A 49,929-nucleotide genomic window follows, 5' to 3' on the forward strand; every position below is an offset into this window, starting at 1 on the left:
TGCCAGCGCGCGTTTCTGATCGGCGCGATACATCGGCGCACCGGCATAGATGACGTAACGCAGCGATGAATGATCGTACTGATCGACGGATGCGTCTTCGATCAGCATCTTGAGAATGGTCGGCACAGTGAAGGCGTTGGTGATACGCCATTTTTCGATCAGCGCCCAGACGGCCGGGACATCGAGCCTTTCCGAAGCTGGAAGCACCGTTTTTGCGCCGTGCGCCACCTGGACCAGCTGATGGACGCCCGCGCCGTGTGACAGTGGGGCGACAACGATGGATGCGTCGTCCGGCCCTGTTCCGGGCATCAGGTCGCAGAGATGGTTGGTAATGACAAAAGCCATCTGGCCGTGCGTCAGCACCGCGGCCTTTGGACGGCCAGTGGTGCCCGAGGTGAAGAAGAACCAGCAGGGGTCATCCCGGTTCACAGCTTCGCTCCTGACCCTCCGGCCCAGATGACGGGCGACGATCGCATCGTAATCCTCACCGAATTCCGCAGCGCCGATTGAAATGGTGAAATCGATCGAGGCTGTCGCACGACTTGCCGTCGCATGATCGGGAAAAGCGCTGGCGCAGATCATGCCGCGCGCGCCGCTCGCTTTTGCCAGATAGGCGACTTCATCGGGGGACTGGCGGTAGTTGGTCGGCACCCACACCGCACCCACCCTGAAGCAGGCGAACATGGATTCGAACATCTGGTTGTTATTGGAAGACTGCACCAGAATGCGGTCTCCCTTCGTGACGCCGAATTCAAGGACCAGCGCATGGGCCATGGCGTCGACCCGGGCTTCCATCTGAGCCCAGCTCCACGTCTTTTCGCCCCAGACGAAGCCGATATGATCGGGGTTGCGCCGTGCTGCCTGGGTGAGGAAATGCGAGAGATTCATCACTCGCGTGGTGGAGGGCGTTACCCCGCCCGCGGGATGCTGCACGGCGCTGGAAATCGTCATTTCACGCGCTCCATGATCGACACGTAATTGGCAACCGCAGTGCCCCCCATGTTGAAGACGCCAGCCAGCGAGGCATTCGGTATCTGCATGTCGCCCGCTTCGCCCATCAATTGCATCGCCGCCATGACGTGCATGGAGACGCCGGTCGCTCCGACGGGATGCCCCTTCGATTTAAGGCCTCCCGATGGATTGATCGGCAGGCGGCCGGTCTTCAACGCCGTGCCTTCCTGGACAACGCGGTGGCCTTCGCCGGGTTTTGCCAGTCCCATGGCCTCATACTCAATGAGTTCGGCGATGGTGAAGCAGTCATGCGTCTCAACCAAGGAAAGGTCGTCGAGCGTCGCTCCGGCGAGTTCGAGCGACCCCGCCCAGGCGCGGCGTGCGCCTTCAAACGCCAGCGGATCGCGGCGGCTGAGTGCCAGAATGTCGTTGACATGTTTGCGTCCGCGGAAACCAATCGCGCGGTTGAGTGTGGCCGCAGTTTCCTCGTCGGCAAGAATGATCGCGGCAGCGCCATCGGAGATCAGCGAGCAGTCGGTGCGGCGCAGGGGGGCTGCGACATAGGGGTTCTTCTCCGATACCGTGTTACAGAATTCGAAGCCGAAATCCTTGCGCATATGCGCATAGGGGTTGACCGCGCCATTGGCGTGGTTCTTGGCGGCAATCATCGCCAGTTCCGCGGAGCGGTCGCCATAACGCTGGAAATAGGCCTGGGCGATGCGCCCGAACTGGCCGGCAAAGCCGCCGCTAATATCGGCCTCTTCCGCCCGGTAGCAGGCAGAGAGCAGAATTTCGCCAACCTCCGCCGTCGGCAGCGCCGTCATTTTTTCAGCCCCGACGACGAGTGCAATCCGCCCGCGTCCGGCCTCGATGAAATCCATCGCGCTGTAAAGGGCGGCCGATCCTGTCGAGCAGGCATTTTCAAACCGCACCGCCGGCGTATAGGCAAGCCGCTCATCGCCCATTGCCACCAAAGCGCCCTGAAAATCCTGCTTCGAGAAGCCGTTATTCATCACACCGACGAAAATGCCGTCGATATCGCCAGCGTCGATGCCGGCATGGTCCATGGCGGGCGCGACAACCGAGGCCATGAGTTGTTCGGTATTTTCAAGGGCCGATTTGCCAAAGGGCGAATGCGCCCAGCCGACGATCTGCGCTTTGCTCATTTGCTCGTTCTCCTTGTTTGCCGCTTCGTGTCGCCTTCGCCGCGCGTGCGGGCGCGGCGGGCCATCATTTCTGCGATACGTGTTTCGATGCGGGTCACTTCCTCGCGCAGCAGTGCTGCCAGTTCCGGCTGGCGCTCCGGCCGCATGCGGCTATCGACAGCGGCGATGCTCAGCGCGCCGGCAACCGTGCCATCGGGAGCGCGGATGGCGACGCCGATGCCCCAGGAATTTGAAAGTATGAGGCCGGGATTGAGCGAATAACCGTTGGCTCTCGTCAACGCGACGTCGCGATACAGGCCATCGATGGTGATGCCGGGATAGTTCGCTGCGATGATCCCGCTATTGGCGGCGATAACGGCATCCACTTCGGCATCCGGCAGGGCGGCAAGCATGGCTAGCGATCCTGCGCCGATACCGAGCGGGTGTTCGAAACCGGCCTGAAGCGCATGGGTTCGCACCGGCCAGGTGCCTTCTTCGCGGTATAGGCACAGCGCAAAAGTATCACGGCGCACGGACAGGAAGCTTGAATCCTCGGTGCGGCGGGAAATGCGCGTCAGTCCGTCCTGCGCCATCTGCAGAAGTCCAAATCGGCGCGATGACAGGCTGCCGAGAACATAGGCTTCTTCGCCGAGATAATAACGCCGCGTTTCCTCGTCCTGCTCGACAAGGCCGGCGCGGATCAGCGCCAGCAGCAGGCGACGGGCCGTGGGCTTGTTCAATCCGCTTTCGGTAACGATGACCGAAAGCGCCACGCCGCGTTCCGCGTGTCGCCCCACCATGGAGAGCAGCGCCAGCGCCCGGTCCACCGCGCGCGCACCTGTCAGATCTTTCTCTACCGGGATAATTGTTGTGGCCATATCAGGAAAATGCCCCCACGGCGCAACTCTGTCCGCCATCGACCGGCAAACAAATGCCGGTGATGAACTTCGCTTCATCGGATGCCAGAAAGGCGGCGGCGCGGGCGATATCGAAGGCATCACCCATGCGACCCACCGGCACTGCGGCGTTGCGCGCCGCCACCATATCTTCGACTGTCGCATATTGGCTGCTGATCTGCTTGTAGATCAGCGGAGTGTCGATCATGCCTGGCAGAATGCAATTGGCGCGAATGCCCTGCCGGGCATATTGCATGGCCAGCGCCACGGTCGCCTGGTTGACTGCGGCCTTCATCGCGTAATAGGCGAAATAAGGATAGCCGGTCCAGCGAATGGAGGCGAGCGAGGAGATATTGACGATGGCCCCGCTGCCCTGCGCCAGCATCACCGGCAGCACCGCCTTGGCGGTGCGATAGACGGAGCCGATGTTGAGATCGACCGAGGCGCGAAAACGTTCCTCGTCCAGCTCGACCGGGCCGCCCATATGCGTCACACCGACGTTGTTGTGCAGAATATCAATGCCGCCAAAGGCCTCGCAGGTGCGGGCGACCGTATCCGATACAGACTGCAGCACGGTGACATCGGCAGCGATTGCAAGCGCCTCAAAGCCTTCACCGCGAATGATCTCGGCGGTCTCTTCAGCGGCCTCGGCGGAGAGATCGACACAGGCCACGCACGCGCCTTCGCGGGCAAACTGCATGGCGGCGGCCTTGCCATTGCCAAACCCTGGACCCGATGATCCTGCGCCAAACACAAGCGCGCGTTTTCCCCTCAGGCGACCTGTCAAAACAGTCTCCATTCCAATATCAGACACAAGCAAGTCAGCCCCGCTGGAAGCGGGGCCAGTTGTTCAGAAGATCGATCAGGTCAGGCTTGCGCCGACGGCTTTTTCGAGAATGGCCCAGGCTTCATCGCCATATTTGCCCTTCCACTCGGAATAGAAGCCCGCTTCCTTCAATGCGGCGCGGAAGAGCGTCGCATCTGTGTCGTTGAAGGTCATGCCCTTGGAAACCAGATCTTCCTTCACCGAGGCATTCAGCTTTGCCACATCGGCGCGTTCATCCTTGCCGGACTGGTTGAGGTTCTTGGCAACGATGGCGCGCAGATCGTCCGGCAGCCGCTCCCAGGCGCGCTTGTTGGCCAGGAACCAGAAACCATCCCACATGTGATTGGTCACCGAGCAGAACTTCTGCACTTCGAACAGCTTGGCGGTGGAAATGATTGCCAGCGGATTTTCCTGACCATCGACCACCCCGGTCTGCAGCGCCGTGTAGACTTCCGCGAAGTTGATCGAGGCAGGGGCCGATTTGAAGGCCTTGAACATTGAGGTCCAGAGCGGGCTTACCGGCACGCGGATCTTGAAGCTCTCGAGATCGGCCGGCGTGGCGATGGGCTTTGATGCGCTGGTGATCTGGCGGAAACCGTTATCCCAGATCGTATCCATGGCAACGAGGTTCTGCTTGGCAATTTCGCCGCGCACATATTTGCCGAGATCGCCATCCATGGCGGCCCAGACTGAATCATAATTCGGAAATGCGAAGCCGATGCCGCTGATCGAGGCGTTCGGCACCAGCGTCGACAGGATCAGCGGCGAAAGCGTGAAGAACTCGACGCCGCCCGAGCGCACCTGGCTCAGAACGTCCGTATCGGCGCCAAGCTGGCTGCTGGGGAAGATGCTGATATTGACCTGTCCGTCGGTTTCCTTGGCGATACGGTCGGCAGCCTCCTTGGCACGAATGTTCATGGGGTGCACAGCAGGCAGGTTGTTGGCATATTTGTAATTATACTGGGCAGCGCGGGCGCGCGATACGAAGGCGGTGGCCAGAACGGCGGAACCGGCGCCGGTAAGCATGGTACGTCTGTTGATATTCATTGCTTTTTCCTCCCAAAATAAAGCAGTCGTTTAATTGGCATGGCCGGATCACCCGCCATGATCTTAGAGCAGAATGGTCGAAAATCCCGGAACTGCGGCAATTAACAGCAGGCCGATGACCATGGCCGCGAGATAGGGCCAGATGGCGCCCATGGCTTCATCCGGCGAGACGTTGCCGATCTTGCACGCGATGTAAAAACCGATGCCGATGGGCGGGGCCATCAGGCCGATATTCATGGCGACCACCACGACCATCGAATAATGAATGTCGTTGATGCCGAGCGTGCGGGCGATGGGGAACATGATCGGTGCGAGCAGAACGATGGCCGGCAGTCCTTCCAGCACACAGCCCAGGATCATGAAGATCAGGATCGACACCACCATGTAGGTCATCCAGCCGCCCGGCAGATCGGTAATCATGGCGGTGAGCTGGAATGCGAAACCGCTCTGGGTCAGTCCCCAGGCCATGGCCGAGGCGCAGCCGAGGATCAGCAGAATCGCCCCGGACAAGGCGGCTGTCTCGACCAGCATCGAATAGAGTTTTCTCAAGCTGATACCGCCATAAAGCACCGCGCCGATGATCATGGCATAGAGCACCGCAATGGTGGAGACTTCGGTTGCCGTCGCCACGCCGCCGCCCACCAGGCTGCGGATGAGGAAGGGCAGGACGAGCGCGGGGGCGGCGACAAGGGCCGCCTTGCCAACCAGCGGCCACGGGGTGCGCTTTGCGCCTTCCATGTTCTCGTGCCGCGCCTTCCAGCGGGCGAGCACCGCCAGCACCAGAAGCAGCACCATGGCGATCATGAAGCCGGAGGTGAAGAGGCCGGCAATTGATACACCCGCCGCAGACCCAAGGACGATCAGCACGATGGAGGGTGGAACCGTATCGGCCATGGCGGCGCCGGTTGCCAGAAGCGCGATCATTTCCTTCGGCTTGTGGCCACGCCGTTTCATTTCCGGAAACAGCGCCGGCGCGACGGTCGCCATATCGGAAACCTTGGAGCCGGAAATACCGGAGACCAGGAACAGCGAACCGAGCAGCACATAGGACATGCCGGCGCGGATATGACCGAACATCGACGACAGAAGCTCCACGATCGCCCTGCCCATGCCGGTCGCGTCGAGCACGCAACCCAGTAGCACGAACACCGGCACCGACAGCAGAATGATGCCCGACATGCCCTCATCCATCCGCCCGATCATCACGATCGTCGGAACCCAGGTGGTGAAGGTCAGATAAGCGAGCGTTCCAAGGCCAAAGCAGAAGGCGATCGGCACGCCCAGCACCAGAAACACCGCGACGAACAGCCCGAGGAAGATCGCCAGATTGAGATTGCCGAGGGATTCCAGCATCGGCGATGCCAGATAGAGCAGGGTGGAGGCGACCGCGACGGTGGCGAAGGCGGTGATGATATCCCGCAGATTTTCCCGTCTGAACAGATTGTTGAGAACCAGGAGCAGCATGAGGCAGGCGCCCACCGGCAGCGCCGCGGCGCGAAACGACATCGGAATATTCAGCGCCGCTGACGTGACCACCCATTCCTCGATGGCATATTCCATGGCGGGTTTGATAATTGCCGCAAGAAATGTCGCCACCAGCATCAGAGCCAGCGAATTGATGTAGCCGAGAACACGTTGCGGGAACATGTTGAGAAACAGCGTCAGGCGCAGGTGTTCGCTGCGATCGATCGCAATCGCCGCGCCCAGCATGGCAAACCACAGGAAGCACAGCGACGCCGTTTCATCGATCCAGACGATCGGCAGATGCAGCGCATAACGGGAGGTCACGCCAAGCAGAAGCAGGCCGATCATCACCGCCAAAAGCACGGCCGCAACCGCCTCGATGGGGCGCATGAACCACGAACCCGTTACCGGGGCGGTGTGCAGCAACTCGCCGTCGAGCACAAAGACGTCGTCATTCGCGTTTGCGGTCATGGTCATCGGGCCTCCTCTCCCACAAAACAATCTTCGCAACGAAGATGTCCGCAAAACAGCATGTCCGTGCCACGACCGCGACATCAAGGCAGCTGTATTGCCAGACAGGCCAGACCCCTCCAAAAGCCTGAATGCATCGATACATATCCTCCACTATATGGACCGATACAAAACCATGTATTCGGGATACACAGGATATTCTGTAAAATCAACACGATTTAGGCATATTTATAAAGGCTATTCGCCGCCCTACTAGGTCCATATTGTGGATCATACTTTGTACGCGCTTTAATTCAGGTTGCAAGGATACGCCGCCCGCATGGCCTGCACCGGGATTTTCAGCTTGAATTGGTTTTGATGTCATTCTCTACGGCCGGTCCGGATTTTGGCCGTGTATGCTGGCACTTTTACTGGCAAAAGGGCGAGGTTATCGCGCTTCCAGCGCAACTATCACGACGCACCAGGCCAGGACGAGACCGCGCCAACAAATTCAGCCTCATCAAAAACGCCGCTTCCCACCCAGGCCACGATCGCATCGGGCCGCACGAGAACCGCGCTCAACCCCGGCTGCTCCTCAGCATCCACGACAAGGTAGACAAGCCGGTCTTTCCAACCTTCCGCCAGCTTGCCAAGTCCTGGCCGCGCCTCGAAACCCGGCAATACCGCCCGGCTACCGCGCAAATGCTCGTTCATCCGCGTCCCATCCGGAGGCGCAAAATCCGGCGCACGACACCCCACAGGCGCGGGACGTCCCCAAGATCATTACGCAGACCAACACCCCGGACGCGCTCGGCGAAATAGGTCGCCCCATCGCGCGTGACGGCAAGATCGCGGATGATGGCTTCCAGCGCCCGCTCGCTTCGGCCGGGCCGGGCAGCGGCCTTACACGCCCTTTATGATGTTGCAGATACCCTCGCGAATGACGTTCTTGTCGGCGATCTGTCCTGCCTGGATGTTGAAAACAGCATCGATCCGCACAGCATTGCCTTTCTGCCGTGCCACCACCCGCAGCGTCTGAATTCTGCCGCTGCCGCTGGTTTCCTGATGGGCATCGATCGAGGAGAGTGCCTTGTTTATCTGGATGCCGGAGAAACCTTCAGCCGCGACGGCCTGGGCAAGCTTTTGAAGAACCGCGGGTGCCTTGGCCTTCGGCAGTTCCTGCCATGACTTGTAAGAGACGGCGGTCACCATCGGCACGCCTGAAACGGTGAAGTTTTTCTCGCAGGATGCTGCGAAGGCAGGGCTTGAGAAGGCGATGAGGCCAAGGGCTGTGACAAGAGATTTCATTGGCATGATCCGATTGTTGGTGAAGGTTTCAGCTGTTGCCCGCGTCAGAACGACGACCTTTTTCCCCGGTAGGTCGCAGGCGGTGGCAGGGCTTCATGGGCCTGTGCCAGCGTTTCCAGCCATGTTGCCAGCCCTTCGGGAACGGCTTCGTTGCCGGCTTCCAGCGCCTCGATCCATGAGAGCTCGCATTGCAAGGCAGAGGCAATATTGATTGGCGTCCAGCGGATCACCCGCAGACATTCATTGAAGCGATCTGGCGACATGATGATTTGTTATGTTCCCCGTCATTTTCTTAGCGAAGCTCACTCACACGGCTGCGAGAGTCAATCTTTTTTGCAACTTTTGATGGCTTCTTTTCGACTCAGTAGTTGCATCCGCCGCCGGTTACGGAGCACCACGCGCTGGAAGGGACAGGCAAGCCGCTCAAACGATACGTCTGGTCGACACTAAGGCATCTCATCCCCGGCGGATCACTCCTGCCGGGAAAACTTAGTTGATATGCTAAGTTTTCCCTTGCTCCATCGCGACGAAGCATGATAGTTAGCAATATGACTAAGCATCACCGTGAACTTTCACTGATCTTCCAGGCTCTGGCCGATCCGACGCGGCGGGCGATTCTGGCGCGCCTCGGCGGCGGGCCGGCTCCGGTCATGGAGTTGTCCGCTCCCACGGGGCTGCGTCTGCCCACGGTCATGCGGCATCTTTCCGTGCTGGAGGAGGCGGGGCTGATCATCACGTCCAAGGATGGGCGGGTGCGCACCTGCGCCATCGTGCCCGAAGCGCTGGAGCCGGTAAGGACATGGCTCGATGAGCAGCGGGACATGTGGGAGAGCCGGCTTGACCGGCTGGAGGCGTTTGCAATGCAGGCCATGAAGGAGGAATCCGAATGACAACGAAACCGGGTCAACAAAGCGCACACGCTGAACCGCATCAGCCACAAGACCGTTTTGCGACGCTCAGCTTCGAACGGGAAATTGCCGTTCCGCTATCGGCTCTCTGGCAGGTCTGGCTGTCACCCGCTGCCCGGGCGGTGTGGGCCTCTCCGTCACCCTCGGTCACCGTGGAGTTCCTGGAGGCGGACAGCAGGCTGGGCGGTCGCGAAGTGTCGCTCTGTAAGGTCACCGGCCAGCCGGATATTCGCTGTGAATGCGGCTGGCTGGAGCTGCAGCCAACTCGCCGCAGCGTGAATTACGAGGTGGTCTCATCCGGCGGTGTAACCCAGTCGGCAGCGCTGGTAACTGCCGATTTCCAGTCTGCGGAAGAGCGCAGCCGCCTGACCGTTACGGTCCAGCTTTCCTCCTTGGCCGAGGATATGCGCGATGGTTATCAAGAAGGTTTCGGCGCGGGTCTCAACAATCTGGCCAGCGTGGCCGGGCGGACCATGGTGCTGGAGCGAACGATAAAGGTGCCGCGAAACATCGTCTGGAAAGCCTGGATGAGCGAAAAGACGCTGCCGCAATGGTGGGGCCCTGAAGGATTTTCCTGCCGCACGAAGAGGATTGATCTGCGGACCGGCGGGGAATGGGTCTTTGACATGATCGGCCCTGACGGCACAGTCTTCCCGAACCATCATCGTTATGTCGAGGTCCGGCCAGAAGAGCGGATCGCCTATACGCTGCTTTGGGGCGAAAACGGGCCGAAACATGCCGACGCCTGGGCCTCCTTCGAAGATCAGGATGGCGCGACGAAAGTTGTGCTGGGCATGGTGTTCAGCACGGAAGCCGAGTTCCAGCAAGCGAAGGGTTTCGGCGCCGTGGAGCTGGGTCAGCAGACGCTGGGTAAACTGGAACGCTTCGCCAAGGCACTATAGATGCGCCGGGCCGTCAGTTCCATGTGCAGAGGTCTCGATACTGGCCTCTTGTCCAGAGCGGAAATTATTCTTCAAAGCCGCTCCGCGCGTGCGAGATCGTCTTGCAGGTCCCGCCATCCTTTTCGCCAACCATGCGTTGATCGCGAATGACTGAACCCTTGGCGATGTCGATCTCCCATGCCACCGAGCCTTCATTCAGGCTCGCTTTACCACCGGCAAAGGTGCCTTTCTCCATTCTCTGACTCCCGGAAGCCGGGACATAAACTCCAAATGTCCCGGCGGCTTCATCGAGAGCGAAATTGAATACCTGGGGAATTCCCTTCGAAGTTGGAAATTCGCAACTGAGATATGTCGTTGTGGCAAAGGCAGCAGAGCCTGAAAAAAACAGGGTGGCAACGGCAAATCCTGTTTGTATGATGGCCTTCAATTCCTGAGCCTCATTTGTGTTTTTTCGTCCGACTCACGCTCTGCCTGGTGTTGTCGGAATTTAAAACCCGAGTGACGAATTATGGAATGCTATTTTCGCCGAACCCGCCCCAAATAGTCCAGTTTCTTCACACGGCGGGCGGGCAATCCTTGATATTCGTTGATAGAGGAGCGCCCTTGATGATCTTCTATGGTCACGATGCAAGTCGGCTAAGCGTAGTTTTCGGTGCTCTTTTCCCAGACGAAGCCTTAAGCGGCGACTAATTCGTCAAGATGAGGCCAACTACGACGGAAACTTGTTAGGGCGACCGGGTTCCGGATCCATTCAATCATCCCTGATCAGCATCGTCCGACTGGTCGGGCACCATGTTGGTGCGAACTTGCCGTTCCCCTTGGTGCGACACAGCTTCGTATGAACGGGAGCTACCGCACCAAGAATATAAATGTCAGTGTCCTTTCAAGCACTGCGGAAGGCGGTTTTTGTAGTGGATTTGGCTCGTTTCTTCCCCCTAATCACTCGGTGGCCGTTTGGATCGATCACCAGCCCTGTCAGCTTGGGTTGATACCTGCCAAAAGATGCGGTGACCGACCCAGGAGCTGCTGAATACCTTCATTAGACGCCAACCACCAATCATCCGCCACCTGCGGCCGCCTCCACGATCAGTTTGAGCGAAGGAACATAACATGAGCTGGAACCCCACGCAGAACCCCGAATGCCCGGAAACTGACAGCCTTGACGCAATCGAGACCCTCATCATCCCGCGTACCCGCGATCTCGGCGGGTTCGAAGTGCGCCGTGCATTACCCGCTCCGAAACGGCAGATGGTTGGCCCCTTCATCTTTTTCGATCAGGTGGGACCGGCTGAGTTCCTGACTGGCGGCGGCATCGACGTCCGTCCGCATCCGCATATCGGGTTGGCGACCGTGACCTATCTTTATGAGGGTGCTTTTCACCATCGTGACAGCACCGGCGCCGACCAGATGGTCTACCCCGGTGAGGTGAACTGGATGATCGCCGGTAACGGCGTCACTCATTCCGAGCGCACTAGCGAGGACATGCGCAGCCGTCCCCGCACCGCTTTCGGAATCCAGACCTGGGTCGCACTGCCGGATCACGCGGAAGACACTGCGGCCAGTTTCGAACATCACGGTCGCGAGGCGCTGCCATTCATCGAGGATGAAGGCAAGCAGGTGCGGCTGATCATCGGCTCGGCCTGGGGCGCGCGGGCCCCGGTCAAGACCTTCACCGAGACCTTCTATGCCGATGTCATTCTGTCCGCCGACGCAAGGCTGCCGCTGCCCGACGATCACGAGGATCGCGGCGTCTATGTTGTCGAGGGCAGCATCCTGATCGCCGGAACTCCCTTTGCTGCTGGCCAGATGATGGTGTTCCGTCCCGGCGATCGGATCAGCCTGACAGCAGGCGAGGCAGGCGCGCGGCTTATGGTGCTCGGTGGCGAGACAATGAATGGACCGCGCTATATTTCGTGGAACTTCGTCGCCTCGTCGCAGGAGAAGATCGATGCCGCGAAAGAGGCCTGGCGCAAGGGTGACTGGGAGCATGGTCGCTTTCGTCTACCGCCCGGCGACGAGGCCGAATTCATCCCGCTGCCCGAATAGCTGAAGTGATCGAATCTCGGACCAGGTTCGTTAATCCGTCGGCAACTAATAAATGAGGACGAGAAATGACAAAACCCCAAGCCATCTTTCCCGTCAACAGACATGCTCTTTACGAAGAACATCGCTACTCGGCAGCGATCCGATCAGGCGATCTTCTTTTCGTTTCGGGGCAAGTCGGCAGCCGCGGCGATGGAACACCCGAACCTGATTTCGAACTGCACGTTCGACGATCTCGTGGATGTCATGACGCTCCACACGGATCCGGAGAGCCAGTTCGCAACGATCATGGAAGTCAGGCAGAGGATTTTCACCAGGCTGCCTTATCCCAACTGGACTGCCGTCGGAGTAAACTGGCTGGCCGGGTTCGATTTGGAGATCAAGGTGATCGCACGCATACCGGAGAGCAATTAAGTCCTGAGGCTTTTCATCATCCGCCCACTGTAAGGACGGCCTTTCCTGCGAACTTTCTTTTCAGAAAGTCACGGGCTGTCGTATCGATATCGGCCCAAGGTACAGTCTTTCCGATGACCGGACGGAGACTTCCATCGGACAGCCGCCGCGCAAGACCGGCAAGAATGGCCGACCCATCGGCCGCGTGTTCCTGCCGGGTCAGCTCCTCGAGGAGGAAGAAGCCGTAGAGAACCGTACCGCCATATGCTCCGCCGGATTGAAGGCGGAAGCGGCGGGCGTCAAAGGTTGTGAGTGTATCCTCCGAAGCATCCCCGAAAAGAACGCAGACACCGCGTGATGCCAACCACATTAGCGTCTCGCCCAGAAGCGAGCCTCCGACACCCTCCAGAATCAGGTCGTAGGGCCCGCCCTTCTCGCCGGCCTCGACGCCGACCGCGATATCGTTTGCGCCAAGGCTGCGCAGGAATTCCCCAGTCGAGCCATCCCGCGTGAAGGCGGTCACGTGGGCGCCAGCAGCCGCTGCGAGCTGGATCGCATAAATGCCGACACCGCCCGTGGCCGCCGTGACGAGAACACGGCTTCCTGGACCGATCGCTTTCTTCTGTAATGCGACGGCCGCGGTCAAACCTGCGACAGGCAGCGTCGAGGCTGCTTCAAAGCTCACGTCGCCGGGAATTTTGGCAAGCCGGCTCGTCGGCACGGCGACACGTTCCGCCCAGCCGCCGCTCCATACCAGGCCCACCACGCGATCACCCGGGTGAAAACCGGATCCTTCCGGAGCCGTCTGGACCACGCCGGACAAATCCCATCCGGGTCGATCGCCATCGTTACCTTCATGGATTGCACCGCGAACTTCGCCGTTGTTCAGCGAGAACGCGCGAACCGCGACGATTGCCTCGTCCGGTGCGGCTTCAGGCTCTGTATGTTCGGTAAGGACAAGTTGAGTTTTCGCACCTGTCTTCGAAACTGTAACTGCTTTCAATGAGACACTCCCGATTTAGTATTCGATCAGATTTAGATCCGGTTGCACGCGGCGGGTGAAAACAGGCGCAACGGGTGGTCGCCTCTTGGCCAAAAGCATAACTATTTCGCAGCCGGTCGTTCTTCGCGAACCGTTTTCGCCAGGCAGCCGGTAACAAAACGAATGACCTCCTCCGTAAGTTCCTGATCCTCCGGGGCGCCTCCAAATCCGCCATGCGGCATTGCCTCGAAAACATGCAGCTCTGCCGGAACTCCCGCACGTCTCAGCTTGCGATGAAGTCTCACCGCATTGGAAAGGAACAGATCGCGGGTTCCGCTTTGCAGGAAAGTCGGTGGAAAATTGGCCGATATTTCCCCGAAAAGTGGAGACAGGTAGGGATGAGACAAATCCGCTCCGTTTGCATAGAGCAGATTATTCGACATCAGCGAATTCGGCAGGATGACGTCGATCGTCCGGTTGGTCTGAAAGCTGTCACCCGATTCAGTGAGGTCCACTTCCGGGGAAAGGAGCACGGCACCGGCCGGAAAAGACAGGCCCTCGTCCCGTACCCTCATAATAGCAGCCATCGCCAGGTTACCGCCGGCCGAGCGACCGCTAAACACGACACGGTTTGCGCCATAGCGCTGGATGAGGTGCCTGTAGGTCACGATGCAGTCATCGAGGGCGGCGGGATAAGGGTAATCTGGTGGCATGCGATAGTCGATACCGTAGCAGATCATGCCGTGCCGCTCTGCGTGTATTCGCGCACTTTCCCGACAGGAATCGCCACCGCCAAAAACAAGCGCGCCGCCATGTAGATCGACAAGAGCGCAATCCCGAAGCCTAATATTTTCCGGTGTCGCTACATGAACCGTGGTTTTGCCGAAATGCAGCGTTTCGAGATTTCCTTTCGTTTCCTTCACAGCCTCCGGAAGAGTTTCGGCGTAATACCTGTCGGCAGCGATCTGCATCTGCCGCCATGCCTCATGATCTTGTGGTGATGGTGTTGGAAAGAGCGCGTTGAGCGGTGTTCCCTCGCGTACGGCGGCGTGCAACATTGCCTGCGCTTCGGGGCTTATTGAGGCGGGGACGGGTATTATGCGTTCGTCTATGCGGACGCCCTGTGAAACAATCGGGTTTTGGCCGTCTTTCATTGGAAGTTTCTCCCAATCCATTCGTCGGTCTCGCTGATGCCTTCGTCCGCCAGTCCACGACCGGTTGGAAGCTCACGCAACTCCAGGGGCACCCCATTTATTTTCAATGCGTCAGCCACTGCTGACGCTTCAGGTGCAGATGGATCATCGTGTTTATTGAGCATCGGCGTGTTCATTCCGGAAATACTCACAGCAAAGACGGTCAGGGGGCCATGGACGTTTGCAGAAAGCCCGATCATCAGAGGGGCTTTGAGGAGGGTTGAAGCAGCAGCCGGTTGCTACCCGACATGATGTCCCCGTGGACCTGCTCGGACAGCCGCTCGGCATCGCGCCGGCGAATGTCGGTGGTGGCATCTTCAATATCGGCTTTTCCGTAGCCCAATGCTCGCAAACCTTCGGCTCCCATCAGGTAAGCGGATTCGACCGTTTCACGGATCTGGTAATCGACGCCGACATGGATCAGATTTACCGCGTGTTCTCGATCGTAGCTGCGGACAAGAAGCTTGGCCTGGGCAAACTCGTGTTGCGCCAGTTCCACGATCTTCATCGCGGCCTTTGGATCGTCTACGCAGATCATGATCGCATCGGCTTCCCCCGCACCGGAGTGTCGCAGCGTGTCGAGCCGGGTGCCGTCGCCGAAGAAGACCTTGAATCCATATCGCCCGGCATCGCGGATGCGGTCAGGGTCCTTGTCGATGACAGAAAGCTCGACGCCCTGCGATAGAGGTATCTGTGACGCGATCTGACCGAAGCGTCCGAACCCGATGATGAGGACGCGTCCCTTGAGATCGCGAGCATGATCGACGCCATCCATCGATGCTTCCGTACGAAGCAGAAGGTCGGCCAGTATCGTGAGCAGCGGGGTCAACACCATCGACAGGATCACGACGGTTGCAAACAGCGCGTTCTGCCGTGCATCGATCACGCCGCCCGAAGTTGCCGCCGCATAAAGGACGAAGGCGAATTCGCCGCCCTGGAGAAACATCGACGTGCGATGCAAGGCGTGAGAGCTGGAGCCGCCGAACAGCCGGGCGACGGCATAGACCGCGGCGCCCTTCGCGACCGTGAACGCGCCCAACAGGCCCAGCAGGAGCGGCCATTCGGCCGCGACGACCGAAAGGTTCAGCGACATGCCGACGGCAAGAAAGAAAAGTCCCATCAGCAAGCCGCGAAACGGCTCGATATCGCTTTCGATCTGGTGCCGGTAGCTTGAACCAGAGAGCATCACTCCAGCAAGGAACGCGCCCATCGCCATTGACAATCCGACTGCATCCATCAGCAATGCTGCGCCGAGCACAACAAGCAGCGCGCCTGCCGTCAGCACTTCGCGGGTGTGTGTGCGGGCCAGCAATGCGAAGAACGGATTAAGACCCCAGCGCGATACGCCCGAAAGCACGAGCAGCGCCGCAACGGCCGCGAAGGCGTCAGTCCATCCCGCCTCTCCACGCGAGAGCGGTGAGAGAAAGGCGACCACCGCCAGCAGCGGTACGATCATCAGATCCTCAAACAACAGGATAGCGACCGATTTTTGTCCCTCTGTGCTCGAAACCTCGCCCCGATCCTGCAACACGGACATGATGACGGCGGTCGAGGATAAGACAAACCCCGCCCCGGCGATGAAAGCGACGGTCGCGGAAAGGCCAAGGAGCAAAGCGCCCGTCAGCGCAAGGGCGGCTGTGGCTAAAAAAACCTGGACAAGGCCCAGCCCGAAAATCTGGGCCCGCATCGCCCATAATTTGTTCGGGCGCAGCTCCAGTCCGATCACGAACAGGAACATCACCACGCCAAGCTCGGAAAAATGGAGGATGGATTGGGTATCGGTGAACAACCCCAGCACCGATGGCCCGACGAGAACACCAGCGGCGAAGTAGCCGAGCACCGATCCGAGCCCCAGCCGGCGGAACAATGGCACAGCGACAACAGCCGCTCCCATCAGGACAACTGCCGGTCCAATCGTTTGCCCCAGGCTCACTTCAGCCATCCACGTACCTTTCCTGCTTTGCGTTGGTCATGATCAAAGGGCGTCGGATGATAAGCCGTCCGCCGTGATCGATAGTTGGAAGCGAAGCCCGGCAGGGTGTCCGCCACCTCGCTCAAGCCTTGTCGTGGCCTTCGATGAAGGCCAGCAGATCGGCATTGATCAGTTCGGGATGTGTGGCGAACAGGCCGTGCGACAGGTCGGGATAGGTCTTCAGCGTGCCGTTCGGCAGCAGGTCGATCGCCTTGCGGGCCGAAGCGTCGATCGGCACCACCTGATCGTCTTCGCCGTGCATCAGCAGAACCGGCTTCGAAACGGCCTTCAGGTCCTCGGTGAAATCCGTCTCCGAGAAGGCCGAGATGCAGTCGTAGTGCGCTTTTGCACCGCCCATCATACCCTGCCGCCACCAGTTGCGGATCAGTCCCTCGCTTACTTCGGCGCCTTCTCGGTTGAAGCCGTAGAAGGGGCCGGTCGGGACATCGAGGAAGAACTGCGCGCGATTGCGCAGGAGCGCCTCGCGAAATCCATCGAATACCTGCATCGGCAGGCCACCGGGATAACGCGGTGTCGCCAGCATGATCGGCGGCACCGCGCCGATCAGAACGGCCTTCGACACACGACCAGGCTCGCTGCGAGCGACATAACGGATCACCTCGCCGCCGCCGGTCGAGTGCCCGACGTGAACCGCGTCCTTCAGATCGAGCTCCTGGGCGAGCGCCGCGACGTCAGACGCGTATGTGTCCATCTCGTTTCCTGTATCGGTCTGGTCGGAGCGACCGTGACCGCGCCGGTCGTGCGCGATGACGCGATAGCCTTTGCCGAGGAAGAACAGCATCTGGTTGTCCCAGTCGTCTGCGCTGAGTGGCCAGCCGTGATGGAACACGATGGGCTGCGCGTCTTTCGAACCCCAGTCCTTGTAGAAGATCCGGGTGCCGTCCTGCACGGTAATCGTCGTCATGATGTTCTTTCCTTTCCTCAGGTTTTCGGATGGGTAGACCGGGCTGCCACTGGTTGATCATGGGCATGCGGATGTTCTTGTTGCTTCTTTGGATCAGTCCAGACCGACGAGTTGCAGGCGCAGCGTCCGGACCATGCGAAGCATCTGCTCGGTGTGGTGGCCTGAGCCCGCCGTTCAGCTGCAGGCTGTAAGTCCTAGTCTGTCGCGACAAGCCAGTTCGAAACATGAGAAGCGTGAGAGTGACGGTCGTCATGTCCCTGCACTCCAGACAGGCGCATTTCGCTCAAACGATTCGATCAGCAACTCTGAAAGGATGCGCACCTTTTGTGCCGGATGCGGACTGGGTGGGCGCACGACGTGGACAGTGCCGACCGGCAGTGGATATGCGGTCATGACCGGTACGAGCGCGCCGGATGCAAGGTAATGTTGCGTGACACAGTCGGGAAGCCATGCAAGGCCAAGTCCGGCCGCGGCAGCATTGGCAAGTGCCATGCCGTTTTCGGTTTTGAACCGTCCTTGCGGTTGCACGGTGACGATTTTGTCTCCATCCACGAACCGCCATGTTTCAGCTCCAACCAAAGCTTGGTGAGAACTGATCTCATCCGGTGTTTCCGGCGAGCCATGCATCCTGATATAGTCAGGGCTTGCGACCAACTGCCCATAGATCTGACCAACTCGCCTCGCGATCAGGTTCGAATCACGCAGTGCGCCGACCCGGATCGCACAGTCAAATCCCTCTGCGATCAAATCCACGAAGCGATCACTGTAGTCGGCCTGTATTTGCAGCTTTGGATGAAGCCATGCCATCCGCGAAAGCACGGGCGCAAAATGCACAGGCCCCGATGTCAGTGGCACGGCGACCCGCAAGCGTCCGCGCAGGTCACCGGTCGGCAATATCTCGTCTTTTGCCGCATCGATTTCGGCGCAAACCTTTGCCGCATGTTCGCGAAATGCAACCCCGGCCTCCGTCAGCGCGGCACCACGGGTCGTTCGCGCAAGAAGCTGGATACCCAGGGATCCCTCGAGCCGGATAAGGCGGCGACTGACCATTGACTTCGATATCCCGAGCCGACGCGCCGCGGGAGAAACGCCGCAGGCGTCGGCAACCTCGACAAATGTCCGCAGATCCTCGATATCCATATGGTCACCCCGCTTCGATTTCGTTTCTCGATCAGATTTTTGTCGCAGCCCTCACAATTGGTGCGACCTCGGTGCCGAGAAGCTCGATCGAGCGTTTCATTGCCGCCGTTTCCAGAGAGGCGGTGCTCATCTGAAAGGTGATGCGCGATAGACCGCCCAGCGCCTGGCTGGCCCGAAGCATCTTCTCGGCAACCGTCGCCGGGGCGCCGATCAGGAAGGCGCCTTTGGGCCCCGCCATGTCTTCGAACTGCTGACGCGTCGGAGGCGACCAGCCACGTTCGCGTCCGACCCTGGCCGTCAGATGCGCCCAACCCGGGAAGAAGCCGTCCCTTGCCGCCACGTCGGTCTCGCCGACGAAGCCCATCGCATGAACGCCCACCTTGAGCTTTTCGGGACTGTGCCCCGCGCGCAGGCCGGCCTCGCGATAGAGATCGACGAGCGGGCGAAACCGTTCAAATGTTCCTCCAATGATCGCCACCATCAGCGGAAGGCCGAGCGCGCCGGCACGCGCGAAGGACTGCGGCGTGCCGCCGACGCCGATCCATAGAGGCAGTCGCGATTGGTGGGGCCTCGGAAAGACCCCCTGACCGTTCAACGCCGGGCGGAAACGGCCCTCCCAGACGGGATTGCTTGTCTCGCCGAGCTTCAGGAACAGGTCGAGCTTCTCGGCGAAGAGTTCGTCATATGCCCGTGTGTCCAGGCCGAAAAGCGGAAAGGCCTCGCCGAACGAACCACGGCCGACGACGAGCTCGGCGCGCCCTTTGGAAATCAGGTCGAGGGTCGCGAATTCCTGGAAGAGTCTTACAGGATCGGCGGCGCCCAATACCGTTACCGCGCTCGTCAATCGAATCTGGTCGGTGCGCGCCGCAGCTGCGGCAAGTATGATCGCCGGTGCGGAATCGAGGAATTCGGCGCGATGATGCTCGCCGATGCCGAATACGTCGAGCCCGACCTTGTCGGCGACCTCCACTTCCTCAAGAAGATCGGCCATGCGGTCGGTCGCCGAAGGGAGCTTTCCTGTCGTCGGATCAGGAAGGATTGCGGCAAAACTGTCGACACCAATTTCCATGAAGGCTCCTTCGAAACTTGTTTGGTTGATGACGGGCGGCGAGGGGAGGTCGCTGCTCACCCCCCCGGCACCCAATATCGCTTAGCGGGATAGTCGTCACATTTGCGGTCGCCATTGCCGTTTCACAATGGTCTCCGGCATCGATGTAAACTCTGCCTCGCTGTCGACCGGTGTTGACGGATGCGACGGGGAGGGCGCTTGCGGTTGCACGCCCTTCCCCTCCCGATAGCCGGTTCGGATCAGGCGGTTTTGCCCGGCACAGGCGTATTGAGCAGCTGCTGCTCCCAGAGATAGGCGATGCCGCTGCCGGCGAAGTGCTGGATGAGGATCTCGGTCAGCTGCTCGACATGCCCGGTGCGGGCCCAATCGCGTTGCCATTCGCCAGCGAGCGCCATTACTGTCATCGGGTTTGCACCAGCCGCGATCATCCGCTGGATAGCGACTTCGTGAGACTCCTTCGAAATCCCGCCCGATGCGTCGGTAATCACGGTCACGTCCCAGCCTTCGCCGGCGGCCTGGATCACAGGCATCGCCACGCAGACCTCGGTCCACAGGCCGGCGATGATCAGCTGCTTGCGGCCGGTCGCCTTGACGACGTTCACCACATTCTCATCCTGCCAGGTGTTCACCCAGGTGCGATCGATGACCTCCTGGCCCGGAAATACGTCGGTGATCTGCTTGAAGAGAAGACCGCCGCGCGCAGCGATGACACTGGTCAGAATGGTCGGAACATCGAAGGCTTTTGCCAGCTTCGCCAGCGCAGTCGTGCTGTTGACCACAGCTTGCGGATCGTGGCTGTTCAGGTTCGCCAGCTGGTAAGGCTGGTGGTCGATCAGAACGAGGACGGAGTCTTCGGGGCGGAGAAGGGAATCAAGGCCGTTACGAAAGGTCATGGTATCATCCTGTGTTAGCGGTTCACTGGAGCGCTTTTGCTCAAAAGACATGCGCCCTTCGAGGCGGCGCGACAGGACGAAACTTGTCATTCCCGTTTGTGATGCGGTAGTCCTTGTTTGCGCTAAGCTGTGTCGCAGAATGGGGAACGCCGAGTGGATATCGGAGATCTCCGGACATTCGTCGAGGTTGCTGATGCGGGCGGCATCACATCGGCCGCGTTGCGGCCTGGCGTCTCCAAGTCGATGGTCAGCCGACGGCTCGTGCGGCTTGAAGCGGAGCTTGGGGTGCAGCTTCTGGCGCGATCCACCGACCTCGTCCGCCTCGGCAACGAACCCAGCCCAGACTGATGTTACCGCGTCTTCGGGAACGGTTTTGTACCTAACGCGAGCCGGTCACCCGGCGTCCAGCGGGACGATGCTGCCGCCTTCCGCGTGCAACCGGGACAGATAGGTGGCGTGATCGAGAACCTGAAAAGGAAAATACAGCCCTGCCGGGGTCGGTCCATTACCATCCAGCCCGATCAGTCGTTCGAGGATCATGCTGACGCCCAGTGCAGTCAAGGGCGCTGCGCCGCCCGGATGAAACACTGCATGGCGGTTGCGAAGCGGCTGCCCGTCGTGATCCTCGCCTGCCAGTTCGATGATGATCTCCGTCGACTTGGGTTTGCCGCGACGACGGGACGTACTCACGCCGGTCGCAATGTTGAACTGTACATTCGGCGCCCCGGTCGCCGTCGCGAGGCCGACAACATCGATAGACGAAAAGCCTGTCCCAGCCATTTGGGTACCATCGATTGCACGGAACTCGGCCTTCGCATTATCTTCCCTACGCCAGACATAGCTGCCGTCACGACGGGTGAGGGCGGCCGGCATCATCCGGTTCAAGCGCTCAAAATCCTCGGCGACAGCCGGCCCGCCACCATCCTGCTCATCGACAAGGGCACCGATCGTGATCTCGTGGAGTCGTGCAAACGGTTTGGCGCATGTGAACGTGGCGACGGTTGTGGCACCGACGAGCCACTCATAGCCGAGGACGACTGCCGCAGCGTCTGGCGCGTGCATATAGGTTGCGACTTCGGGAGCAATTTCATAGACGCCTGACGAAATGCCCAGATGGGGTATCCTGCGACTTTGAGCGAAGCGCAGGCTGGCCACTCGTTCGTCTGCATAAAAAATCGCGACGGCACTGACCTCGCGATCACCGAGACCGAGATTCTCAGCATGCGTGTCGATCAAGATGCCCTCTGCTTGCCCGATCTCGCTCGCGGCGCTGCGGCTTTTGATCAGATCGCGTCCTCCAATCAATAAAGGAACATCGGGGTAAACGGAGCGAAGTGCACGGGCAGTCAGGCGCCCGATCGCGCCCGTGCCGCCCATCAGGAGAATAGGATGGGAAATCATTGTCATATATCCTCACTTGGCATAACCTACGAATGGTAGGTTATGCCTACTAAAAGTAGGTTTTGCAAGGACTCGACAGTGACAAGCACTTCCAATCACGTTGCCACACAGACCTCATCGCATAGGCTTTCCAAAGGAGAGAGACGACGGCAACTGCTCGATACCGCATTGTTGATCGTCCGCGATGAAGGTGCAGACCGCCTGACGCTGGGCAATCTCGCCTCCTGTGCCGGAATCTCGAAACCGGTGGTGTACGAACATTTCGGCACCCGTTCAGGTCTGCTGATCGAGCTTTACCGGTGGATTGACGACGAGCGGGTAAAGGCGTTTCGAACCGCGATGGCAGCCGGCGGGCGAAGTTTGGAGGAAACCATTCGGTTGCTGGCGGAAGCCTACATCCGTTGCGCTGCCGACATGACGGATGAATTTCACACTGTTGGCGCTGCCTTAACCGGAAGCGAGGAAAAAGTCGTCGTATTTCAGGAATTGCTCGACAATTCGGTTCAGATGTTCGCTGCAGTCCTTAAGCCCTTCGACACTCTATCTACAGGGGATCTGGAGAAGCGTTGCATTGGCTTCGTCGGCGCGGGAGAAGCGCTTTCATCGGCTGTGGTACGTCAGACTTTGTGCCAGGGCGAAGCTGTCGAGGTCTTTGCATCGCTGATCGCTGGCGGAATGGTTGCACCATAAATTATCAGGCCCGGAAAGATCTGAGTGGAGGTCCCGTCCGAGGGAAATGCCGAGAGAAATCGGCACCTCCGTACTGCCTTCGACGTGGATCGTCCGCATATTGTCAAAGTGACGAATGACCGCGTTCGAGCCCAGATGAGCGTCCTGTTCGTGCTGTCCGCGGTTCAGACTGCTGCCTGATCTTCGCGTGCGTCATAGCTGCTCTGGCAATCCTTAATCACATCGATGTGCTCAACAGTCCAGTCGAACAGGACCGAGAACGGCCCTTGCAGCGACCGCCCGAGCGGCGTCAGCGCATATTCGACGCCGAGCACGCGCCCGTTCAGAACCCTGCGGGTCAACATGCCATTGCGCTCGAGCTTGCGCAGCGTCTGGGTCAGCACGCGCTGGGTGACGCCATCGAGACGGCGTTTGATCGCATTGAAGCGACGAGGCTCGCTGAGCACCGCCAGCACCATCATGGACCACTTGTCGGCGATCTGGTCGAGGATCACCCGGCTCGGGCAGTCGGCACGGTAGACGGGATCGTTTTCACTTGTTGGTTCATCCATCGGTATCCTCCGGCATCCCTGGGATGCTTCAGGTGCGTAATTGACGCTAGGTATCCGACGAATACTTTAGGGTCAACGGTGCAAAACATCAGCACCAGAGTTTCCCGAAGAACAGAGACCTTACATATGACAGACACAGATTTCCGCCGGCTCCGGATTTCCCGGGTAGACGGTGTTGCGACGATCACCATCGACAATCCGCCGGTAAATGTTCTCGATGTCCCCCTGATGAGCGAAATACGGCGCTTTCTTCTCTCCGTTCGTGACGATCCTGACACGCACGTGCTGGTTTTCCAGAGCGCAGACCCGGATTTCTTCATTGCCCATGTCGACATGACATTGATCGATGAGCCGCGCGCCTTCGACGATTTTGTTCGCGAGGCCCCGGAAGGCCTTAACCCGTTCCAGGCGTTTGGTGAACTTCTGCGCGAACAGCCGCAGGTGACGATCGTCAAGCTCGCCGGGCTGGCGCGCGGGGGCGGGGCGGAGTTCGTCACGGCGGCCGACATGACATTTGCCGCCGAGGGTCGAGCCGGACTTGCCCAATGCGAGGCGTTGATGGGCATCACGCCGGGCGGCGGCGCTACCCAGTATCTGTCCAGCCGGATGACGCGCGGCCGTGCCCTTGAAGTGATCCTTGGCGCCGATCTCATCGATGCCGGAACGGCGGAACGTTATGGCTGGATCAATCGGGCATTACCTCCCTCGGAACTCGATAACTTCGTCGACCGGTTGGCACGCAACATCGCCGCTTTACCAGAAGGCGTCATCGCCGCCGCCAAAAAGGCGGTGCCACCCGCAGACTTGCGCGAGGGCTTCAGTCGCGAGCACGACGCCTGGGCGGGGTTGTTCGCGCGCCCTGCGGCCGAAAAACTCATTCGGGGCGGGCTTAAGGCAGGAGCACAGACCAGGGACGGTGAGCGAAACCTGGAGGGTCTGCTCCGTGCGTTGGGGGTTTGACGTCAAGGCGTCGCCGGACGTTCCGCATCTTGCAACACAGTTCAACAGGTCTTGAGACTAAGCGTCGTTACTGGAGAACATTAAGTTAGCGGGACAGGCGGTCGAGTGTCTTTCGCATCTTGTGAGAACCGTTGGGGCCTGGGTCGACTACGTAGAAAAGGAAAAACACATGATTGATCTGAACGGGAAACGTGCATTGGTAACCGGAGGGTCGCGAGGCATCGGTGCCGCGATCGCATTGGCTCTCGCCGAGAACGGCGCTGACGTGGCGTTTACGTATCAGCGCTCGGCTGAAAAAGCTGCCACGGTGGCCAAGTCCATTGAGGATACGGGGCGTCGCGCGGTTGCTATTCAAGCCGATAGTGCCGATCCCGAGGCGATCACGCGTGCAGCCAGTGATGCCATCACGGTACTTGGTGGTCTCGATATCCTCGTCAACAGCGCGGCGATCGGCCACTCCGGAATGATCGTTGACCTCGATGTAGCCGACTATCAAACGTTGATGGACGTCAACGTGCGAGCGCCAGTGCTGTTCGCGAAGGCTGTCATTCCGCATCTTTCCGCCGGCGGGCGTATCATCTCCATCGGATCGGGTCTCGGTGAGCGGGTTCCATTCCCGGGCGTAACGGCTTATGCGATGTCGAAGGCCGCACTGACCTCTTTCACCCGCGGGCTGTCGCGCGAACTTGGTCCGAACGGCATTACCGTAAATCTCGTGCAGCCCGGATCCGTGGATACGGAGGCAAATCCGGCGGACGGTGCGGCTGCTGATTTCCAGCGGAGCCTCACGTCGCTGGGGCGCTTCGGCGCACCACGCGAAATCGCGAACGCTGTGGTCTTTCTCGCAAGTCCTGCCGCGAGCCTGATTACGGGTGCCATCTTGACGGCAGACGCGGGCGCGATAGCCTGACTGCGCTCTTCCGTATGCCGAGGAGCAACCGTCGTTCCCTTGCATGATTGGCGTGTGAACTGCCATCCGGCAAAGCAGGCTGGGTGATGCGCGCTGCCGCACCGCATGATCGTGATCTCCTGGCCCGCTATTTCGCCTCGCTGACGATGAAGGGTTGCTCCGCCAAGCGGTCAATCCGCAGTCGTAGCGTGGATACCGGGCCAACGGCGGCGAACGTCCTAAGGCCGGCCATCTCGACGATCGCCTTGATTGTCGGCTTCCCGGCGCCGTGGCCGGCCCGCGTGTCGACCCTGAGGATCCTTGGCTTATCACCGGGCTTTGCGGCCTGGAGCGCCGCAATTTATTTGAGGCTGCGAGCCGACACGATGCGATCGTCGGTATCAGCCGTCGTGACCGGGATCGGCCGGATAGGGCGTGCCCGAGCGGATCGTGTGATAAGGCGAACAGGACAGGAGAATGCGGAAGTCGGCTTCCTTCCCAGGATCGCCGTGGTCAGGTCAACGTAGTTTCGGGCGCTCCCCGGAAGGTGTCAAGACATCCTTGATCGACCTCCCGTTCTGCGTTTTGCAACAGAGTTTCGCATTTGGGGAGACTATGCTGCCCGTATATGCACGACTAGCTTCCAGACCACGAGTTCTCATGAACGCGGGCGCTGTACCCCAAAATATGGCACAGGGCCCCTGGGTGGGCGATTTGAATTACGAAGTATGAACGTCGCTTCCAGCAGGGCGCATAGTCCTGCAACCGTTGCGGGGACGGTCTCTCCAACCGGGTCCGGAGCGACCAAAATTGAAGCAGGAAATCGCATGAAAGACTTCGTCCATCGCCTTCATCATGTCGGTGTCGTCGTCAACGACCTGCAGGCCAGCCTTGACTGGTATCGGGACAAGCTTGGGTTCGAGCACCAGTACAGTTTCACCTTGCCTGGCGCGCAGGTGGCCATGCTCGTTCGCGGCGAAGCTCGGCTCGAAATCTTTCAAGTCGAAGGTGCTGCCCCGATGGCAAGCGAGCGAGAAGACATCGAAACACTCCTGAAACGCGGTGGCGTCAACCATTTCGCGCTCAATGTCGATGAACTGGAAGAGACCATAGCCGCTCTGGCGGCCAAGGGTGTTGAAATCGTCATACCGCCGTCCTCCGTCCCCAACCATTCCGGCGATCGTTTCGCTTACATCCGAGACAATGACAGGATGCTGGTCGAGTTGTTTCAATCGGCATCCCGAGAATGAGTGCTGCGATATCGGCCCCGGAATGCCTGCCGGGGTTTCCTTATCGTGCAGCACCGCGTCTTGCATGTCAGACGACCGATCCATCGTCCCTGAATGTTCGGCATGGCTGTGCATTCGCTACCAGGAGTATTTCAATTCCGCTCGAACATAGTTGCTGTCACTGCCTCCGGCGTCGTGAAGCGCCGAGCCGACCTGATAATGGACGACCTCCAGCGCCCCCGTGAGAACGGGAGTAAAGCGGTAGTCCGCCCTGACCTGCAAATAGGCTCCGGTCCATGCCGGCCCCTGACCCGCCGTGCCAGCCACGGGAACGCCTGGCAGGGTGTAGACGGCGTCATCAGTCGTCTGTCGCCAGAGCAGTCCGACCCCGGCCATCAGGGTCAGGTCTTCTGTCGGCTGAACGGTGACTGATGGTTTTACGTGAACGAGGTTGGCGTATCCGGTATGACCGCCGAGCGAGAAATAAAAACCGTTCGGAAACAGCGGATTGAAAGTGCCAAGCGTGCCGTCGCCTGCATCACCGTCGCCCGACGCCACGTCGAATTGCAGACCGATCCTTGGCGACCAGCTGACATTCTCGAAGGTGTAGCCGGTTCTCGCACCCATGGCCCAGGCCAGAATATCGGCCGAGCCGACCTTGCCGACCTGTCCCATCGCTTCTGCGTCCCAGTCGAAACCAGCATATTTGCCGGCCGTCCGGATGTTGAGGATATGCCTGTCCTCCTCACCTGACGAGGTGAGAAAGGTGGCGTCCCTGCGCTGATAAAGCGCGTAATATGCGGAGGCCTCGATATCCGGCGATAGCTGCCATTCCATACGAGCTCCGCTGAACATTGCATCGCCACTCGATCGATCATCAAAAGGGCGGTCATCGCGATACTGGACAGGCCGGCTGACAAGGCCATAGAAACGCCAGGCACCCGTCTCCCACCCGGCCCAGACAGCATCGAACGACTGACGGACATTCGGCCCATCGCGCGTCGAAACGAACCGCTCCACGTCGAACGCAAAGTCTTGACGGCCAACCCTTGCCCTGAACGTCCCGCTGTCGGTCTCTTGCGTATAGCCGATGAATGCCTGCCGAAGGTCAGACCGGTTTGCATCGTTGGGACCGACTACCGTTTTGTCGAACGCACGTACATCCTCGAACTGTGTGAACAATTGCCAGTTTTCATTCAGGTGAACATCGATATGGAACTGCGCGCGCTGCAACCAGTAGGAGTCCCCGGGATTCGCGCGCACGGTTCCGAAAGCCGGCGCATCACTGACTTCGAAGATTTCGCGCAGATTGAGCCCGAGCGAGATGTAGCTGTCGGGATTGGAAGAAAACAGGGGAATGTATTTGAGGTTGTCCAGCGGCTCAGTCCGCAGTTTTGGATCTGCGAGAATCGACCAGTCCTCCCGCGACCTGTCGGCTTTTATCGAGGGCCTCTGCGGCTTCAGGCCAGAATCATCTGCTACGGCGGACTGGTAGTCCCATTGAGCAAAGGCGAGGGTCGCAAGAAAAAGCAACGGTAATCGTGCCCTGGATACGCACCAAAAGCCAAGCGTTATTGCAAGACGTGAGGTGGTGCATCTCTGTTGGTCAATCCTCTGTTTGCCTTTCGACCTTCGGCACATGGACACATCCTGTGTTGTTTTTCATGAGTGGGCGCCGCCCTCCGTCACTGGCACAGCGTGCGATGGACGGAGAAATGAGTTGAAGCGGCTACGAAAGATTATGGAATAAATCCCATATTCGCGGTTGGTGCGGTACGTTGCGAAGATGCTCTCCCGGGAGAGAGACCGGTGCCGACGTTGTCATTCGCTTCTTCGCCTTGGTAGCCCCCGGTCGTGTGAAGCCGTGTCGCAAAATAAGGAACGCTTTGTGGAAATTGAGGATCTGAGAATATTCGTTGAAGTTGCTGATGCAGGCGGAATATCATCTGCAGCGCTGCGACTGGGCATCTCCAAGTCGATGGTCAGCCGGCGGATCACCAGGCTAGAAGAACAGCTCGGCGCACAGCTCTTTGCAAGGACGACCCGTGGCATAGCGCTCACGGAAGCAGGGGCCACATTCCGCGATTACGCAGCCAGGACCTCAGCTGAATTGGATCTGGTCCGCGAAACGATCCTGCCCGCCGGCAAGCTTCGAGGCCGAATGCGCGTAGCCGTTCCATTGTCATTTGGTCCGACCTGTTTTGCTCCCATCCTCGCCCGGATGGCCAGCCAACACCCGCAGCTACAAATCCTTTCTTCCTATACTGATCGCTTCGTGGATCTCGTGGGGGAGGGTTTTGATTGCGCAATCCGGTTGGGGCATCTGTCGGACTCGAACCTTGTCGCAAGACGTATCGGGCCGATCTTTGGCAAGCTGGTTGCAAGTCCTGCCTATATCGAGGCTCACGGCGCTCCTGAGGCACCGGACGAGATTGTGAAGCATCAGGTCGTCATGCGGGACGCAGAGAAGTGGCAGTTCATGGATGGCAACGAGATCGTATCGGTGCGGCCCCAGGGACGCTTCATAGCTGATAACGCAATGTCTCTCGTAGCGGCCGCCCTGGACGGAGTCGGGGTCGCATACCTGCCAGAGCCGTTGGTCGTGGATCACATTCGTTCGGGTGCGCTGGTTCCAGTCATGACGCGTCATCCGATTCCGCCGGCCGGCATCTTCGTCGTGAGGCCACCCGGCCAGTACCCCTCTCGAAAAGTGCGAACCCTCACCGAGATGCTTGTCGCACGATTTGGATCGTCGTCCGTTAGCGAGGGGACGTCGGCTGCCGGCAAGATATTTTAACGATCGGCGCAGGTTAGTGAGGTTCCCTGCACCGAAGCCATGAGAGCCGACTGAAGCGAAGACCATAAAACCGCTCCGGCAGAGATATAGCATAGTGATCCCGTATGGTGCGGAGACCTGCCGGAAACACCAGCGTTGAATCATGACATCGCTCGCACCTCCGTCTGCCGCGGAAAGAGAATTCCTCCAGAAGATGTCTTCACTCCGCTGACAAGGAGTGGAGCGTCATACCTTGCCGGGCACCACATCCCGAGCCTCGTGTGCAGATGTGAAGCTGATTCAGGCAGAAACGGGAGCAGGCAGCGAGCGACGATGGCGAGCCCATGGATCTGCTCCGCCAATGTCGCACCAAGACGGTCCGAAATCCTTTGCCGCTCCGTATGGCTGAGCTCGCCGAGCAAGGCCTTGGCATCAGACCAGGGCGCTTTCCGCGTAAATTCCCTGTTCGCGGACCCCAGATAGGAAAAGATTTCTGTCAGGCCGACGTGAAGCTCGTAGTTATCGAAGGCATCCAGGATTTTTTCGGGAAGACGCGCTGCTTCGCGAACAAGGGCACTGTCGGGAACGGCTGGCGTTACGCCGGAGAAGGACGAAGACAGTAATGTGAGAACCCGATTAAGGAGATTTCCAAGCTGTCCGCCGAGTTCTCCCGACCACGCGGCCTCGAGCCGTTCCTCGGAGAAATCCCCATCGTCGGCCGAACGGATATGGCGGAGCAGGTAATAACGAAGTGCGTCCGGAGTCTGGTAGTTTTGAACGAAACCATCGGGATCGATGCCGTTGCCGGTCGATTTCCCGATCTTCCGCCCGTCGGCGGTCAGGTAGCCATGAACGTAGATCGACGATGGCAGCGGTAGGCCAGCGGAAAGGAGTATCGCTGGCCAGTAGATCGCATGGAACTTGGATATCCCCTTTCCAATGAAGTGAATGCGTTCGCCCTGGCGCGCCCAATATTGGCTGAACAGCGCCGCGTCAGAACCGTAGCCGAGCCCTGTCAGGTAGTTTGCCAGGGCATCGAACCAGACATAGATAACTTCGTCGCTGCCCGGCACGGGCACTCCCCAGCCGCGTGCCCGTTCGGCACTGCGCGACACACTGATGTCCTCGAGTCCGCGCCGGAGCAAGGCAAGTATCTCGTTTCGCCGGTGAACCGGCACGACCTGAAGCTCCTCTGTCTCGATCAGACGAAGGATACTGTTGCCATATCGCGAGAGGCGGAAGAACCAGTTTTCTTCCTTGACGACTTCAAGCGGGATACCGTGCTCCGGGCATCGGCCGTCATCGAGATCTGGTAGGTCGTAGAACTGCTCACAGCCCACGCAATAAAAGCCCTCATAGCTCTTTCGATAAAGATCACCATTTTTCGCGCATGCGTTCCAAAGTGAATGAACGCAGGCAGCATGTCTTGAATCAGCGGATGTGCGGACGAACGCATTGTTCGATATATGGAGGCGCTTGCCAAGCTCTTCGAAGCGGTCTGCATTTTCGCCGACGAAGTCGGCCACGGGGCATCCCGCTTCCTCCGCGGCACGGACGTTCTTCAGGCTGTTATCATCCGTCCCGCACTGAAACCTGACGTCGTTGCCGAGAAGTCGAAAATGGCGAGCATAAGCGTCGGCCTGCACGAGCTCGAGCGCAAAACCCACATGTGGTGCGGCATTGACGTATGGAATCGACGTTGTGATGTAAGTCGTCGTGTTACTCATTGGGATATCCTTGTGGAAGTTGAATATCCCTCAAGGCGGATCGACCAATGAAAACCGCCTTAAGGGCGGTCCAAGGTGCATAAATAGCGCACAAAATCCGCCACGCTAGGAGCGCAGCATCATCATCGTGGCGTTGGCAAAGAGTCTGTCCATATCCTCACTGCTATCATGCGTAGACGGCGGGAACAAGATAGCGACTGACAGCTTTGCCGGTGCCGAAGCGGCAAATGGCGAAACCGTTCTTCCCCGATCAGACCTGCCCGGCCGAGTTAGTGATGGGGCACGGCATCAATGTTCGACCCACCACTTTATCGGCCTTTACTGTCAGACGTCTGTATCGTGGTGACTTTCATTACTGCCGCAGGAAACGGGCCAAGCAGATTATCCGTCTCGGTGCGTTGGGCCGGATGGGCGTGGCGTTTCCCATTGCGGGCAGCCAGGCGGTGCGCGTTCCGCATTTGGTGACCGGGTATTGCAAATAGCGAGACTACCCAACCTATGACAGCAACGATACCAACCATGTTGAAAGGTTGGCCGGCAAGAAGAGAGGCATCTCGGGTCGTCACCTGGAAGGCGAATGACGAGGGAGCGTGGCGGCACAATTGAAGTACGCTAACAACATGGGAGGTAAAAAATGGCAGATAACGGACCTGATCTTATCCCGGCTGAACGCCAAATCGCTGCCATCATCAGCCGCGCGGACAGGATGTTGGCTGCTGCCGTTTCGATGGCTTTGGAAAAGGCGATTGAACAGGCTGCCCATGACCTGCAAGCAATCGGCCAGGATGGCGCCACGCCGGTTCTGCAATATTTTGCAAGCGTCGTTCATCAGCAAATGTATTGTTTGATGTGTGGTGCGGACCCGGACACTCTTCAAGGAGGTGATCCGGATATCGCCTGCCACGTTATCCGCAACAGCCAGAACATTGCTAAACACTATTGGTCGGCGGACATCGAGCCTTATCCAGCCAAGTGAGAATAGTATTGTTGGGCGCTGGCATTCGCGATCTCAACGAGGCTTTGCAAATCGTCGATCCTCTCGCTGGCGTTCCTCGTTGCAGGACACAGTTTCGCGCGCGGCGAGACTACAGCGACGCCCGATCGAACGTTAGAAGAGGGCTATATGTACGGGGTTGCTGCACTTCGCACGCACTACCGATGAGAGGCCGGCAAAATCTTTTAATCATCACCTGGGGCTGCGTGACTGGAAATCAGTCTGCGATCCGGGTGTCGGAGGCAAGCTGGTTCGTGGGATGAGGAGTGGAGAAGAGAGGATGACGATCAGGCGGCGACAGCAATCCGGGCGATACATGGCGGTCGCACTGATCACGGCGCTGGCACTTGCATTGGGCGCCTGTGCCTCGCGGCCCGGCTCGTCCGTCCTCACTCCGGTGGCTGCCGTCGAGGGCGCAAAGCAGGTTACCATCTTCGTTGCGACTACGCGGGCCACCGATCCGATAGCACCGGCCTTCCTGACCGACCGGATCACGGCCACAACTACCTATGTTCGCTATGTCGTTTCCATTCCGCCGACCCACCGACCGACCGAGATCGAATGGCCGACGGATGTGCCGGACCCGACCCGGCACTTCGCGATCGTCTCGTCCGAGCGCCTCGATGAAAGGCAGTTTTTTGCAGAAGTCGGGGCCACTGCCGCTCGCGGAGAAGGGCTCGGCCGCGACGTTGCCATCTTTGTCCACGGCTTCAACAACAACTTTCCGGAATCGCTGTTCCGCGCGGCTCAACTCACTGCCGACGTCCAGGTCGCGCAATCGGCGGTGCTGTTCTCGTGGCCTTCGAGGGCAGCGATCACCGGGTATCTTGCAGACAAAGATGCAGTGACCTTCTCGCGTGATGCGCTTGCCCGGGTGGTCGAACGGGTCGCTGGCGACCGCCATGTCCGGGGGATGAAACTCTATGCTCACAGCATGGGGGCCTGGCTAACTATGGAATCTGTCCGGCAAATCCGGATCGCCAAAGACGAGCGCACTCTCGGCAAGCTCGTCGACCTCACGCTGGCTGCGCCAGATATAGACGCGGAAGTCTTTCTTCAACAACTTCGAGTCGTCGGCCGGCTGCGCTCCCCCGTCACAGTTCTGGTCTCCAGGAAGGATCAGGCGCTGTCGATATCCAGGTTTATCGCCGGAGGGCAATTCCGTGCCGGCGCAGCCAACATCGACGACCCCCGGGTTCTCGTCGAGGCACTGAATTCAAACCTCCGCGTGATTGACATAACCAATCTGGCCACGCAGGCGGGAGCCGGTCATGATGGTTTCGCGGCCTTCGCCTCTATCTATGGCCGCCTTCCGCAGAGCTCAGACGGAAGGGTTGCTTCCGACATCGGTCCGGGCGTCTACGAGCTTGGTGCCGCTGACAAGCTTGAAATGCTCGACGCCCGACTGGTCCAACGGGTTGCGGATCGAACGACCGTCGAGCGCTAGGCAGGCCGTAGTCACGATTTGAGCATCGTCATCATTTGTTTATGCCGAGGAGATAATGGCGGCGAAATTTGCCTGGTTTTTTCATGGCGTCCTCACGCGCGGACTTCGGCGGCCCGGCGCAGCGCGTCCAGCATATCTTCCGGTTCAGGGCGCCTGGTATAATCAGGATTGACTTCGCAATAGAGGATCATGCCATCCTGACCGAGCACGTAGCGCGCTGCCTTTACTGCAACGAGAGGAGGGGAGCACGTCTTCTTGCCTGGTATCGCTGGTCTTCTTTGGCTGACCGAGCGGAATTAATCCGCAGTAAAAAGCATTATGGTTTGCAAGCGGTGCGGATCATCGATGCGGTCTCCCGGCGTGTGCAGCAGGGGCGGTGCCTCTCTTTCACACGTAAATGCACAACTTCTCCTTCCCTTGGTTGCTGGCAAAGGGAGCGCTCCCTCGAAACGCCAGGAATAGGCTCCGCTCGTCTCAAAAGCAGACAGCGACTTGACGAGGGTGGCCAAATATGATTGATTGTTGACAATCGATCAACGACGAAAGGACTTGTCGTGAACGCCCGATCATCTCAAAATTTCGTCCGTATTCCGAAAGCGACCTTTCGCGCCCATATCGTTGACGGCCTCCGAAGCGCGATCTTGAGTGGTGAAATCGCGCCAGGCGCTCAGGTCACGGAGTCGAGCCTTGCCGAGCAATTCGGTGTCAGTCGCGGCCCCTTACGCGAGGCCATGCGGCAACTCATTGATGAGGGCTTGCTCGTGACGATTCCCTACACCGGGACGCATGTGGTGGAACTGTCGGTCGAAGATATTCGCGAAATCTATTCGATGCGCGTCAATCTGGAGATTTTCGCCTTTGAGCTTGTCTGGGGTCGCCGCGATCAGTCTTTCCGCGAAGGTCTCCATGCCCGTCAAGCGGCGCTGACCCGCTGCATCGATGCCGAGGATGATGTCGCAAGCATCGACGCGGAACTCCAGCTTCACGGCTTCGTCTACGAAGCTTCCGGACACAAGATCCTTCTCAAGACCTGGGAGAGTATCCGCGGGCGCCTCCAGCTCTACTGGGCTGCGCATCACCGAGCCCACGGCATTCGCGGCCCCCGGCGCGAGGGGCACGACAGTTATGTCGAAAATGCGCTCGGCGACGACTTGGAGGCCATGCGTTCCGAAATCAAAAATCACATGGCGCGCGGTGGCCAGCAAACTGAAGAATTTCTGCTCGGATTGGCACCTCAAGCTCCAGACCAACGACATCTTCGCGCCGGAGCCTCGAAATGACGGTTGCCGAGCATCACAAGCTTTCCGTCCTGATGATTGGATGCGGAAATATGGGGACGGCGATTGCAAGCGGCGCAGCCATACGCCTGCCAGGGATCGATATTACCGCCATCGACCCCAATGTCGAAAGAGCCAGGCAGCTTCTGCCTCAGCAGGCTCCCGTCAAGGTGCTTGCCGATTTCGAGGAGTTGGGTGAGCGCCATTTCGATGTTTGCATCGTGTCGGTGAAACCACAGCATGTCGAGGCCGCGCTTCAAGCAGCACAGCAATATCTGTCTGGCGCGCTGATTATCTCGATTGCCGCTGGAATTCCCATTCAAAAATTGCAGGACGCCACTCCCGGCCTCCGGCGCTTCGTCCGCGTGATGCCCAATCTCCCGGCTTTGGTGGCCTCTGCCATGAGTGTCGGCTTTGCTGATGCAGAGGTTCTTTCCCCAAACGACAGGAAAGTCGTGGAGGAGATTTTCGGTGCGATCGGACGGTTTTGCTGGCTGGCCAGCGAAGGCGACATCGATCTTGCGACAGGCGTGACGGGAAGTGGACCTGGCTATGTGTTCGCTTTCACCGAATATCTTCAACGTGCCGCTGAGCAAATGGGTTTTCCACACGACCTGGCCGAGCAGTTCGCGCGTCAGACCGTGATCGGCGCGGCGCGGCTTCTCGAACAGGATACGCGATCCGCGCATGATCTGAAAGTCGCCGTAACCAGTCCCGGAGGAACGACGGCCGCCGGACTGGCGGTTCTGGAGGCGCCGGAAGCACTTCCGTCACTTCTCGCCAAAACCACGGCAGCAGCGGCCGACAGGGCCGCAGAACTCGCAGACACCCAGCCATAAGAGCCGAAAAGGCCGAAACCGGTTATGAACCACAGAGGAACAGAGTAATGAAAACGACGCGCAGAACTATAGTTGCCATGGCCGCCGCAGCGATCGCCGGTATTGCCATGCCCGCAATCGCTCAGGATGCTTCCACACTCGATCGTATCAAACAGGACAAACAGCTTCGCATCGGCGTTACATCGGCCGAACCGTGGTTCTTTAAGGATCCGATGACCGAAAAGTGGACCGGCGTTGGCGTCGCGATGGGCGAAAAACTGGCAGCCAACCTTGGTGCCACACTGGTGCCGGTCGAAACCACCTGGGCGAATGCTGTCGCAGCGCTTCAGGCCAATCAGATCGACCTCATGTTCGTCCTTGATCCGACGGAAGAGCGTAAGAAGGCAATCGACTTTCCGGAAGCTCCGCTCTTCTACTATGCGATGGGCGCGCTGATCGCGGCAGATTCCGAGGCAAAGACCTGGGAAGATATCGACAAGGCAGGTACGCGCATCGGCGTCACGCTTGGCACTTCGCTCGACAAGAATGTAACGGCGCTGGTGAAGAACGCCGAGATCAACCGTTTCTCCAACAACGATGAGGCGATCGCAGCATTTGCATCAAAACGCGTCGACGTCGTCGTGCAGTTTCATCCGGCGCTCGTCGTTCAATACTCCCGCTTGAAACTTGGCAAGGTGATACTGCCGACACCCGTCAACCCGGTGCCCACAAGCGCCGGTTTGCGCAAAGAATCGAATTCCGCGTTCCGCGACTGGGTAAGCGAGCAGTTCGCAGCGCTGTACAAGGATGGCGTTCCAGATCAGATCTTCGGTGCCTATCTCAAGTCGAAGAGCATCGATCCCACCGGAATTCCTGGCCTGGTTAAAGAAGCCTGGAAATAACTCTCGGGCCCGCAGGAGGGGAGCGCTCGCTTCCCCTCCTGCGTACTCACATTTCGGACGAAAGGATGATCGCCAGCGATGCTTGCGCGATCACGGCTTCGCTTATCCAAGGATCTGCTTCTCATGAGCTATCAATGGGATTTTTCGGGCGTATGGTCCAGATGGGACATATTGGCGGTCGGACTCATCAACACCATAAAGATCGCCGGAATTTCAATCGTTCTCGGCGTGATCGTCGGTCTGTTTCTCGCTTTTTTCAAGCTTTCGCCAAGAAAATATCTATCGGTTCCGGCCACTGCTTTCATCGAGTTTTACCGCAACACCCCACCAATCATCCATTTTTTCTGGTTCTATTACGCGCTGCCGGTGCTGGCGAATATCAGTCTCGACCCATTCGTTGCGGCGGTCCTGGCTCTTTCCACGCAGTCGGGAGCGTTCTACGCGGAAGTTTTCCGTGGTGGCATCATCTCGATTGAGAAGGGACAATGGGAGGGCGCGCGTTCGCTTGGCATGCGGCATTCGCAGCTGATGCGGCGCATCATCCTGCCTCAGGCGATCACCCGAATGTTCGCTCCGTTCGTCGAGCGCTCTTTCGAGCTGACGAAGACGACGGCGCTCGCATCGACGCTTGCCTATGCGGACCTTCTCTATCAGGCGATGATCGTCAATAGCGAGACCTTCCGGCCTCTCGAAGTCTATACGACGATTGCCCTGATGTACGTCATCCTGCTTGGAACGGCCAGTACGCTTGCCCGTATCGCTGAAGCACGCCTGACGGCCTATCGCTGAGGAGCACGACAATGGATTATCAATTTGATTTCGAACTCGTCGTCCAAAGCCTGCCAGTGCTTTTTCGCGGATTGCTCGTAACGGTCCAGTTGTGGCTGCCGAGTATCCTGATCGGCCTTGTGGCGGGCTTTTTCCTCGCTCTTGCGCGGCTGTCAAGGAATGTAGCCCTTCGCGTACCGAGCCTGTTCTACGTAGAGCTGTTTCGCGATACGCCCGTTCTGATCCAGCTTATCTGGTTCTTCTATGCCTTCCCGATCATCATCGGGGTTCAGTTATCGCCGTTTACAGCCGCGCTGCTCGGCCTCGCCCTCAACACCTCGGCCTATTCCGCGGAAATCTTCAGGGGCGGCATACAGTCGATCGCCCAAGGGCAGTGGGAGGGTGCGCGAGCACTGGGCATGCGACACTCAAAGATCCTGCGACGGATCATTCTGCCGCAAGTGTTCAAGCGAATGCTGCCAGCCTTTACGAACCGCGCCATCGAAGTCGCCAAGATGTCATCGCTCGCATCGGTGCTGTCCGTGCACGAACTGATGTATCAAGGTCGGCTGCTCAGTTCGACGTACTATCGTCCGCTCGAGATTCTGACGACCGTCGCCGTCATCTATTTCATCCTTATCTATCCCGGCACCTGGCTGTCCGCGCACATCGAGAAGCGCCTTGCAGCGAAAGCCTGAGCCGAACAAAGGAGATATCGCAATGAATGAGCCTATCCTTCGTGTCTCGAACCTGCAAAAGTGGTTCGGCGACCACCATGTCCTCAAAGGCATCGACTTCTCCGTCCAGGCAGGAGAACGCGTTGCAATCATTGGTGGCAGCGGCTCCGGCAAAAGCACCTTCCTTCGCTGCCTGAATTTCATGGAAATGCCGACGAGTGGCACCATTGCCCTGGACGGCAAGGAAATCGGCAGACCGCATGGCAAGGACGTTGGACGCCGATATCCGGAATCCGAACTCTGCACCGTTCGCGAGCGCGTCGGCATGGTCTTCCAGCAGTTCAATCTCTTCCCGCACATGACCGTTCTCGAAAACGCCATGGAAGGTCTGGTGACCGTCAAGGGCGTAAAGCGTGAGGTTGCCCGAGAACGGGCCGCAGCGGAATTGGAGAAGGTCGGCCTGAGCAGCAAGTTGGACGCCTATCCCGGCCGTCTTTCCGGCGGGCAGCAGCAGCGTGTCGCAATTGCCCGATCCCTGGCCATGGAGCCGGAAATCCTGCTGTTCGACGAGCCCACTTCCTCGCTCGATCCTGAACTGGTCGGCGAGGTTCTGCGGGTTATCCGGCAGCTTGCCGAAGAAGGGCGCACCATGCTCCTGGTGACGCACGAACTTGGGTTTGCCTACCACTTCGCAACGAAGGTTATCTTTCTGGCCGATGGCGTCTTTCACGAAGTGGGCACACCCGACGAGGTTTTGAAAAACCCCAAGCAGGAGCGTACCCGCGCGTTCCTTAACCGTTTCACAGAGTTCGCTTTCTGAACCTGCGGATCTAAACAATTTCAAGAATGAGGAAGTTAGGAAAATGAACGCAGTCACCGCCAGCGATACGAGTTCTCAAGGGTATGTCGCGGACAGCCGCAATGAGGACGTGCTCGTCTATGTGAATGGTGAATTCTTCAAGCGCGATGAAGCAAAGGTTTCGGTCTTCGATGCAGGTTTCGTCCTGGGGGACGGGGTCTGGGAAGGCGTCCGTCTCGTCAATGGCAAAATCATCGCCCTCGATGAACATCTGGACCGTCTCTACGAGGGCGCGAATTCGATCCAGCTCGATATCGGCATGGATCGTGGGGACTTGACGGCATCGCTGCGGCAAACCTTCGAGAAGAACGGCATGACGGATGGGGCGCATGCTCGCCTGATGGTCACGCGCGGCAAGAAGAAGACGCCGAACCAGGACCCGCGCTTCGCGCTCGGCCAGGCCACCATTGTCATCGTTGCGGAATTCAAAACGCCGAAACCCGAATCCAAGACGAACGGCCTCTCGCTCCTGACATCGACGATCCGTTGCAGCACGCCCGATGTATTCGATCTTCGCCTGAACTCCCACAGCCGCCTGAACTTCATCCATGCCCTTATTCAGGCCATAAATTCCGGCGCCGACGAAGCCTTGATGCTCGACCCTCATGGTTTTGTCGCAAGCTGCAACTCCACCAACTTCTTTATCGTTCGCGGTGGGGAACTCTGGACCTCGACCGGGCGATACAATTTCAACGGCATCACGCGCAAAAAGGTGATCAAGCTTTATTCCGAAGCCGGACATGTCGTGCGTCAGCAGGATTTTACACTTGCTGAAGTCTATGGTGCATCCGAGGCGTTCGTCACAGGTACGCTTGGCGGGATCACACCGGTTACCCGGATCGATGGCCGTAAAGTGGGCGAGGGAAAGCCTGGGCCGGTCACGCAGCGGATTGCCGACCTTTACGCGGCATATATTTCGGGGTGAGGGCAGGGGAGTCTCGATGGTCACGCTCGACCCTGCCGGGGCTGGAAGTCAACCGCCTTCGCAAAGACCGCTATTCAGGATCCCTCATCGTCTGAGGGCGATCGTGCGCGCCGACGAAATCTGGCTTGTGGTTCTTGCCGGGTTCGTTGGCGTGATTGCGGGGTGTTTCGTCGCCATTATGGTGGCGATCGTTCAATGGTTGCATCATGTCCTGTTCGCCATCAAAGGCCATGAGGTCAGTGGTGCGGCGTTTATCGATCCCTGGCGGGCAGCCTGCGTTCCTGCTATCGGCGGCATCATTCTTGGTCTGATCGGCTGGTTATCCGCGCGCCGCTCGCGCGTCTCGATCATCGACCCCGTTGAGGCCAATGCGCTGCACGGCGGGCGCATCCCAATGGCGGGAAGCCTGTTATTGGTTTTGCAGACTATGGTGTCGAACGGTTTCGGCGCCTCGATCGGCATGGAGGCCGGTTACACGCAGATCAGCTCGGCCTTCGCTTCCCGGCTTGGACAGCTTCTGCACGTGCGCCGCAGCGATCTTAGAACGCTGGTCGGCTGCGGTGCTGCCGGCGCGATCGCGGCGGCCTTCGATGCCCCCTTGACCGGGGCGTTCTACGCGTTCGAACTCATTATTGCGACATATTCCATCGCAACCTTGGCGCCGGTCGTCGTCGCCTCGATAGCGGCGGTGGGCACCATGCGTCTTTTGTTCCCGCAACAATCGTTCCAGGTGGGGTTTGCCGGAACGCTGACTGCATCGGATTATTCGCTCGTTTTCGTCATGGCGATCCTGAGCGCGCTTGTCGCCATCGTCATGATGAGAACGGTGACGCTGGTTGAGCTAATCTTCAATAAAAGCGGGCTTCCGGCATGGATGCGGCCGGCGATCGGCGGTTTGTGTGTCGGTGCCTTGGCCCTGATCACACCTGCTGTCCTGTCATCGGGCCATTCGGCTCTTCATGTGGGCTTCGGGGCATATTATACGGCGCCCGTACTTGTGATGCTGATCGGCTTGAAGGTGCTGGCCTCGGCTATTTCGATCGGCTCGGGGTTTCGCGGCGGTCTGTTCTTTGCTTCTCTTTTCCTCGGAGCCATGCTCGGCAAGCTCGTTGCTCTCGGCTGGATGCTCGTCTTCGGCCTCAAGATTCCCGGTCTGGTCGTTGGGATTGTCGGCATGTGCGCGATGGCAACGGCCGTTTTGGGTGCGCCGTTGACGATGGCGTTTCTGGCGCTCGAGACGACGGGAAGCCTGCCACTGACCATTGCGGTTCTTGCGGCTGCCGTTGTTTCATCGATCACCGTTCGACGTCTGTTTGGCTATTCCTTCGCCACATGGCGTTTCCATCTGCGGGGAGAATCGATCCGGAGCGCTGCTGACATTGGATGGATACGCGAACTCACCGTTGGAAAAATGATGCGCAGGGATGTTCGCACCGTCTCTGACGTCATGACGCTGGACAGGTTGAGGAGCGATTTCCCCCTTGGGGCGACCCAGCGTGTTACGGTAGTCGATGATGAAGGTCGGTATGTCGGAATTGTTCTCATCCCGGAAATTCACCGCGAGTTGCCCGAAGAGACGACGGCGAAAGACCTCGCTCGCTTCGCCGATACCGCATTGCTGCCGGACATGAACGTGCGTGAGGCAATGAAGGCATTTTCTACCGCCGAGGCAGACGCTTTGGCCGTGATCGATAGCAAGGCAGACAGGAGAGTGATCGGCCTGCTGGCCGAACAACACGTCCTGCGCAGATATAATGAAGAGCTTGATCGCAGACAGAACGAGGGAAGCCATAGATAGGTGGCTATTCCGTGGATGGATTGGAGATCCTGGAGTACTTTTTGATGTCCTCGAGTCCGCGCCGGGGCAAGGCAAGTATCTCGTTTCGCCGGTGAACCGGCACGACCTGACGCTCCTCTGTCTCGATCAGACGAAGGATACGATTGCCATATCGCGAGAGGCGGAAGAACCAGTTTTCTTCCTTGACGACTTCAAGCGGTATACCGTGCTCCGGGCATGAGAATCCGGTAAAATCTTTTAATCATCACCTGGGGCTGCGTGACTGGAAATCAGTCTACGATCGGGGTGTCGGAAGCAAGCTGGTCCGTGGGATGAGGAGAGGATGACGATGACGATCAGGCGGCGACAGCAATCCGGGCGATACATGGAGGTCGCACTGATCACTGCGGCAGCTTCACGGCGCCGAAGATGGCTGCGCCTTTCCCCAACAGGTAACGACCGACATCGGTTTGCCGCCCCACACGCTCTGGAACTCGTCCCGACGTCGGTCACTTCCTGCACATCGAGACCCCAAAAGCGATCGCGGAACGGATTACGGCGTGGGCCGAGTAACGGATCACTCGTCCAGGCCGATGTCAGGACCAGTTGCCGCGATGCCAAGTCAGAATACGAATGGCCAAATTTCACGGGCACCGCGATAAATCATGTCCAAGGCAACATAGAGGATGGCGAGTAGGCCGATATAAGCTATCCAGCGGAAGCGATTCAGCAGGCGCGCGATCAGGCTGGCGGCAAGACCCATCAGGGCGACGGAGACGGCCAAACCGAAGATGAGGACCCACAGGTGCTCCCGCGCTGCACCGGCAACGGCAAGCACGTTGTCGAGCGACATGGAGACGTCGGCGACTACAATCTGCCAGGCCGCCTGAGCGAAGGTCTTGCCTGGCGCGTTGCCATCGCCGTTCTCGCCTTCGAGGGCGTGCTCAGCCGCCACCTCCTGTCCGTGGCTGGTGTGCAATTCGCGCCACATCTTCCAACACACCCACAGCAGCAGGATGCCGCCGGCAAGCAGCAGGCCTACAATCGCGAGAAGTTGCGTGGCCAATGCAGCAAAGATCACCCGCAGTACGGTAGCGGCGGCAATGCCGATCAAGATGGCGCGGGTGCGCTGCTCTTTGGGCAGGCCAGCCGCGGCAAGGCCGATAACGATCGCATTGTCGCCCGCGAGCACAAGGTCGATCAGGATCACCTGACCGAGCGCGATCAGGGAAGCCATCGTCAGGAAGTCGAGCATGCAAGTAAGTTCCTTCTTCAGTCCGGGATCATGTCAGTTCCCGCCGTGGTCACGGTCTTGGGGCAGGGGTTGGCAGATTAGGCGGACGCCGACATTTCCGGCATCCGCAGCAGCACCGAGATCGCCTCGCCTAGCCCTCCGCTTCAGCGGAGGCAATTTTGCCTTCCAGTTCCTCGAAGTGACCGTGCACCTCAATGTCGTCGAGCAGGCCCATCCACAGCGATACGCACAATCCGACCATGACCAGCAGGAAAGGAGCCGCCGCAAGGATCGAAGCAGTTTGCAGGCCGCCGAGGCCGCCCATAACGAGCAGAACGCAGGCCGAGGCACCCGCTAGCAAGCCCCACAACACCACGATCGACGTCGCCGGGTGCTGGGTTCCCCGACAGGACAGCATGCCCATGACAACCGATGCCGCATCCGCACCCGAGACGAAGAAAACAGCGACGAGGAACATAGACACGGTAGACGTCAATGTGGCCGCCGGATATTGAGCAAGCAAGGCAAACAGCGATACGGCTGCGCCTTTTTCCGAGACGATCTCAACCAGCCCCCCTACACCGAGCAGCTCGGAATAAAGCGCCGTGCCGCCCATGATGCTGAACCAGACAAAAGTCACCGCACTTGGAATGAGGAGAACGCCAATCACGAACTCGCGGATTGTACGGCCGCGAGAAATGCGCGCGATGAACACGCCGACAAACGGTGCCCACGAAACCCACCAGGCCCAATAGAAAATGGTCCAGCCCGCAAGCCATTTGCCGTCGCCGAAAGCTGCGGTGCGGAAGGACATCGTGACAAGATCGCTGAGGTAGTAACCGAGCGACTCCGCAAGCGTGTCGAAGATGAACACGGTCGGTCCGATGATCGCGAGGAACAGGAGCAGCAGTGCCGCAACGATCATGTTCATGTTGCTGAGAAACTGGACGCCCTTGCCGACACCGGAGACTGCCGACAGGATGAACACCACGGTCAGTACGGCGATGATCGTAAGCGCGATAGCAGAGGATTCGGGTGTATGCCACAGGAAGTGCATACCGCTATTGATCTGTTGCGCACCAAGCCCGAGCGAAGTCGCGGTACCGAACAGGGTTGCTATGATGGCCAGCGCGTCGATTGCCTTGCCGATCGGTCCGTGGATGCGCTCGCCGAGCAATGGGTAAAAGCCGCTGGAAATGAGTGTCGGCAAATCGCGTCGGTAGCTGAAATAGGCAAGCGCCAGTCCCACGACCGCGTAGATCGCCCATGGGTGCAATGCCCAGTGAAAGTAGGAATACTGCATTGCGAGCAACGCCGCTTCCTTGGTCTGAGGTTGCGCCATGCCATGGGGTGGCGCGCCGAAGTGAGAGACCGGCTCAGCCACGCCCCAGAACATCAGACCGATCCCCATGCCCACGCTGAACATCATGCAGACCCAGGAGACGGTCGAGAATTCGGGTTTTTCGTCGTCGTGGCCAAGCCTGATCTTGCCGAAACGGCTTATGGCCAGGAAAATTGCAAGGATCAGAAAGAAGGCTGTGGAAGTGACAAAGCTCCAGCCAAACGACCGGATGATTGCATTCAAAGCAGCGGTCGTTACCACCGACAAGCTCGAAGGAGTCATCGCGCCCCAAAGTACAAATCCTCCAGTCACAAATATTGCCGGCCAAAAAACACTTATATCTATATTTTTGTTGTTTGATGTCATTCGTATTTCCCCTTGTGTTGGTAGTAATTTTTTTATGATTGTCTTCCAGAAGCAAACTCTGACGGGTTAATCAGGGCGGTTCGTGTTGTCTGAAATGGCTGCGGTGGAGAGAATTGCCTGTAGCTTGCGCAAGGCGTCCCCTTGGTATCCAGATTTGCCACGGCGGAACGACAGGGCATCCAGACACGAACCGCGCTGACTGCACACTCTCTTGTTGCTCGCAGGAGTGATGATGATCTCAGGGATGGTTTCGGGCTTAGGTGTATTCCGCCGGACCGTCGCGGCACCCTTCCAGATGTTCCGTCCAGACTGCAAATGTCTTAATCTTGTTCTGACGCCATGGAGTGGGCGCGCCGAGTCCTGACCGGCGTCCCCAAGGTCACACGACCCCTCGTCAGGAGTGGTGCCGTGAGTGTTCCTTATCTAACCGTAAAAACCTGTCATTAACTTGCCCGACAGCGACATGACGTCACAATATGGCGACAGCTTGCGTGCTGCCGAAAAAAACATGCGCAGGGAGTTCTTAATGGTTTTCAATGGCTTGTGATTATTTTTTTGGCAGAATGATTACATTCTTTGCATCGATCCCAGACGCCTTGAGTATGTCAATTTGCGACCTGATACAATCTTGGCAAAGAGTGCAGACGCAAGGGAAACCCGCGCGGGCGGGTGCGTCCCCAAAATATGTAGAGCGTAAGGGAAGGCACCCGCCCTCGGTAGAGGTCCAATGCGTCGGTGCGGAATTTTTTCCAGTAAACCGTTATCTTGCCGCCGGGCTTTTCCATGCTGAGGGCGAATGGATATCCGCCAAGAGCAGCCGTGGCACCCTCGGCAGTTTCACTCCCTTGCACCTTCGGAAAGCAGGCGCAGAACCGAAGCAGAAATTCGGGCTATTGCCAAACTATCCCTTCTTCATCAGCTCACGTCCGATACGTTTGGTGGGCTCGCTGCGCAACACAATTGCCGTGTTGACCGAGCCGTAGTGCGCAACAGCATCGATGATGTTTTCCCAGTTCGGCCGGCGACGGCACAATCCTTTCCGATGAAAGCAGTCTTCTCCTGTCAGCCTGAGGACCTCAATAACCTGTGGCATCTCGATGCTTTGTCAAACTGCGCGGCCACGCTGGTGAAGGCCTTGATACCGATACTATCATGATGCTGACCCGCGACGAAAACGAACGATTGTCGATACGCATGTCTCGCGTGATCTTGCGATGGTTTTGGCATGGACATCGTGGGGTCGACTGACAGCCTTTCGCGAGTATTCTATGGTTCAGGCGTAAATGTCTGGCGTGACGAGGCAGAGAGCACCGGGCCGTCCCGGCGAGACAGTCCGGAGTTGCGGTCTCCCTCCGATTTCGGGATGGTTGCCAAGGCTGTCCGGCAGCCATCCCCTGTTCTTTCCCGGGACCGCGTGTTGGGTGATAGTCCGCCTTGCAGGAAAGAGGACCGGATTACGTGCTCATTCCGGTATAAGTCCATTGGCGCGGAACCAGGCCACCTCGTCACGCAGGGTTTCCACAACCGGCCGGAAACGCAGGCCGAGTTCGTGCTCGCTCTTGGCCGGGTCGTAGCGTGACCGGTCGTTTTCGCCGGCAACGGTGCGCACCATCGCCCAGCTCAGCAGCACCGGGCGTCCCGTCAGTCGAGCGTAGACCTCGTAACCGGCGGCGAGCAGGTGCATTGCCCAGAGCGGGATGCGGCGAGCGGGTGCCGGCACACCTGCCAGCTGCGCAATCTGTGGCAGGAGGCTGGCCATCGTCATGTGACGCCCGGCCGCGAGATAGCGTTCGCCGCGCTGCCCCCTCTCGTCGGCAAGGATCATCGCCTGTGCAACGTCGCGTGCATCGACGACCGAGAAGGAGCCGGGCGGTATTCCGGGTAACCGCCGCAGCGCGACATCGATGACTGTCTGTCCCGCCGAGGTTGGTCCGATGTCGCCTGGCCCATGCATCCAGCCGGGCAGCACCATTGCGGCCCAAAAATCCGGATGGGCATTGAGAAAACCGAGCACAACGCGCTCGGACAGGATCTTGCTGCGATAATAGTCGTCGGCGTCGCGTGGGTCACGCAGCATGGTCTCATCGATGATTTTGCCTCGCGCGCCGTGCAGTACGGCAATCGAACTGGTGTGGACGAAGCGCCGTACACCCGTTTGATAAGCCTGCTCTAGCAAATGACGTGTGCCTTCGACATTGGCCGCATAGAGTGCGTCCCAGTGTCGACCGCCCTTGTAGGAATCGCGGAAATAGGCGGCGGTATGGAAGACAGTCTGGACGCCCGCGAGCGCCGGCGCATAACCCGGCGGGTCGAGTATGTCACCCGTCACGATCTCCACGTCGAGGCTGGCGAATTGCTGACGTGCCTTGTCCGGCGATCGCACCAGTGCCCGTACGCGCCAACCGGCCAGGATCAACGCGCGCACCAGATTATTGCCGAGAAGTCCCGTGGCCCCCGTCACAAAAGCGAGGGGCGCGCCGTTCGGTGAGGTCGGATCGTCTGTCATTATTCAACTCCACAATTGAGGGAGCCTGTTCTATAAGGCTGGACCATGGTCCATGGTCAAGGAGTGACGGCAATGCTGATTGGAGAATTTGCCGAGAGGGCCGGCCTCAGCCAGGACACTGTGCGTTTTTATGTTCGCAAGGGGCTGCTGGCACCGCAGTCGGGCGTCAAGGGAGGCCGCCATCCCTATCAGATCTTCAACGAGCGGGATGTCTCTACGGCGCTGATGATCCGCTTTGCGCAGTCACTGGGCATGCCGCTCAAGGAGATTGCCACGATCGCCAGCGAACTTCTCGGCGAAGGTCTGTCCGCTGAGCGGGAGATCGGGATCATCGATACGCAGTTGGCGAGACTGGAACAGAAGGCCGCAGAGCTTGCGAAGCTGCTTGATTATCTGCACGCCAAGCGCAACTGGATGGCGCGCGGCAAGCCCGGCGACGAGCCCCGGTTCTCCGGAGAAGACCTTTGTCTGACGGAGATTGCGCCGCCGGCTTCCAGCTGTGCGACCGTCATGGCGAGCGAGGAGGATCAAGGTGCCTGATGCACTCCGCCACCGGTGATCAGCCTTCCGGTATTGTTTCATCCCCGGCGACGGCTTTCCGTGTGTATTCGGCCAGGCGAGGGCACAATCAGATTGCTGGCTTGACCACGCTGATTTCGGTTTTGCTGTCGAGGACGATATGCAGGTCCCGGATCATGGCGGCTGCCTGCAGAAGAGCGTTTCGCACCTCTTCATCACTGCGCCATCCGCGTTCGATGGAGAGGGCAATGGTGTGGATGTCGAGGAGACAGTCACGGCCGGGACCGGAGGGCATTCCGATTGTTTCACGCATGTCGCGGATTGTTGTCACTGCCCGTTCCAGCATCCGTCGCTTTTGCCAGCTGTCGAGATGATCGAGCCTGTTGGCGTCGCGGACAAGTTCGGCGATGAAGCTGTTCGTCAGGGTCATGGCACGAGGTTGCCGGGTTGGCGTCAACAGCAAGACCGGCTGCCTGAATTTCGGGTGCCGGTTTTTGCGTCATTCCGTGACGCCGATGCATCACGGCGAGTTGATACTGAGGAGAGATTTCGCACCAGTTATTTTGTGAATTATTCCTATTTTTATCATTAGGTTGATGACTGTTTCATAAGTAATGTATGAGGTTGATGTGTCGCCGGGCGGTCTTTGGATGGGCCGGCCGGAGAGAGCAAGTCAGGTCATTGCGGATGACCGATGGCCGGACGTAGATGGCAAGAGTGTGGTGAGATCAACAGGAGTGAGGAGATATGAGAAAAGGAGCGTGCGAGATCCAGATTCGGTATCTCAAGGTTGCGACAATCAGCAGCTGTTTTGCCGCATTTTTGAGTTTCGGGGAAGCCGCGGCCACGCCGGCGGATATGACGGTGGAGCGCCTTCTCACCATCTGTGAAGCGTCCACTGTGCTAGAAGCGATGGTAAACGGCGACGAACTCGGTTGGAAGCGTTTAACCGATGCGGACATTGATGAGTGGCGTCGCAGCTTCGTCGGTCATAATGGCGGTTCTGTTGATGTCGTGGGGTGGCGACATGAGAGGGAAGGCGGCGCGGAGTTACTGTCGTTTTGGATTGCCGTTGGTCCTGATGGACACAAGGCGTGCGCCTTTACCACGCCAAGACCCGCCGGCTTTCTGGATGCGTTATCGGATCGGCTTGGGTCACCAGACAATCTCGACAAGAATGACGTTATCGAAAGTGTAACCGCGGCGTGGAAGCGGGGTGCGGTCGATTATTCCTTTGTTCAGGTAGGCTCGTCCGCCGTCATCAACATAAGCTCAAGTCGATGAGATGCACTATTCCCGAGGCACAAAAACGAGCACGTTAAAGCCCTCGTCAATATTGAATGTCTGCGGATTGAGCAGTTTGTCCCCATAGGTGGAACTGAACCAGCACGCGGTCTTCTCATCATAAATTGCCGTTACGGTTTCCCGGACGCTGCTGTTGATCGCGTTGACGATTTCGGTCCCTGCCTTGCCGCGCGTGTTGAGATGCATGAGTTTTTTCCGCGCGGGGCTTTCCGCATCGGAAACTGCGATGGATACCCTGTCTGTTGAATAGCTTTTGACCCGAACCCGCAGTCTCTTCGGGCGAGACGCATCAAACTGGTCGTTAATTTCTTTGATACGCGCCTCGATGTCAGCATCGGCCAGACGCACCTCCGGCAAAACATCATACGCCGGCGCAAGCCCGTCGCCAAATTGCGTGCGCGCAACCTCGGCAGCGTGATGCGCATAGGCAAGATGTGTCACGGGCAGTGCCTTCAGCCATTTGCGCCGTTGTGTGATTGCCATCGACTTTGCCGCCTCTTCGCCCAGTCTGGCGACGGAGAAGTTTTCTCTTTTCTGCCCCTCACTGGTCATCAGGGTAGCCTGCCAGGCATCGCCGTCGGTCGTCTCAACACGCCTGACGCCGGAAATGCCGCTTCGGTTGTTCTTGCGCAGAAGCACGGCCTGCTCGAGGTTGGTGGCGGGCGGAATGGCAAGAATGATGGCGTCGCGGTAGGCGCGTGCCTGACAGTAGGCTTCATCGCCGGAACCGTAGATACTGTCCTTGAACAGCCTGACAATCCTGTGGCCACGTCGCCTGATACTGACCCACCAGCCGGCGCCGTGGCGGACCCCGGCAGCTTCTTCGCGGCGCAAACCGTAACTTTCGGCGTCGTGTTTCGTCTGCCTCGATTGTTTTTCGATCGTCACTCCGGGCCCCGGCCTGTCAGATTTCATCGATGGAATTTTGGCATATCCAGGTTGTAGAATTCATGGTGAATCCTTGGTTTCGCCACAATGTTTGATTGCATTCTGTCGAGATTTTGACAGCTGATTGATTTTTTGAGCTCTGCTATCGAGGTTCGCAATGAATGACCAGCCCTCATCCTCTGACTTCATTCAGGCGAGTCGTGTGCTCAAGGTCAAGTCGCCTTTGGGCGAGGATCAGCTTCTTCCGGAGCGTCTGACGGTCGAGGAGGGCGTATCGCAGCTCTTCGACATTCGCCTGACCGTGCGAGCCAAGAAAGAAGCGGTCAAACCCGAAGAGCTGATCGGACGGCTGGTGGATGTGTCGGTCGAGGTCGAGCAAGGGACCGGCGAAGAGGGCAGCGGCATCCGCCGCCCCTTCAACGGCCTGGTGACGGAGCTGCATGAAGGCCCGCCGATCACACGCGGCATGCGCTCCTATGCGCTGACCATCCGCCCGCAGATGTGGCTGCTGTCGCGCCGGTCCGATTGCCGCATCTGGATGGACAAGACGGCGGTCGAGATCGTCGAGACGCTGTTTTCCGAACACGGCATTCCG

Annotated in this window: 51 protein-coding genes and 3 pseudogenes (1 of these 54 only partly in view); 25 read left to right on the forward strand and 29 right to left on the reverse strand. The window is 58.8% G+C overall.

Annotated elements, in window-relative coordinates:
• The 9 genes from O3S81_RS18980 to O3S81_RS19020 form a co-directional block, all read right to left on the reverse strand.
• Positions 1 to 951, reverse strand: partial view of an acyl-CoA synthetase gene (locus O3S81_RS18980; RefSeq protein WP_269345703.1) — the 5' portion only. The gene continues 690 nt to the left of window position 1, outside the view; the window shows 951 of its 1,641 coding nt (coding positions 1-951); the start codon lies at positions 949 to 951; its stop codon lies off the left edge, out of view.
• The gene (locus tag O3S81_RS18985) at positions 948 to 2,117 is read right to left on the reverse strand and encodes an acetyl-CoA acetyltransferase (protein ID WP_269345704.1); all 1,170 of its coding nucleotides are present in this window, start codon (positions 2,115 to 2,117) and stop codon (positions 948 to 950) included. Before O3S81_RS18985 ends, O3S81_RS18980 begins: the two co-directional genes overlap by 4 nt.
• Entirely contained in the window at positions 2,114 to 2,974 is an 861-nt protein-coding gene (locus O3S81_RS18990) for an IclR family transcriptional regulator (protein ID WP_269345705.1), read from the reverse strand. The genes O3S81_RS18985 and O3S81_RS18990 overlap by 4 nt, the downstream gene beginning before the upstream one ends.
• 1 nt (position 2,975) lies before the next feature.
• Positions 2,976 to 3,779 carry an SDR family NAD(P)-dependent oxidoreductase gene (locus tag O3S81_RS18995; protein WP_269345706.1) on the reverse strand — a complete coding sequence of 268 codons (804 nt, stop codon included), beginning with the start codon at positions 3,777 to 3,779 and terminating at the stop codon, positions 2,976 to 2,978.
• A 75-nt stretch (positions 3,780 to 3,854) separates the two neighbouring features.
• Positions 3,855 to 4,865 (reverse strand): TRAP transporter substrate-binding protein, encoded by a 1,011-nt coding sequence (locus O3S81_RS19000; protein ID WP_269345708.1) that lies wholly within the window; start codon positions 4,863 to 4,865, stop codon positions 3,855 to 3,857.
• Positions 4,866 to 4,928: 63 nt separating this feature from the next.
• The gene (locus O3S81_RS19005; protein ID WP_269345710.1) at positions 4,929 to 6,806 is read right to left on the reverse strand and encodes a TRAP transporter large permease; all 1,878 of its coding nucleotides are present in this window, start codon (positions 6,804 to 6,806) and stop codon (positions 4,929 to 4,931) included.
• Positions 6,807 to 7,250: 444 nt separating this feature from the next.
• On the reverse strand, positions 7,251 to 7,493 hold the full coding sequence (locus O3S81_RS19010) for an aromatic-ring hydroxylase C-terminal domain-containing protein (RefSeq protein WP_269345711.1): 243 nt from the start codon (positions 7,491 to 7,493) through the stop codon (positions 7,251 to 7,253).
• A 189-nt stretch (positions 7,494 to 7,682) separates the two neighbouring features.
• Complete coding sequence (locus O3S81_RS19015) at positions 7,683 to 8,087, reverse strand: hypothetical protein (protein ID WP_269345713.1); 405 nt, start codon at positions 8,085 to 8,087, stop codon at positions 7,683 to 7,685.
• A gap of 44 nt (positions 8,088 to 8,131) precedes the next feature.
• Positions 8,132 to 8,350 carry a hypothetical protein gene (locus O3S81_RS19020; RefSeq protein WP_269345715.1) on the reverse strand — a complete coding sequence of 73 codons (219 nt, stop codon included), beginning with the start codon at positions 8,348 to 8,350 and terminating at the stop codon, positions 8,132 to 8,134.
• Positions 8,351 to 8,635: 285 nt separating this feature from the next.
• Here O3S81_RS19020 and O3S81_RS19025 point away from each other — a divergent pair, with 285 nt between their 5' ends.
• Together O3S81_RS19025 and O3S81_RS19030 are read left to right on the forward strand one after the other, a co-directional pair.
• A complete protein-coding gene (locus tag O3S81_RS19025) occupies positions 8,636 to 8,977 on the forward strand; it encodes an ArsR/SmtB family transcription factor (RefSeq protein WP_269345717.1) in 342 nt (113 codons plus the stop codon).
• Entirely contained in the window at positions 8,974 to 9,897 is a 924-nt protein-coding gene (locus O3S81_RS19030; protein WP_269345719.1) for an SRPBCC family protein, read from the forward strand. The genes O3S81_RS19025 and O3S81_RS19030 overlap by 4 nt, the downstream gene beginning before the upstream one ends.
• Positions 9,898 to 9,961: 64 nt before the next feature.
• Here O3S81_RS19030 and O3S81_RS19035 read toward each other — a convergent pair whose 3' ends face one another.
• Positions 9,962 to 10,324: a hypothetical protein gene (locus O3S81_RS19035; protein WP_269345720.1), complete on the reverse strand. Its 363-nt coding sequence runs from the start codon at positions 10,322 to 10,324 to the stop codon at positions 9,962 to 9,964.
• 683 nt (positions 10,325 to 11,007) lie between these two features.
• Between O3S81_RS19035 and O3S81_RS19040 the strand changes: the two genes are divergently transcribed.
• The gene (locus tag O3S81_RS19040; protein ID WP_269345722.1) at positions 11,008 to 11,943 is read left to right on the forward strand and encodes a pirin family protein; all 936 of its coding nucleotides are present in this window, start codon (positions 11,008 to 11,010) and stop codon (positions 11,941 to 11,943) included.
• Between the two features lie 65 nt (positions 11,944 to 12,008).
• Positions 12,009 to 12,354 (forward strand): annotated as a pseudogene (locus O3S81_RS19045) (RidA family protein).
• A 16-nt stretch (positions 12,355 to 12,370) separates the two neighbouring features.
• Here O3S81_RS19045 and O3S81_RS19050 read toward each other — a convergent pair.
• The 8 genes from O3S81_RS19050 to O3S81_RS19085 all read right to left on the reverse strand — a co-directional run bounded on the left by O3S81_RS19050 (position 12,371) and on the right by O3S81_RS19085 (position 20,507).
• Positions 12,371 to 13,336, reverse strand: a complete 966-nt coding sequence (locus O3S81_RS19050; RefSeq protein WP_269345723.1) for a zinc-binding dehydrogenase — start codon at positions 13,334 to 13,336, stop codon at positions 12,371 to 12,373.
• A 101-nt stretch (positions 13,337 to 13,437) separates the two neighbouring features.
• Positions 13,438 to 14,469, reverse strand: coding sequence for an alpha/beta hydrolase (locus O3S81_RS19055; RefSeq protein ID WP_269345725.1), 1,032 nt, complete (start codon positions 14,467 to 14,469; stop codon positions 13,438 to 13,440).
• Positions 14,466 to 14,708 (reverse strand): hypothetical protein, encoded by a 243-nt coding sequence (locus tag O3S81_RS19060; protein ID WP_269345726.1) that lies wholly within the window; start codon positions 14,706 to 14,708, stop codon positions 14,466 to 14,468. The genes O3S81_RS19055 and O3S81_RS19060 overlap by 4 nt, the downstream gene beginning before the upstream one ends.
• The gene (locus tag O3S81_RS19065) at positions 14,708 to 16,450 is read right to left on the reverse strand and encodes a monovalent cation:proton antiporter-2 (CPA2) family protein (protein WP_269345728.1); all 1,743 of its coding nucleotides are present in this window, start codon (positions 16,448 to 16,450) and stop codon (positions 14,708 to 14,710) included. The genes O3S81_RS19060 and O3S81_RS19065 overlap by 1 nt, the downstream gene beginning before the upstream one ends.
• A 112-nt stretch (positions 16,451 to 16,562) precedes the next feature.
• A complete protein-coding gene (locus O3S81_RS19070) occupies positions 16,563 to 17,405 on the reverse strand; it encodes an alpha/beta fold hydrolase (protein ID WP_269345730.1) in 843 nt (280 codons plus the stop codon).
• 249 nt (positions 17,406 to 17,654) lie between these two features.
• Positions 17,655 to 18,545: a LysR family transcriptional regulator gene (locus O3S81_RS19075; protein WP_269345732.1), complete on the reverse strand. Its 891-nt coding sequence runs from the start codon at positions 18,543 to 18,545 to the stop codon at positions 17,655 to 17,657.
• Positions 18,546 to 18,576: 31 nt separating this feature from the next.
• The gene (locus tag O3S81_RS19080) at positions 18,577 to 19,614 is read right to left on the reverse strand and encodes an Atu2307/SP_0267 family LLM class monooxygenase (protein ID WP_269345785.1); all 1,038 of its coding nucleotides are present in this window, start codon (positions 19,612 to 19,614) and stop codon (positions 18,577 to 18,579) included.
• A 239-nt stretch (positions 19,615 to 19,853) separates the two neighbouring features.
• On the reverse strand, positions 19,854 to 20,507 hold the full coding sequence (locus O3S81_RS19085; protein ID WP_269345786.1) for a hydrolase: 654 nt from the start codon (positions 20,505 to 20,507) through the stop codon (positions 19,854 to 19,856).
• 153 nt (positions 20,508 to 20,660) lie between these two features.
• On the opposite strand from O3S81_RS19085, the gene O3S81_RS19090 reads away from it, so the two are divergent.
• Positions 20,661 to 20,855 (forward strand): helix-turn-helix domain-containing protein, encoded by a 195-nt coding sequence (locus tag O3S81_RS19090; RefSeq protein ID WP_269345734.1) that lies wholly within the window; start codon positions 20,661 to 20,663, stop codon positions 20,853 to 20,855.
• A gap of 45 nt (positions 20,856 to 20,900) precedes the next feature.
• Here the strand turns inward: O3S81_RS19090 and O3S81_RS19095 are convergent, their stop codons facing one another.
• Positions 20,901 to 21,914: an NAD(P)-dependent oxidoreductase gene (locus O3S81_RS19095; protein ID WP_269345735.1), complete on the reverse strand. Its 1,014-nt coding sequence runs from the start codon at positions 21,912 to 21,914 to the stop codon at positions 20,901 to 20,903.
• Between the two features lie 72 nt (positions 21,915 to 21,986).
• Between O3S81_RS19095 and O3S81_RS19100 the strand changes: the two genes are divergently transcribed.
• On the forward strand, positions 21,987 to 22,598 hold the full coding sequence (locus O3S81_RS19100) for a TetR/AcrR family transcriptional regulator (RefSeq protein ID WP_269345737.1): 612 nt from the start codon (positions 21,987 to 21,989) through the stop codon (positions 22,596 to 22,598).
• Positions 22,599 to 22,762: 164 nt separating this feature from the next.
• Here O3S81_RS19100 and O3S81_RS19105 read toward each other — a convergent pair whose 3' ends face one another.
• Positions 22,763 to 23,149: a winged helix-turn-helix transcriptional regulator gene (locus O3S81_RS19105; protein WP_269345739.1), complete on the reverse strand. Its 387-nt coding sequence runs from the start codon at positions 23,147 to 23,149 to the stop codon at positions 22,763 to 22,765.
• A gap of 126 nt (positions 23,150 to 23,275) precedes the next feature.
• Between O3S81_RS19105 and O3S81_RS19110 the strand changes: the two genes are divergently transcribed.
• The 3 genes from O3S81_RS19110 to O3S81_RS19120 all read left to right on the forward strand — a co-directional run bounded on the left by O3S81_RS19110 (position 23,276) and on the right by O3S81_RS19120 (position 26,248).
• Positions 23,276 to 24,109: an enoyl-CoA hydratase/isomerase family protein gene (locus O3S81_RS19110; RefSeq protein WP_269345741.1), complete on the forward strand. Its 834-nt coding sequence runs from the start codon at positions 23,276 to 23,278 to the stop codon at positions 24,107 to 24,109.
• Between the two features lie 169 nt (positions 24,110 to 24,278).
• Complete coding sequence (locus O3S81_RS19115; RefSeq protein WP_269345742.1) at positions 24,279 to 25,019, forward strand: SDR family NAD(P)-dependent oxidoreductase; 741 nt, start codon at positions 24,279 to 24,281, stop codon at positions 25,017 to 25,019.
• A gap of 806 nt (positions 25,020 to 25,825) precedes the next feature.
• On the forward strand, positions 25,826 to 26,248 hold the full coding sequence (locus O3S81_RS19120) for a VOC family protein (RefSeq protein WP_269345744.1): 423 nt from the start codon (positions 25,826 to 25,828) through the stop codon (positions 26,246 to 26,248).
• Positions 26,249 to 26,365: 117 nt separating this feature from the next.
• Here O3S81_RS19120 and O3S81_RS19125 read toward each other — a convergent pair whose 3' ends face one another.
• Positions 26,366 to 27,868: an alginate export family protein gene (locus O3S81_RS19125; protein WP_269345746.1), complete on the reverse strand. Its 1,503-nt coding sequence runs from the start codon at positions 27,866 to 27,868 to the stop codon at positions 26,366 to 26,368.
• Between the two features lie 247 nt (positions 27,869 to 28,115).
• Between O3S81_RS19125 and O3S81_RS19130 the strand changes: the two genes are divergently transcribed.
• Complete coding sequence (locus O3S81_RS19130) at positions 28,116 to 29,024, forward strand: LysR family transcriptional regulator (protein WP_269345747.1); 909 nt, start codon at positions 28,116 to 28,118, stop codon at positions 29,022 to 29,024.
• A gap of 140 nt (positions 29,025 to 29,164) precedes the next feature.
• On the opposite strand, the gene O3S81_RS19135 is transcribed toward O3S81_RS19130, so the two are convergent.
• Positions 29,165 to 30,730 carry a methionine--tRNA ligase gene (locus O3S81_RS19135; protein ID WP_269345748.1) on the reverse strand — a complete coding sequence of 522 codons (1,566 nt, stop codon included), beginning with the start codon at positions 30,728 to 30,730 and terminating at the stop codon, positions 29,165 to 29,167.
• A gap of 227 nt (positions 30,731 to 30,957) precedes the next feature.
• On the opposite strand from O3S81_RS19135, the gene O3S81_RS19140 reads away from it, so the two are divergent.
• The 3 genes from O3S81_RS19140 (at position 30,958) to O3S81_RS19150 (ending at position 33,171) form a co-directional block, all read left to right on the forward strand.
• Positions 30,958 to 31,212: a hypothetical protein gene (locus tag O3S81_RS19140; RefSeq protein WP_269345750.1), complete on the forward strand. Its 255-nt coding sequence runs from the start codon at positions 30,958 to 30,960 to the stop codon at positions 31,210 to 31,212.
• A gap of 152 nt (positions 31,213 to 31,364) precedes the next feature.
• Positions 31,365 to 31,706, forward strand: a complete 342-nt coding sequence (locus tag O3S81_RS19145) for a hypothetical protein (protein WP_269345752.1) — start codon at positions 31,365 to 31,367, stop codon at positions 31,704 to 31,706.
• A 298-nt stretch (positions 31,707 to 32,004) separates the two neighbouring features.
• Positions 32,005 to 33,171 (forward strand): alpha/beta hydrolase, encoded by a 1,167-nt coding sequence (locus O3S81_RS19150; RefSeq protein ID WP_269345753.1) that lies wholly within the window; start codon positions 32,005 to 32,007, stop codon positions 33,169 to 33,171.
• Between the two features lie 92 nt (positions 33,172 to 33,263).
• Here the strand turns inward: O3S81_RS19150 and O3S81_RS19155 are convergent.
• A pseudogene (locus O3S81_RS19155) lies at positions 33,264 to 33,389 on the reverse strand (peroxiredoxin-like family protein); the annotation flags it as partial.
• A 336-nt stretch (positions 33,390 to 33,725) separates the two neighbouring features.
• Here O3S81_RS19155 and O3S81_RS19160 point away from each other — a divergent pair.
• The 8 genes from O3S81_RS19160 (at position 33,726) to O3S81_RS19195 (ending at position 41,195) form a co-directional block, all read left to right on the forward strand.
• Positions 33,726 to 34,451, forward strand: coding sequence for a GntR family transcriptional regulator (locus tag O3S81_RS19160; protein ID WP_269345755.1), 726 nt, complete (start codon positions 33,726 to 33,728; stop codon positions 34,449 to 34,451).
• Positions 34,448 to 35,287, forward strand: coding sequence for a pyrroline-5-carboxylate reductase (proC, locus tag O3S81_RS19165; protein WP_269345757.1), 840 nt, complete (start codon positions 34,448 to 34,450; stop codon positions 35,285 to 35,287). The genes O3S81_RS19160 and proC overlap by 4 nt, the downstream gene beginning before the upstream one ends.
• Before the next feature lie 77 nt (positions 35,288 to 35,364).
• The gene (locus O3S81_RS19170) at positions 35,365 to 36,168 is read left to right on the forward strand and encodes a transporter substrate-binding domain-containing protein (protein ID WP_269345758.1); all 804 of its coding nucleotides are present in this window, start codon (positions 35,365 to 35,367) and stop codon (positions 36,166 to 36,168) included.
• Positions 36,169 to 36,291: 123 nt separating this feature from the next.
• Positions 36,292 to 36,957: an amino acid ABC transporter permease gene (locus tag O3S81_RS19175; protein WP_269345759.1), complete on the forward strand. Its 666-nt coding sequence runs from the start codon at positions 36,292 to 36,294 to the stop codon at positions 36,955 to 36,957.
• 11 nt (positions 36,958 to 36,968) lie between these two features.
• Complete coding sequence (locus O3S81_RS19180; RefSeq protein WP_269345760.1) at positions 36,969 to 37,634, forward strand: amino acid ABC transporter permease; 666 nt, start codon at positions 36,969 to 36,971, stop codon at positions 37,632 to 37,634.
• Positions 37,635 to 37,656: 22 nt separating this feature from the next.
• Positions 37,657 to 38,433 carry an amino acid ABC transporter ATP-binding protein gene (locus tag O3S81_RS19185; protein WP_269345761.1) on the forward strand — a complete coding sequence of 259 codons (777 nt, stop codon included), beginning with the start codon at positions 37,657 to 37,659 and terminating at the stop codon, positions 38,431 to 38,433.
• Positions 38,434 to 38,476: 43 nt separating this feature from the next.
• Positions 38,477 to 39,397, forward strand: coding sequence for an aminotransferase class IV (locus O3S81_RS19190; protein WP_269345762.1), 921 nt, complete (start codon positions 38,477 to 38,479; stop codon positions 39,395 to 39,397).
• Between the two features lie 16 nt (positions 39,398 to 39,413).
• A complete protein-coding gene (locus tag O3S81_RS19195; RefSeq protein WP_269345764.1) occupies positions 39,414 to 41,195 on the forward strand; it encodes a chloride channel protein in 1,782 nt (593 codons plus the stop codon).
• Between the two features lie 43 nt (positions 41,196 to 41,238).
• Here O3S81_RS19195 and O3S81_RS19200 read toward each other — a convergent pair.
• The 3 genes and pseudogenes from O3S81_RS19200 to O3S81_RS19210 form a co-directional block, all read right to left on the reverse strand.
• Positions 41,239 to 41,412, reverse strand: a pseudogene (locus O3S81_RS19200) (methionine--tRNA ligase); the annotation flags it as partial.
• Positions 41,413 to 41,796: 384 nt separating this feature from the next.
• Positions 41,797 to 42,429, reverse strand: coding sequence for a TerC family protein (locus O3S81_RS19205; protein ID WP_269345766.1), 633 nt, complete (start codon positions 42,427 to 42,429; stop codon positions 41,797 to 41,799).
• Positions 42,430 to 42,559: 130 nt separating this feature from the next.
• Complete coding sequence (locus O3S81_RS19210) at positions 42,560 to 44,116, reverse strand: BCCT family transporter (protein ID WP_269345768.1); 1,557 nt, start codon at positions 44,114 to 44,116, stop codon at positions 42,560 to 42,562.
• A gap of 796 nt (positions 44,117 to 44,912) precedes the next feature.
• Between O3S81_RS19210 and O3S81_RS26650 the strand changes: the two genes are divergently transcribed.
• Complete coding sequence (locus O3S81_RS26650) at positions 44,913 to 45,272, forward strand: hypothetical protein (RefSeq protein ID WP_442864953.1); 360 nt, start codon at positions 44,913 to 44,915, stop codon at positions 45,270 to 45,272.
• A 306-nt stretch (positions 45,273 to 45,578) separates the two neighbouring features.
• On the opposite strand, the gene O3S81_RS19220 is transcribed toward O3S81_RS26650, so the two are convergent.
• Complete coding sequence (locus tag O3S81_RS19220; protein ID WP_269345770.1) at positions 45,579 to 46,622, reverse strand: SDR family oxidoreductase; 1,044 nt, start codon at positions 46,620 to 46,622, stop codon at positions 45,579 to 45,581.
• 72 nt (positions 46,623 to 46,694) lie between these two features.
• On the opposite strand from O3S81_RS19220, the gene O3S81_RS19225 reads away from it, so the two are divergent.
• On the forward strand, positions 46,695 to 47,162 hold the full coding sequence (locus O3S81_RS19225) for a MerR family transcriptional regulator (RefSeq protein WP_269345771.1): 468 nt from the start codon (positions 46,695 to 46,697) through the stop codon (positions 47,160 to 47,162).
• Between the two features lie 88 nt (positions 47,163 to 47,250).
• Here the strand turns inward: O3S81_RS19225 and O3S81_RS19230 are convergent, their stop codons facing one another.
• Positions 47,251 to 47,571: a hypothetical protein gene (locus tag O3S81_RS19230; RefSeq protein WP_269345772.1), complete on the reverse strand. Its 321-nt coding sequence runs from the start codon at positions 47,569 to 47,571 to the stop codon at positions 47,251 to 47,253.
• Positions 47,572 to 47,888: 317 nt separating this feature from the next.
• Here O3S81_RS19230 and O3S81_RS19235 point away from each other — a divergent pair, with 317 nt between their 5' ends.
• Positions 47,889 to 48,425, forward strand: coding sequence for a hypothetical protein (locus tag O3S81_RS19235; RefSeq protein WP_269345773.1), 537 nt, complete (start codon positions 47,889 to 47,891; stop codon positions 48,423 to 48,425).
• Between the two features lie 6 nt (positions 48,426 to 48,431).
• Here O3S81_RS19235 and O3S81_RS19240 read toward each other — a convergent pair whose 3' ends face one another.
• Entirely contained in the window at positions 48,432 to 49,280 is an 849-nt protein-coding gene (locus tag O3S81_RS19240; protein WP_269345774.1) for a hypothetical protein, read from the reverse strand.
• A gap of 211 nt (positions 49,281 to 49,491) precedes the next feature.
• Here O3S81_RS19240 and O3S81_RS19245 point away from each other — a divergent pair.
• A partial coding sequence (locus tag O3S81_RS19245) for a contractile injection system protein, VgrG/Pvc8 family (RefSeq protein WP_269345775.1) occupies positions 49,492 to 49,929 on the forward strand: 438 nt, incomplete at its 3' end.

Source organism: Agrobacterium sp. SOY23, assembly GCF_027212525.1.
GTDB classification, from domain to species: domain Bacteria; phylum Pseudomonadota; class Alphaproteobacteria; order Rhizobiales; family Rhizobiaceae; genus Agrobacterium; species Agrobacterium tumefaciens_I.

Bases quoted from the DNA above. Each gene is read 5' to 3' on its own strand.
- O3S81_RS18985 (WP_269345704.1), bottom strand. From the start codon at position 2,117: ATGAGCAAAGCGCAGATCGTCGGCTGGGCGCATTCGCCCTTTGGCAAA.
- O3S81_RS18990 (WP_269345705.1), bottom strand. From the start codon at position 2,974: ATGGCCACAACAATTATCCCGGTAGAGAAAGATCTGACAGGTGCGCGC.
- O3S81_RS19000 (WP_269345708.1), bottom strand. From the start codon at position 4,865: ATGAATATCAACAGACGTACCATGCTTACCGGCGCCGGTTCCGCCGTT.
- O3S81_RS19005 (WP_269345710.1), bottom strand. From the start codon at position 6,806: ATGACCATGACCGCAAACGCGAATGACGACGTCTTTGTGCTCGACGGC.
- O3S81_RS19010 (WP_269345711.1), bottom strand. From the start codon at position 7,493: ATGAACGAGCATTTGCGCGGTAGCCGGGCGGTATTGCCGGGTTTCGAG.
- O3S81_RS19015 (WP_269345713.1), bottom strand. From the start codon at position 8,087: ATGAAATCTCTTGTCACAGCCCTTGGCCTCATCGCCTTCTCAAGCCCT.
- O3S81_RS19020 (WP_269345715.1), bottom strand. From the start codon at position 8,350: ATGTCGCCAGATCGCTTCAATGAATGTCTGCGGGTGATCCGCTGGACG.
- O3S81_RS19025 (WP_269345717.1), top strand. From the start codon at position 8,636: ATGACTAAGCATCACCGTGAACTTTCACTGATCTTCCAGGCTCTGGCC.
- O3S81_RS19030 (WP_269345719.1), top strand. From the start codon at position 8,974: ATGACAACGAAACCGGGTCAACAAAGCGCACACGCTGAACCGCATCAG.
- O3S81_RS19040 (WP_269345722.1), top strand. From the start codon at position 11,008: ATGAGCTGGAACCCCACGCAGAACCCCGAATGCCCGGAAACTGACAGC.
- O3S81_RS19055 (WP_269345725.1), bottom strand. From the start codon at position 14,469: ATGAAAGACGGCCAAAACCCGATTGTTTCACAGGGCGTCCGCATAGAC.
- O3S81_RS19060 (WP_269345726.1), bottom strand. From the start codon at position 14,708: ATGATCGGGCTTTCTGCAAACGTCCATGGCCCCCTGACCGTCTTTGCT.
- O3S81_RS19065 (WP_269345728.1), bottom strand. From the start codon at position 16,450: ATGGCTGAAGTGAGCCTGGGGCAAACGATTGGACCGGCAGTTGTCCTG.
- O3S81_RS19070 (WP_269345730.1), bottom strand. From the start codon at position 17,405: ATGACGACGATTACCGTGCAGGACGGCACCCGGATCTTCTACAAGGAC.
- O3S81_RS19075 (WP_269345732.1), bottom strand. From the start codon at position 18,545: ATGGATATCGAGGATCTGCGGACATTTGTCGAGGTTGCCGACGCCTGC.
- O3S81_RS19080 (WP_269345785.1), bottom strand. From the start codon at position 19,614: ATGGAAATTGGTGTCGACAGTTTTGCCGCAATCCTTCCTGATCCGACG.
- O3S81_RS19085 (WP_269345786.1), bottom strand. From the start codon at position 20,507: ATGACCTTTCGTAACGGCCTTGATTCCCTTCTCCGCCCCGAAGACTCC.
- O3S81_RS19095 (WP_269345735.1), bottom strand. From the start codon at position 21,914: ATGACAATGATTTCCCATCCTATTCTCCTGATGGGCGGCACGGGCGCG.
- O3S81_RS19105 (WP_269345739.1), bottom strand. From the start codon at position 23,149: ATGGATGAACCAACAAGTGAAAACGATCCCGTCTACCGTGCCGACTGC.
- O3S81_RS19110 (WP_269345741.1), top strand. From the start codon at position 23,276: ATGACAGACACAGATTTCCGCCGGCTCCGGATTTCCCGGGTAGACGGT.
- O3S81_RS19115 (WP_269345742.1), top strand. From the start codon at position 24,279: ATGATTGATCTGAACGGGAAACGTGCATTGGTAACCGGAGGGTCGCGA.
- O3S81_RS19120 (WP_269345744.1), top strand. From the start codon at position 25,826: ATGAAAGACTTCGTCCATCGCCTTCATCATGTCGGTGTCGTCGTCAAC.
- O3S81_RS19125 (WP_269345746.1), bottom strand. From the start codon at position 27,868: ATGTGCCGAAGGTCGAAAGGCAAACAGAGGATTGACCAACAGAGATGC.
- O3S81_RS19135 (WP_269345748.1), bottom strand. From the start codon at position 30,730: ATGAGTAACACGACGACTTACATCACAACGTCGATTCCATACGTCAAT.
- O3S81_RS19140 (WP_269345750.1), top strand. From the start codon at position 30,958: ATGGCGAAACCGTTCTTCCCCGATCAGACCTGCCCGGCCGAGTTAGTG.
- O3S81_RS19145 (WP_269345752.1), top strand. From the start codon at position 31,365: ATGGCAGATAACGGACCTGATCTTATCCCGGCTGAACGCCAAATCGCT.
- O3S81_RS19150 (WP_269345753.1), top strand. From the start codon at position 32,005: ATGACGATCAGGCGGCGACAGCAATCCGGGCGATACATGGCGGTCGCA.
- proC (WP_269345757.1), top strand. From the start codon at position 34,448: ATGACGGTTGCCGAGCATCACAAGCTTTCCGTCCTGATGATTGGATGC.
- O3S81_RS19170 (WP_269345758.1), top strand. From the start codon at position 35,365: ATGGCCGCCGCAGCGATCGCCGGTATTGCCATGCCCGCAATCGCTCAG.
- O3S81_RS19175 (WP_269345759.1), top strand. From the start codon at position 36,292: ATGAGCTATCAATGGGATTTTTCGGGCGTATGGTCCAGATGGGACATA.
- O3S81_RS19180 (WP_269345760.1), top strand. From the start codon at position 36,969: ATGGATTATCAATTTGATTTCGAACTCGTCGTCCAAAGCCTGCCAGTG.
- O3S81_RS19185 (WP_269345761.1), top strand. From the start codon at position 37,657: ATGAATGAGCCTATCCTTCGTGTCTCGAACCTGCAAAAGTGGTTCGGC.
- O3S81_RS19190 (WP_269345762.1), top strand. From the start codon at position 38,477: ATGAACGCAGTCACCGCCAGCGATACGAGTTCTCAAGGGTATGTCGCG.
- O3S81_RS19195 (WP_269345764.1), top strand. From the start codon at position 39,414: ATGGTCACGCTCGACCCTGCCGGGGCTGGAAGTCAACCGCCTTCGCAA.
- O3S81_RS19205 (WP_269345766.1), bottom strand. From the start codon at position 42,429: ATGCTCGACTTCCTGACGATGGCTTCCCTGATCGCGCTCGGTCAGGTG.
- O3S81_RS19210 (WP_269345768.1), bottom strand. From the start codon at position 44,116: ATGACATCAAACAACAAAAATATAGATATAAGTGTTTTTTGGCCGGCA.
- O3S81_RS26650 (WP_442864953.1), top strand. From the start codon at position 44,913: ATGGATATCCGCCAAGAGCAGCCGTGGCACCCTCGGCAGTTTCACTCC.
- O3S81_RS19220 (WP_269345770.1), bottom strand. From the start codon at position 46,622: ATGACAGACGATCCGACCTCACCGAACGGCGCGCCCCTCGCTTTTGTG.
- O3S81_RS19225 (WP_269345771.1), top strand. From the start codon at position 46,695: ATGCTGATTGGAGAATTTGCCGAGAGGGCCGGCCTCAGCCAGGACACT.
- O3S81_RS19230 (WP_269345772.1), bottom strand. From the start codon at position 47,571: ATGACCCTGACGAACAGCTTCATCGCCGAACTTGTCCGCGACGCCAAC.
- O3S81_RS19235 (WP_269345773.1), top strand. From the start codon at position 47,889: ATGAGAAAAGGAGCGTGCGAGATCCAGATTCGGTATCTCAAGGTTGCG.